The 54,851-nt window shown below is 68.2% G+C and carries 54 protein-coding genes (2 of these 54 only partly in view); 22 read left to right on the top strand and 32 right to left on the bottom strand.

Translation table 11 applies throughout. The features are described from left to right. Nucleotides 1–445, top strand: partial view of an intradiol ring-cleavage dioxygenase gene (locus tag MKK49_RS17975; protein WP_244030987.1) — the 3' portion only. Its footprint begins 278 nt before the window's first position; only the last 445 of its 723 coding nucleotides appear in the window; its start codon lies off the left edge, out of view; the stop codon is at nucleotides 443–445. Here the strand turns inward: MKK49_RS17975 and MKK49_RS17970 are convergent, their stop codons facing one another. The 4 genes from MKK49_RS17970 to MKK49_RS17955 all read right to left on the bottom strand — a co-directional run bounded on the left by MKK49_RS17970 (nucleotide 446) and on the right by MKK49_RS17955 (nucleotide 4,716). Then, on the bottom strand, nucleotides 446–1,921 hold the full coding sequence (locus MKK49_RS17970) for a Do family serine endopeptidase (protein WP_244030986.1): 1,476 nt from the start codon (nucleotides 1,919–1,921) through the stop codon (nucleotides 446–448). A gap of 129 nt (nucleotides 1,922–2,050) precedes the next feature. Next, the gene (locus MKK49_RS17965; RefSeq protein ID WP_244030984.1) at nucleotides 2,051–2,848 is read right to left on the bottom strand and encodes a hypothetical protein; all 798 of its coding nucleotides are present in this window, start codon (nucleotides 2,846–2,848) and stop codon (nucleotides 2,051–2,053) included. A 130-nt stretch (nucleotides 2,849–2,978) separates the two neighbouring features. Then, nucleotides 2,979–3,341 carry a phasin gene (locus MKK49_RS17960; RefSeq protein ID WP_056086204.1) on the bottom strand — a complete coding sequence of 121 codons (363 nt, stop codon included), beginning with the start codon at nucleotides 3,339–3,341 and terminating at the stop codon, nucleotides 2,979–2,981. 142 nt (nucleotides 3,342–3,483) lie between these two features. After that, nucleotides 3,484–4,716, bottom strand: coding sequence for a glycosyltransferase (locus tag MKK49_RS17955; protein WP_244030983.1), 1,233 nt, complete (start codon nucleotides 4,714–4,716; stop codon nucleotides 3,484–3,486). 115 nt (nucleotides 4,717–4,831) lie between these two features. On the opposite strand from MKK49_RS17955, the gene MKK49_RS17950 reads away from it, so the two are divergent. Both MKK49_RS17950 and MKK49_RS17945 read left to right on the top strand, forming a co-directional pair. Continuing rightward, nucleotides 4,832–6,106 carry a glycosyltransferase family 4 protein gene (locus MKK49_RS17950; protein WP_244030982.1) on the top strand — a complete coding sequence of 425 codons (1,275 nt, stop codon included), beginning with the start codon at nucleotides 4,832–4,834 and terminating at the stop codon, nucleotides 6,104–6,106. Nucleotides 6,107–6,201: 95 nt separating this feature from the next. Beyond that, nucleotides 6,202–6,384: a hypothetical protein gene (locus MKK49_RS17945; protein WP_244030981.1), complete on the top strand. Its 183-nt coding sequence runs from the start codon at nucleotides 6,202–6,204 to the stop codon at nucleotides 6,382–6,384. A gap of 106 nt (nucleotides 6,385–6,490) precedes the next feature. On the opposite strand, the gene MKK49_RS17940 is transcribed toward MKK49_RS17945, so the two are convergent. Both MKK49_RS17940 and MKK49_RS17935 read right to left on the bottom strand, forming a co-directional pair. After that, nucleotides 6,491–8,173, bottom strand: coding sequence for an acyl-CoA dehydrogenase family protein (locus MKK49_RS17940; RefSeq protein WP_244030980.1), 1,683 nt, complete (start codon nucleotides 8,171–8,173; stop codon nucleotides 6,491–6,493). Between the two features lie 192 nt (nucleotides 8,174–8,365). Beyond that, on the bottom strand, nucleotides 8,366–9,250 hold the full coding sequence (locus tag MKK49_RS17935; protein ID WP_244030974.1) for a DMT family transporter: 885 nt from the start codon (nucleotides 9,248–9,250) through the stop codon (nucleotides 8,366–8,368). A gap of 146 nt (nucleotides 9,251–9,396) precedes the next feature. On the opposite strand from MKK49_RS17935, the gene MKK49_RS17930 reads away from it, so the two are divergent. After that, the gene (locus MKK49_RS17930) at nucleotides 9,397–10,281 is read left to right on the top strand and encodes a YihY/virulence factor BrkB family protein (RefSeq protein ID WP_244030972.1); all 885 of its coding nucleotides are present in this window, start codon (nucleotides 9,397–9,399) and stop codon (nucleotides 10,279–10,281) included. Between the two features lie 127 nt (nucleotides 10,282–10,408). Further along, nucleotides 10,409–11,230: a transglutaminase-like domain-containing protein gene (locus tag MKK49_RS17925; protein WP_244030970.1), complete on the top strand. Its 822-nt coding sequence runs from the start codon at nucleotides 10,409–10,411 to the stop codon at nucleotides 11,228–11,230. 44 nt (nucleotides 11,231–11,274) lie between these two features. Here the strand turns inward: MKK49_RS17925 and MKK49_RS17920 are convergent, their stop codons facing one another. Continuing rightward, nucleotides 11,275–13,050 (bottom strand): glucan ABC transporter ATP-binding protein/ permease, encoded by a 1,776-nt coding sequence (locus tag MKK49_RS17920; RefSeq protein WP_244030967.1) that lies wholly within the window; start codon nucleotides 13,048–13,050, stop codon nucleotides 11,275–11,277. A 281-nt stretch (nucleotides 13,051–13,331) separates the two neighbouring features. On the opposite strand from MKK49_RS17920, the gene MKK49_RS17915 reads away from it, so the two are divergent. Next, on the top strand, nucleotides 13,332–14,105 hold the full coding sequence (locus MKK49_RS17915; protein WP_244030964.1) for a motility protein A: 774 nt from the start codon (nucleotides 13,332–13,334) through the stop codon (nucleotides 14,103–14,105). Nucleotides 14,106–14,117: 12 nt separating this feature from the next. Continuing rightward, nucleotides 14,118–14,948: a flagellar motor protein MotB gene (locus MKK49_RS17910; RefSeq protein ID WP_244030959.1), complete on the top strand. Its 831-nt coding sequence runs from the start codon at nucleotides 14,118–14,120 to the stop codon at nucleotides 14,946–14,948. 9 nt (nucleotides 14,949–14,957) lie between these two features. On the opposite strand, the gene MKK49_RS17905 is transcribed toward MKK49_RS17910, so the two are convergent. Together MKK49_RS17905 and MKK49_RS17900 are read right to left on the bottom strand one after the other, a co-directional pair. Continuing rightward, entirely contained in the window at nucleotides 14,958–15,443 is a 486-nt protein-coding gene (locus MKK49_RS17905; protein ID WP_409565102.1) for a CAP domain-containing protein, read from the bottom strand. 83 nt (nucleotides 15,444–15,526) lie between these two features. Beyond that, a complete protein-coding gene (locus MKK49_RS17900) occupies nucleotides 15,527–18,151 on the bottom strand; it encodes a DUF3772 domain-containing protein (protein WP_244030957.1) in 2,625 nt (874 codons plus the stop codon). 620 nt (nucleotides 18,152–18,771) lie between these two features. Between MKK49_RS17900 and MKK49_RS17895 the strand changes: the two genes are divergently transcribed. Next, nucleotides 18,772–19,320, top strand: coding sequence for an HNH endonuclease (locus MKK49_RS17895; RefSeq protein WP_244030956.1), 549 nt, complete (start codon nucleotides 18,772–18,774; stop codon nucleotides 19,318–19,320). 6 nt (nucleotides 19,321–19,326) lie between these two features. Here MKK49_RS17895 and MKK49_RS17890 read toward each other — a convergent pair whose 3' ends face one another. The 4 genes from MKK49_RS17890 to MKK49_RS17875 all read right to left on the bottom strand — a co-directional run bounded on the left by MKK49_RS17890 (nucleotide 19,327) and on the right by MKK49_RS17875 (nucleotide 22,656). After that, complete coding sequence (locus MKK49_RS17890; protein ID WP_244030955.1) at nucleotides 19,327–19,548, bottom strand: hypothetical protein; 222 nt, start codon at nucleotides 19,546–19,548, stop codon at nucleotides 19,327–19,329. Nucleotides 19,549–19,690: 142 nt separating this feature from the next. Next, complete coding sequence (locus tag MKK49_RS17885) at nucleotides 19,691–20,599, bottom strand: outer membrane protein (RefSeq protein ID WP_244030953.1); 909 nt, start codon at nucleotides 20,597–20,599, stop codon at nucleotides 19,691–19,693. 105 nt (nucleotides 20,600–20,704) lie between these two features. Further along, nucleotides 20,705–21,571: an outer membrane protein gene (locus MKK49_RS17880; protein WP_409565094.1), complete on the bottom strand. Its 867-nt coding sequence runs from the start codon at nucleotides 21,569–21,571 to the stop codon at nucleotides 20,705–20,707. Between the two features lie 212 nt (nucleotides 21,572–21,783). Next, complete coding sequence (locus tag MKK49_RS17875; protein WP_244030949.1) at nucleotides 21,784–22,656, bottom strand: outer membrane protein; 873 nt, start codon at nucleotides 22,654–22,656, stop codon at nucleotides 21,784–21,786. A gap of 219 nt (nucleotides 22,657–22,875) precedes the next feature. Between MKK49_RS17875 and MKK49_RS17870 the strand changes: the two genes are divergently transcribed. Further along, nucleotides 22,876–23,202 carry an MmcQ/YjbR family DNA-binding protein gene (locus MKK49_RS17870; RefSeq protein ID WP_244030947.1) on the top strand — a complete coding sequence of 109 codons (327 nt, stop codon included), beginning with the start codon at nucleotides 22,876–22,878 and terminating at the stop codon, nucleotides 23,200–23,202. Nucleotides 23,203–23,297: 95 nt separating this feature from the next. On the opposite strand, the gene MKK49_RS17865 is transcribed toward MKK49_RS17870, so the two are convergent. After that, on the bottom strand, nucleotides 23,298–23,519 hold the full coding sequence (locus MKK49_RS17865) for a DUF2093 domain-containing protein (RefSeq protein WP_244030945.1): 222 nt from the start codon (nucleotides 23,517–23,519) through the stop codon (nucleotides 23,298–23,300). Nucleotides 23,520–23,726: 207 nt separating this feature from the next. On the opposite strand from MKK49_RS17865, the gene MKK49_RS17860 reads away from it, so the two are divergent. Genes MKK49_RS17860 through deoA form a run of 4 tightly spaced genes read left to right on the top strand, consistent with a single transcriptional unit; the run spans nucleotide 23,727 to nucleotide 27,001 of the window. Next, nucleotides 23,727–24,134: a cytidine deaminase gene (locus MKK49_RS17860; RefSeq protein ID WP_244030944.1), complete on the top strand. Its 408-nt coding sequence runs from the start codon at nucleotides 23,727–23,729 to the stop codon at nucleotides 24,132–24,134. Then, nucleotides 24,127–24,954, top strand: a complete 828-nt coding sequence (locus MKK49_RS17855; protein ID WP_244030942.1) for a purine-nucleoside phosphorylase — start codon at nucleotides 24,127–24,129, stop codon at nucleotides 24,952–24,954. The genes MKK49_RS17860 and MKK49_RS17855 overlap by 8 nt, the downstream gene beginning before the upstream one ends. Further along, nucleotides 24,951–25,679, top strand: coding sequence for a deoxyribose-phosphate aldolase (gene deoC, locus MKK49_RS17850; protein WP_244030933.1), 729 nt, complete (start codon nucleotides 24,951–24,953; stop codon nucleotides 25,677–25,679). The genes MKK49_RS17855 and deoC overlap by 4 nt, the downstream gene beginning before the upstream one ends. Continuing rightward, complete coding sequence (deoA, locus tag MKK49_RS17845; RefSeq protein WP_244030932.1) at nucleotides 25,676–27,001, top strand: thymidine phosphorylase; 1,326 nt, start codon at nucleotides 25,676–25,678, stop codon at nucleotides 26,999–27,001. Before deoC ends, deoA begins: the two co-directional genes overlap by 4 nt. Here deoA and MKK49_RS17840 read toward each other — a convergent pair. The 4 genes from MKK49_RS17840 to dnaK form a co-directional block, all read right to left on the bottom strand. Beyond that, nucleotides 26,989–27,309 (bottom strand): hypothetical protein, encoded by a 321-nt coding sequence (locus MKK49_RS17840; RefSeq protein WP_244030931.1) that lies wholly within the window; start codon nucleotides 27,307–27,309, stop codon nucleotides 26,989–26,991. The genes deoA and MKK49_RS17840 overlap by 13 nt on opposite strands. A 102-nt stretch (nucleotides 27,310–27,411) precedes the next feature. Then, complete coding sequence (locus tag MKK49_RS17835; protein ID WP_244030929.1) at nucleotides 27,412–28,047, bottom strand: class I SAM-dependent methyltransferase; 636 nt, start codon at nucleotides 28,045–28,047, stop codon at nucleotides 27,412–27,414. Between the two features lie 171 nt (nucleotides 28,048–28,218). After that, complete coding sequence (dnaJ, locus tag MKK49_RS17830) at nucleotides 28,219–29,385, bottom strand: molecular chaperone DnaJ (protein ID WP_244030927.1); 1,167 nt, start codon at nucleotides 29,383–29,385, stop codon at nucleotides 28,219–28,221. 112 nt (nucleotides 29,386–29,497) lie between these two features. Beyond that, nucleotides 29,498–31,411: a molecular chaperone DnaK gene (gene dnaK, locus MKK49_RS17825; protein WP_244030925.1), complete on the bottom strand. Its 1,914-nt coding sequence runs from the start codon at nucleotides 31,409–31,411 to the stop codon at nucleotides 29,498–29,500. A gap of 388 nt (nucleotides 31,412–31,799) precedes the next feature. On the opposite strand from dnaK, the gene MKK49_RS17820 reads away from it, so the two are divergent. Next, the gene (locus tag MKK49_RS17820) at nucleotides 31,800–32,807 is read left to right on the top strand and encodes a hypothetical protein (RefSeq protein WP_244030922.1); all 1,008 of its coding nucleotides are present in this window, start codon (nucleotides 31,800–31,802) and stop codon (nucleotides 32,805–32,807) included. A gap of 14 nt (nucleotides 32,808–32,821) precedes the next feature. Here MKK49_RS17820 and MKK49_RS17815 read toward each other — a convergent pair whose 3' ends face one another. Next, a complete protein-coding gene (locus tag MKK49_RS17815) occupies nucleotides 32,822–33,430 on the bottom strand; it encodes a YqgE/AlgH family protein (protein ID WP_244030920.1) in 609 nt (202 codons plus the stop codon). A gap of 168 nt (nucleotides 33,431–33,598) precedes the next feature. On the opposite strand from MKK49_RS17815, the gene MKK49_RS17810 reads away from it, so the two are divergent. Together MKK49_RS17810 and MKK49_RS17805 are read left to right on the top strand one after the other, a co-directional pair. Continuing rightward, a complete protein-coding gene (locus MKK49_RS17810) occupies nucleotides 33,599–34,081 on the top strand; it encodes a peroxiredoxin (RefSeq protein ID WP_244030919.1) in 483 nt (160 codons plus the stop codon). 238 nt (nucleotides 34,082–34,319) lie between these two features. Next, complete coding sequence (locus tag MKK49_RS17805; RefSeq protein WP_313899184.1) at nucleotides 34,320–34,757, top strand: DUF4440 domain-containing protein; 438 nt, start codon at nucleotides 34,320–34,322, stop codon at nucleotides 34,755–34,757. A 15-nt stretch (nucleotides 34,758–34,772) separates the two neighbouring features. Here MKK49_RS17805 and thrB read toward each other — a convergent pair whose 3' ends face one another. The 3 genes from thrB to MKK49_RS17790 all read right to left on the bottom strand — a co-directional run bounded on the left by thrB (nucleotide 34,773) and on the right by MKK49_RS17790 (nucleotide 38,344). Then, the gene (thrB, locus tag MKK49_RS17800; RefSeq protein ID WP_244030917.1) at nucleotides 34,773–35,738 is read right to left on the bottom strand and encodes a homoserine kinase; all 966 of its coding nucleotides are present in this window, start codon (nucleotides 35,736–35,738) and stop codon (nucleotides 34,773–34,775) included. 87 nt (nucleotides 35,739–35,825) lie between these two features. Then, on the bottom strand, nucleotides 35,826–36,827 hold the full coding sequence (gene ispH, locus MKK49_RS17795) for a 4-hydroxy-3-methylbut-2-enyl diphosphate reductase (protein ID WP_244030915.1): 1,002 nt from the start codon (nucleotides 36,825–36,827) through the stop codon (nucleotides 35,826–35,828). A 113-nt stretch (nucleotides 36,828–36,940) separates the two neighbouring features. Next, complete coding sequence (locus MKK49_RS17790; RefSeq protein WP_244030911.1) at nucleotides 36,941–38,344, bottom strand: PLP-dependent aminotransferase family protein; 1,404 nt, start codon at nucleotides 38,342–38,344, stop codon at nucleotides 36,941–36,943. A gap of 123 nt (nucleotides 38,345–38,467) precedes the next feature. Between MKK49_RS17790 and MKK49_RS17785 the strand changes: the two genes are divergently transcribed. From MKK49_RS17785 to MKK49_RS17765, 5 genes are all read left to right on the top strand, one after another. Continuing rightward, entirely contained in the window at nucleotides 38,468–38,779 is a 312-nt protein-coding gene (locus MKK49_RS17785) for a DUF1127 domain-containing protein (RefSeq protein WP_244030909.1), read from the top strand. A gap of 240 nt (nucleotides 38,780–39,019) precedes the next feature. Beyond that, complete coding sequence (locus MKK49_RS17780; RefSeq protein ID WP_244030907.1) at nucleotides 39,020–40,909, top strand: monovalent cation:proton antiporter-2 (CPA2) family protein; 1,890 nt, start codon at nucleotides 39,020–39,022, stop codon at nucleotides 40,907–40,909. Further along, entirely contained in the window at nucleotides 40,902–42,332 is a 1,431-nt protein-coding gene (locus MKK49_RS17775; RefSeq protein ID WP_244030905.1) for an MATE family efflux transporter, read from the top strand. The genes MKK49_RS17780 and MKK49_RS17775 overlap by 8 nt, the downstream gene beginning before the upstream one ends. A gap of 130 nt (nucleotides 42,333–42,462) precedes the next feature. Further along, nucleotides 42,463–42,639 (top strand): DUF3606 domain-containing protein, encoded by a 177-nt coding sequence (locus tag MKK49_RS17770; RefSeq protein WP_244030903.1) that lies wholly within the window; start codon nucleotides 42,463–42,465, stop codon nucleotides 42,637–42,639. Nucleotides 42,640–42,862: 223 nt separating this feature from the next. Beyond that, nucleotides 42,863–43,606: a competence/damage-inducible protein A gene (locus MKK49_RS17765; RefSeq protein ID WP_244030902.1), complete on the top strand. Its 744-nt coding sequence runs from the start codon at nucleotides 42,863–42,865 to the stop codon at nucleotides 43,604–43,606. Here the strand turns inward: MKK49_RS17765 and MKK49_RS17760 are convergent. Continuing rightward, entirely contained in the window at nucleotides 43,603–43,782 is a 180-nt protein-coding gene (locus MKK49_RS17760) for a hypothetical protein (protein ID WP_244030899.1), read from the bottom strand. The genes MKK49_RS17765 and MKK49_RS17760 overlap by 4 nt on opposite strands. Before the next feature lie 237 nt (nucleotides 43,783–44,019). Here MKK49_RS17760 and MKK49_RS17755 point away from each other — a divergent pair, with 237 nt between their 5' ends. Then, complete coding sequence (locus MKK49_RS17755) at nucleotides 44,020–44,904, top strand: outer membrane protein (protein ID WP_244030897.1); 885 nt, start codon at nucleotides 44,020–44,022, stop codon at nucleotides 44,902–44,904. A gap of 109 nt (nucleotides 44,905–45,013) precedes the next feature. Here the strand turns inward: MKK49_RS17755 and MKK49_RS17750 are convergent, their stop codons facing one another. The 9 genes from MKK49_RS17750 to MKK49_RS17710 all read right to left on the bottom strand — a co-directional run. Next, nucleotides 45,014–45,448: a GlcG/HbpS family heme-binding protein gene (locus tag MKK49_RS17750; RefSeq protein ID WP_244030895.1), complete on the bottom strand. Its 435-nt coding sequence runs from the start codon at nucleotides 45,446–45,448 to the stop codon at nucleotides 45,014–45,016. A gap of 160 nt (nucleotides 45,449–45,608) precedes the next feature. Further along, a complete protein-coding gene (locus tag MKK49_RS17745; RefSeq protein ID WP_056086317.1) occupies nucleotides 45,609–46,583 on the bottom strand; it encodes an HpcH/HpaI aldolase/citrate lyase family protein in 975 nt (324 codons plus the stop codon). Between the two features lie 124 nt (nucleotides 46,584–46,707). Further along, nucleotides 46,708–49,467 carry a phosphoenolpyruvate carboxylase gene (locus tag MKK49_RS17740; protein WP_244030893.1) on the bottom strand — a complete coding sequence of 920 codons (2,760 nt, stop codon included), beginning with the start codon at nucleotides 49,465–49,467 and terminating at the stop codon, nucleotides 46,708–46,710. 279 nt (nucleotides 49,468–49,746) lie between these two features. Beyond that, nucleotides 49,747–50,640 (bottom strand): succinate--CoA ligase subunit alpha, encoded by an 894-nt coding sequence (sucD, locus tag MKK49_RS17735; protein WP_244030891.1) that lies wholly within the window; start codon nucleotides 50,638–50,640, stop codon nucleotides 49,747–49,749. Nucleotides 50,641–50,658: 18 nt separating this feature from the next. Beyond that, a complete protein-coding gene (locus MKK49_RS17730; protein ID WP_244030889.1) occupies nucleotides 50,659–51,852 on the bottom strand; it encodes a malate--CoA ligase subunit beta in 1,194 nt (397 codons plus the stop codon). A gap of 248 nt (nucleotides 51,853–52,100) precedes the next feature. Continuing rightward, nucleotides 52,101–52,727, bottom strand: coding sequence for a methenyltetrahydrofolate cyclohydrolase (gene fchA / locus MKK49_RS17725; RefSeq protein ID WP_244030888.1), 627 nt, complete (start codon nucleotides 52,725–52,727; stop codon nucleotides 52,101–52,103). 3 nt (nucleotides 52,728–52,730) lie between these two features. Next, nucleotides 52,731–53,591 (bottom strand): NADP-dependent methylenetetrahydromethanopterin/methylenetetrahydrofolate dehydrogenase, encoded by an 861-nt coding sequence (locus MKK49_RS17720; protein WP_244030886.1) that lies wholly within the window; start codon nucleotides 53,589–53,591, stop codon nucleotides 52,731–52,733. Between the two features lie 121 nt (nucleotides 53,592–53,712). Then, entirely contained in the window at nucleotides 53,713–54,651 is a 939-nt protein-coding gene (locus MKK49_RS17715) for a D-2-hydroxyacid dehydrogenase (RefSeq protein ID WP_244030885.1), read from the bottom strand. 104 nt (nucleotides 54,652–54,755) lie between these two features. Further along, a protein-coding gene (locus MKK49_RS17710; RefSeq protein ID WP_244030884.1) for an aminotransferase class V-fold PLP-dependent enzyme crosses the window boundary here: on the bottom strand, nucleotides 54,756–54,851 show its final stretch. Its footprint extends 1,113 nt past the window's final position; 96 of the gene's 1,209 nt are visible here — the last part of the coding sequence; its start codon lies beyond the right edge, outside the window — the gene reads right to left on this strand; the stop codon is at nucleotides 54,756–54,758.

Raw genomic sequence — 54,851 nt, 5'->3', positions numbered from 1 at the left:
CGCCGACGCCCAGGGGCTCTACTCGGGCTACGACGGCCAGGGTGATTCCCGCCGCGTCTCGACGAAGACCCGGACATTCCTGCGCGGTACGCAGTTCAGCGACGGCGAGGGCTGGGCCGAATTCCGGACGATCTATCCCGGCTGGTATGCGGGCCGGGCGACGCACGTGCATTTCAAGGTGTTCGTGGACACGCGCAGCCTCGTCACCGGGCAGATGTACTTTCCCGACGCGACGAGCGCCGAGGTCTACGGCACGGATGCGGCCTACGGCGGCCGCGATACGGCGCGCCGGATCACCAACGGGCAGGACGGCATCGCCCGGGTCGACGATCGACGCCAGATCGGCGTCGCCGCGATTGAGCGGACAGACGAGGGTCTGCGCGCAACCCTGACCATCGGCGTCGATCGGCGCGCCCGCGCGAGATCACGCCTGTGGCCGTTCTGATCAGCCTCCGAACACCGAGGTCAGCACCTCGCCGCCGCGGTTGATCGAGACCTCCCACATGTTGAGGCTGTTGCGGGTGATCCGCTCCAGATCTTTCGTGGTCGAGACGGGCGCGCCGTTGATGGCGACGATGATGTCGCCCTTCTGGAGGCCGGCGCGCGCCGCGATGGAATTCTCGTCCACGCCCGATACCGCGACGCCCTCGGCCGGCAGATCGAGCTGGATCTCCTCGGCCACCGCCGGCGAGGTGTTGACCAGGGTGGCGCCCATGAACGGTGAGCGGGTGCGGACCTTGAGGGTGTCGCGCGGACGGGTCTCGGGTGCGGGGCCGAGCTTCACCGCCACGCTCGTTCGGCTGGTGCCGCGCAGGATGCCGAACTTGGTGGTGCCGGTGAGTCCCTTAAGAGCGAAGCGGTAGCCGAAGGCCTCCGGGTCGTCGACGGTCTTGCCGTCGACGCTGAGGATGAGGTCGCCGCGTTTCAGGCCGGCCTCCTCGGCGGGGCTCTTGGGCTGCAGGCTCGCCACGAGGACGCCGGTGGGGTGGTCGAGTCCCATGCTGTCGGCGATGTCGGGCGTCACGCTCTGGACCCGGGCGCCGAGCCAGGGCCGGCGCACGGAGGTGGCCCCACCCTTGGCGGTCTCCACCACGGCGCGGACCATGCTCGCCGGAATCGCGAAGCCGATGCCGTGGCTGCCACCCGATTGCGAGTAGATCGCGGTGTTGACGCCGACGAGATGCCCCTTCAGATCGACCAGCGCCCCGCCGGAATTGCCCGGGTTGATCGCCGCATCCGTCTGGATGAAGAACTGGTAGTCCGACGAGCCGACCTGGGTGCGGGCCAGCGCCGAGACGATGCCCTGCGTCACCGTCTGGCCGACGCCGAACGGGTTGCCGATGGCCATGACGAAGTCGCCGACCTCGAGCGCCTCGGAATCGCCGAACGGCATCGCCACGAGGCCGCCCGTCGGGCTCTTGATCTTGACCACGGCGAGATCCGTACGCGGATCGCGCAGCACGATGGTCGCCTCGAATTCGCGCCGGTCGGCGAGGGCGACACGGACCTCGTTCATGTTCTCGATGACGTGATTGTTGGTGATGACGAGCCCGGATTCGTCGAGAATCACGCCCGAGCCGAGGGACTTCTGCGCCCGTTCGCCTGGGGGGGCGCCCCGGCCGCGACCGCCGCCGTTCTCGCCGAAGAAACGGCGCATGAACTCGTCCATGGCGCTGCGGCTCGCCCCCCGCGTCTCGACATGGGAGGCGTAGACGTTGACCACGGAGGGTGCCGCCCGCTTCACCACCGGCGCGAACGAGAGCTGCACCTGGCCTTTGGCCTGCGGAACCGCCTTCTCGGAAACGTCTGGAGTTTTTTCCGGGGCAGCCTTGTCGGGGGTCTGCGCCATCTGCGCGGCGGCCGGCCCGGCGGTCAGCAGGACCGCCGCGAGGGGCAGGATCAGCAGGGGCGAGCGCGGCATCGAGGACTCCCGAAAGAACTGACCGCCCGCCCCCGCCGGAGAACGGCGAAAGGGCATGACGGGACTGTCGGGCTTATCTAGACGCGCAGGGGCTGTGGCGCGAGGGGCGGGACGCGTGCGCGGGGTGCTTCAGGCCCTGGAGATCCCCGCCGCCAGCCGCCCGGCACGGCGGGCCAGCATGTTGAAGCAGGTGAGCGACGCGTCGGCCGCCCGCTGCATCTCGTCGACCTGGATGCGGATGGCATCGGCCGGCGTCCTGGCGCCGGACAGGCTCTGCCAGTGCGCCATCGCCGCGCTGCCCTCGCTGCGCAGGAAGGCCAGGATCGTGGCGTTCGCCTCGGTGATCTCGCCGATCACGTCGAAGGACACGACGGTCGGACGCAGGATTGCCTCCGGGGTCCGAGCGACGGGAGAGGCAGCGGATTCCGAAGCGATCTCGACCGCCGCGACGGCTTCCGGCTCGACGTCCCGGGCGCGGACGGGTTCCGGGGCGGCGTCCAGGGCTTCGGGCGGCTGCATGACGGGAGCCGGCTCGGCCTCATCGGCGGTTGACGTCGCAGCCTCGGGGGACTCCGCCGATTCGGCGTGTTTCTCTTCGGCGTGTTTCTCTTCGGCGTGTTGTTCTTCGACGGGTGGGTGCCGGGCAACCGAGTCGCCTTCGGGCTGCCCCGTGCCGGCCCCGAGGGCGTCGGCGGAGACCGTTTCCAGCAGGACGTCGTGGACCGACGGCGTGTGGATGTCCGTCGTCATGGCAGCGGACGTCTCGGCGGGCGGGCTCGCCCCGGCGGGAGCGGTGACTTCGGTCTCCGGTTCGGAGACGGTCTCGGGGGGACGGGATTCGGTGACCACTTGAGCCCTCTCCGGATTGCGCTGCGCCGCGTTCGACCGCGCGGGCGGCCCCTTACGCCGTTTCACCATGGCCATCATCTCCTCGATCCGTTCGGGTGCATCCTACCCGATACGGCGCGGCCTGACGAAACCCGGCCCCGGGGCCAAAGTCACGGGCACGCGCCGAGGGGGGGCGATTCGTCCGTACGGGCGAACCGCCGGAACGGGCTCAGGCCGACGGGCGCAGGGTGTTCTGCGCGAGGGCGCCGAGGTCCTTGGCCTGGGTCTGCAGGCTGGCGATCTGGCTGCGAACGAACTCGGACTGCAGTTCGAAGGCCTCGCGCAGGTCGCGGGTGCGGACGAGCTTCTGAGCGAAGTCGAACGTGGCGCTGGCGTTCTCCTGGGCGTGGTCGAAGCTCTTGGCGATGGCCGTCTGCATCGAATCCTGCACGGTCTTCGACGAGGTCTGCATCTGCTCGGCGGTCTTCATCGCGGTCCCGATCAGGTTGCCGACGGCGCTGCGGGCCTGATCGACGCTCTTCTCGGCGAAGGCGCGCATCTCGGTCGGGATCTCGAAGGTCTGGCCGCTCATGATGTATCTCTCTCCTGAGGGGGCGCGCTACGAATCGTCGCGCCGCGAGAGCTTTATGTTGCGGTGCAACATGAACGTCAAGTCTGAGGAAGAAAGAAAATGCCGGTCCTTCGGCGCAGTCTGCACTGATCCTATGCCGCTCTCAAGCGGCTCGGGTTCGGTCTGTCCGACCCGCGAGGATCGATGCGTAGACCACCCCGAGGGCGCTGGCATGGGCGGCGAAGGTCATCGGCTTCGCCCAGTATCGGGCGCTCGCGGCTTGGCCGATGGCGCGCAGGCCTGAATCGTCGAAGAGGCGGCGCATGGCCCCCGCCAAAGCCTCGACGTCCGGCTCCACGACGAATCCGTTCACGCCATCGACGATCTTTTCGCCCGCGCCCGCCCGGGTCGAGGTGAGGACCGGTACGCCGTGAGCCAGGGCCTCGTAGACCGTCAGCGGGCCGGTCTCGTACCAGCGCGACGGGGCGATGAGGGCGCGGGCCCGGGTGCGGATCGTCTCCCAGACCGTTTCGGGACTCCGCCAGCCCAGGATCTCGACGTTGGGATAGGCACGAAGCTCCGCCTCCAGGGGGCCGGCGCCGATGAACAGGGCCGGCAGGCCGGCGCGGGCGGCGGCGGCGGCGACGAGGTCGGCGCCCTTCTCCCGGGTGAGCCGGCCGACATACGCCACGGCATCGCCCCGCGCCGGATCGGCGGGCTCGGCGCGGGCCACACGCACGGGGTTGTCGACCCGGTGATGGGTGAGGTCGAGGTGGCCCAGCAGGTCCCCCATCCGCGCGACGCTCGCGTCGCAGACGTGGATCACGTCGAGGGCGTGGTTGCGCAGGGTGGTGCGAAGGACCGCGTTGCGCCCGACCCGCACGAGTTTGTGCAGGCGGCTCTTCCCGTCGCAGGGCGCGGCGAGGCAGGTGGGCGACAGGGGCGTGAGGGCGCAGGGCGCCTCGGTGTCGAAGCGGTAGTAGACCCCGTTCGGGCAGGCCATGAAGTAGTCGTGCAGGGTTACGACCACGGGCAGGTCGCGGGAAAACAGGGCGGGGAACACGCTCGGCGACAGGCTGCGAGTCCATTGGTGGATGTGGACGAGGTCGGGCCGCGCCGGGAGGCCGTCGAGGGCGGCACCGAGGCGGGCGGCGGACGGCCCGTCCCAGACGCCGGAGATCGCGGCACGGTGCGCCGGCCGGTTCCAGATATCGGCGTTGTGAAGGCCGATCCGGGCGATGCGCGGATGATCGAGGAGGGGATCGGCCGGCCCGTCGATGGCTTGAATGTAGGTCACGTCGTGTCCGGCCTCGGCGAGGCCGCGGGCGGATTCCACCGCCACCTTCTCGGCCCCCCCGCTCGCCACGGCGAATTCGGCCAGGATGACGATGTTCATGCAGTCCCCCCGCGCCATCTCCCGAGAGGAGATCGGATGCGGGCTCAGTTTACCGGGGATCAACGCACGAGCGGTAAACGTGAGACCTTGAATGTCCTCGACGAAAGCGCCCGCCATGCACGTCGTTCTCGTCGTCGATCACGCCTTCATCAACGGCGGACAGGCCAAGGTGGCCCTGGATTCAGCCATGGGCCTGCGCGCACGGGGCCACGACGTCACCGTGTTCGCCGCCGTCGGCCCGGCCGACCCGCGCCTGGAGGCCGCCGGCATCCGGGTGGTCTGCCTCGGCCAGGACGACATCGCCTCGACCCGGAACAAGCTCGCCTTCGCCGTCCAGGCGATCTGGAATGCGAAGGCCGCCCGGCGCCTTTCCAAGGAACTGGCGGGGCTCGATCCGCACGACACGGTGGTCCACGTTCACGCCTTCGCCAAGGCCCTGTCGCCCTCCATCGGCGTGAGCCTGCGGGCCTCGGGCCTGCCCCTCCTCTACACCATGCACGAGTTCTTCCTCGTCTGCCCCAACGGCGGGTTCTACGAGTATCCGGCCGAACGCATCTGCCACCGCACGCCGATGTCGCCGGCATGCCTGACGACGAATTGCGACGCGCGGAGTTATCCCCGCAAGCTCCTGCGGGTGGTGCGCCACGCCGCCCTCGACCACATCGCCGGAATGCGCCGGCTGTTTCCCCACATCATCACCATCAGCGCCCTGCAGGAGACGGTGATCAGGCCGCACCTGCCGGCCACGACCGCGTTCCATCGGGTCGACAACCCCATCGCCGTGACGAAAGCGGCACCGCGCTCCGGCCCATCGGGGAATTTCCTGTTCGTCGGGCGCATCTCCACGGAAAAAGGTGCGCCGGTCTTCGCCGAGGCCGCGCGCCGGGCCGGAGTGCGACCCGTTTTCGTCGGCGACGGTCCCGCCGCGGCGGATCTCGCCGCGCGTTATCCCGAGGCGGTGATGCTCGGCTGGAAGGACGAGGTCGCCGTCCACGCCCTCATGCGCGACGCGCGCGCCCTGGTGTTCCCGAGCGTCTGGTACGAGGGCCAGCCGCTGACGGTCTACGAGGCCTTGGCCTGCGGCGCGCCCGTGATCGTCAGCGACGCCTGTGCCGGCCGCGAGGCGGTGGAGGACGGCGAGACCGGGTTCTGGTTCCGCTCGGGCGATGCGGATGCGCTGGCCGCCCACCTCGTCCGGTTGAAGGACGACGATCTCGCCGCGCGCATGAGCCGGGCGGCCCATGCGCGCTACTGGGCGGCGCCGCTGACCCTCGACGTGCATCTCGACCGGGTGGCCCAGGTCTACGAAACGGTTCTGCGCGAAGCGGCCGCCGAGCTTCCGGCCCCGGGCCGTGTTGCCCGCCGGCCTGCCGTGGTCGCCGTACCCTGAGTTCGGACATCGGTGGATACGGGCACGGGCCGCCTGCGTTGTCCCCGCGAGGCGCTCCCCCGGGGGCGAACCACGGAACTGCAAGGAGTGCCGCCATGGCCGATGACACCAAGACGCCGGAGACCGACACGATCTCCACCACGGGCCAGCCCGTTCCGAAGGGCTCCGACAAGAACCGGCCCGAGAACCAGCAGGCGGAACTCAGCGAGCGCCTCGACGAGGCCTTGGAAGAAACCTTCCCGTCGAGCGATCCGGTCTCGGTGAAGGTCACGAAGTAGGTTTTTACGGGTTCGTGAAACGAAGAACTCCGGGGTCGTGGGCCCCGGCGTTCTTCGTTTTCAGGCCTGAACCGTGGCGCCCCGGAAGGAGCGACACGGTGAGCCGTCAGGCGGCCTCGAGCAGGCGGCGGGCGATGACCTGGGCCTGGATCTCGGCCGCACCCTCGAAGATCGAGAGGATGCGTGCGTCGCACAGCACGCGGCTCACGGCATATTCGAGGGCGAAGCCGTTGCCGCCATGGATCTGCAGGGCGTTGTCGGCCGCCGCCCAGGCGACGCGGGCGCCGAGCAGCTTCGCCATGCCGGCCTCGAGGTCGCAGCGCTTGCCCTCGTCCTTCTCGCGAGCGGAGAAGTAGGTGAGTTGGCGGGCGATGTTGATCTCCACGGCCATCATGGCGATCTTGTCGGCCACGCGCGGGAAGTTGATCAGCGCCTTGCCGAACTGCACCCGGTCCTCGGCGTAGCGCAGGCCGAGGTCGAGGGCGTTCTGCGCCACGCCGATGGCACGGGCGGCGGTCTGGATGCGGGCGGATTCGAAGGTCTGCATGAGCTGGGTGAAGCCCTTGCCCTCGACCTCGCCGAGAAGGTTGGCCGCCGGCACCTCGAACCCGTCGAAGGCGAGCTCGTATTCCTTCATGCCGCGGTAGCCGAGCACGTGGATCTCGCCGCCGGACAGACCCGCGACGGGGAACGGGTCCGCATCCGTGCCGCGCGGCTTCTCGGCGATGAGGAGCGACAGGCCCTTGTGGCCCTTCTCCTCGGGCTTGGTGCGCACGAGACAGGTCATGATGTCGGCGCGCACAGGGTGCGTGATCCAGGTCTTGTTGCCCGAGATCTTCCAGACGTCGCCGTCCTTGACCGCCTTGGTGCGGAGCGAGGCCAGATCGGAACCGGTGTTCGGCTCGGTGAACACGGCGGTGGGCAGCGTGTCGCCCGAGGCGATGCCGGGGAGGAAACGATGCTTCTGCTCCTCGGTGCCGCCGCACAGGATGAGTTCGGCGGCGATCTCCGAGCGGGTGCCGAGCGAGCCGACGCCGATATAGGCGCGCGACAGCTCCTCGGAGACCACGCACATGGAGATCTTCGGCAGGCCCATGCCGCCGTACTCCTCCGGGATCGTCAGGCCGAAGACGCCGAGCTCGGCCATTTTGGTGACGATCTCCATGGGGATGTAGGCGTTCTGGCTGTGCCACTCGTGGGCGTGCGGCACGACTTCGGCGAGGCCGAAGCGGCGCATCTCGGAGCGGATCGCCTCCATGTCCTCGTCGAGGCCGGACTTGCCGATGGTGGCCGAGCCGCCGTTGTCGCGGATGCGGGCGACCAAAGCTGCCCGATTCTCGGCCGTGTTTCCCTCGGAAATCAGCGTCTCGACGGCATCGTTGCGGAACTGCGCGACCTCGCGCGCGCCGAGGCCGAGCGAGCCCGTCGGGCGCACCATCTCGCCCTGGCTCATGGGAATCCCCGAGAACATCTGGTCGAGATATTCGCCGAGCCCGATCCTCACCAGGAGGGACTCGGTCTCGCCGAACTCGCCCGTCTCCGTCAGGCGGGCCGCGTAGGCGCCGAGTTCGCGCACGCCCTCGGCGTAGGTGGCGATCCAGGCCAAGCCATGGGTGGCGTGCTGCTCGATCTCCATCTTCTCGGCCGAGATCTTGCCCTCGGGCGACAGCACGCGGGCGCGGACCCGACGGGTGGCCTCGGCCACCAGGGCCTTGGCGGCTTCGCCTGCGTCGCGGGCGAGGGTCAGGAGATCCTGCGGTTCGGTGGTCGCGACGGGGGAAGCGGACATAGGGGCGCTCTTTCCAAAAACGAAGGATGATTGGCGCTCATTATAGGCAGGTTCGTCCGGGCTGTAGAGGCGTCTCGCCGCAGAGTGGCACTTTCCCGCTTGAATTCATTATTTCCCGAAAGAAGAAACGCGGTTGTCCCTCTCGAAGGACGCGGTCACTAATTTCATTGCAGACCGTGTCAAAGAAAAACATCAGCCACGGCTTGCCAGGGCGACCCCGGCGGCGGCGAGCGCCATGCCGGCGATCTGGATCGGAGCCAAGGCCTCGCCGAACAGGCCGTAGGCCATCAGGGCCGAGACCGGCGGCACCAGGAACAGCAGGGAGGCGACGCCCGCCACGGCACCGCGCCGGATCAGGACGAGGAGCAGCAGGATTCCCGCCACGGAATTGACGAGGACCGACCAGGCGAGACCGAACCACGCCGGCGCGGTGGCGTCGAACCGGCCGGTGCCGATGAGCAGCGCCACCGGGATCGCCAGGGCCGAGGCCCCGACGAACTGGATCGCGGCGTTGGACAGGAGGTCGGCCGCCCCGCCCCGGCTCTTCTGCCACAGGGTCCCAATGGTCATGGCGACCATGGCGGCGAGACACGCGGCCAACGCCGGTAAAGGAATGCCCGAGGCGTCGCCCGCCCCAACCTTGGGAGCGAGCACCAGAGCGGCGCCGGCGAATCCGAGGCCGATCCCGCTCCAGCGGCGTGGACTCACCTGCTCGCCCAGCACCGGGCCGACGAGGAGCGCCGTGAGCAGGGGCTGGAGGCTGCCCACCAGGGCGGCGATGCCGGCGGGCAACCCGTGCTGGACCGACCAGAACACGCCGATGACGTAGATGCCCTGCATCAGAATGCCGGCGACGAGGGCGTCGGTCCACTCTTTGCCGCCCTTGGGCCAGCGCGCGCCGAGCGCCCGGGCCAGGGCCGCCAGCACCGCGGCGACGCAGACGACGCGAAGCGCCACGAAGGTCACCGCGTCGGCGTGGGGCGCCACGAAGCGGGCGGCGACGAAGCCCGTGGCCCAGATGAGCACGAAGATGGCCGGCACGGCGGCGGTGGGCGCGGTGGAGGATCTGACGGTCATGCTGGTGGCGCAGGCACCACAGTGCGGCACGGAACACAACCCGCACCGGGGGGGGGCGGCGCGCGGGCACCCTTCCGCGTTGCGCCGGAACCCGCCCTCGCGTTTAGAAGGCAGCCGATCCATCGCGCGAGGAAAAGCCTGCCCCCGTGAGCCGCCTCAGCAAGCCCATCGAGATCGCGAACGTCGCGGCCCAGCGCTTCATCGCCCATGACGGCTGGGCCATCGCCAGCCATATCGCGCTCTCGATCCTCATCGCGCTGTTCCCGTTCCTCATCCTGCTAGCCGCGCTGGCCGGCCTGTTCGGCACCAAGTCGCTCGCCGACGAGGCCGGGGTTCTCATCTTCGACGCGTGGCCGCGCGAGATCGCCAAGCCCGTCGTCAACGAGATGCACCGGGTGCTGACCGAGCAGCGCGGCGGCGTGCTCACCGTCGGCGCGGTGCTGGCCCTGTACTTTTCCTCGGCCGGCGTCGAGAGCCTGCGGGTCGGGCTCAACCGCGCCTACGGCCTGCGCGAGCAGCGGCCCTGGTGGCTCACGCGGCTGGAATCTATCGCCTACGTGATCTGCGGCGCCCTCGCCATGCTGGCCTTCGCCCTGCTGGTGGTGCTCGGGCCCCTGATCTGGCGCAACGTCCTCAACGTCGCCCCCGGCCTCGAACCCCTGAGCCTGACGGTGGCCATCGGGCGCATCGGCATCACGGCCTTCCTGCTGGTGGGCGTCCTCGTCATCGCCCACAAGTTCGTCGCCACCGGGCGGCGCTCGTTCCTCGCCGTGATTCCGGGCGTCGCCGTGACCTTGCTGCTGTGGTTCCTCGCCGGCCTCGGTTTCGGCTACTACCTCGACCGGTTCTCGAACGCCTACGTCTCGACCTACGGGAGTCTGGCCACCGCCATGGTGGCCCTGGTGTTCCTGTACTGGCTCGCGGCGATGTTCCTGTTCGGCGGCGAGATCAATGGCACCGTCATTGCAGCGCGGCGGGTGCGGCTCCAGGCGCGGATGCGGGAAAAGCAGGCGCGGGCGCACGGCGTCTGAGGCCTCCGCTTCATCTGCGCACAGGACGCGCAATGACATGTGCGTGTGACCTGGGCGGCCTATTCTCGCCCATCGGGGCCGGGCATAGGGCGAAGGTCGGCGCGGCGGCCGGCCGGAGAGGGCTTCCATGCGGATCAGGTTCGGTTGCGAGATGGGTTACGAGTTTCCCCATCCGACCCCGCTGATCGCCCGGCTCAACACCTATCCGGTCAAGGGTCTCGCCGCCGTCCCGCCCGACGTGCTGCAGGTGAGCCCTCCGGTGCCGGTCAAGACTTTTCGCGATGTGTTCGGCAACCGGACCGTGCGCTTCCTGGCGCCGGCCGGCGCCGTGACCCTGAGCGTCCACGCCGAGATTCCCGACGACGGCGGCCTCGATCCGGTGGTGGCCGACGCCGCGGAGCATCCCGTGGAAGACCTGCCGGAGGAGGCCTTGCCGTTCCTCGTGGCGAGCCGATACTGCGAATCCGACCTTCTCTCCAACGAGGCCTGGGACCGGTTCGGGCATCTGGCGCCAGGCTGGTCGCGGGTGCAGGCGGTGTGCGACTTCGTCCACCACCACATCGCCTTCGGCTACGCCTTCTCCCATGTCGACCGCACGGCGGCCGATGCCCTGGCGGGCGGGCGCGGGGTGTGCCGGGACTACGCCCACCTGTTCGTGGCGTTCTGCCGGGCGCTCAACATCCCGACCCGTTATTGCACGGGCTATCTCAGCTTCATCGGCGAGCCCGAGCCGCACGGCCCGGGGGATTTCGCCGCCTGGACGGAATGCTATCTCGGCGGCGCCTGGCACGTGTTCGATCCGCGCAACAACGCCCCTCGCCGGGGCCGTATCCTCGTCGCACGCGGGCGGGACGCCGCCGACGTGCCGCTGACGCACACGTTCGGGGGAAACCGGCTGACGAAATTCCGGGTTTGGGCCGAAGACGCGGCGCCGGCGCGCCAGGATTAGTCCCCACACCATTCCTCCCCCGCAGAGGGGGAGGGTTCGAAGACTCACGCCGCGAGCTGCAGCTCCACCGGCTCCTCGGCTGCCATGAACTGCGCCCGGGCCAGATCCGCGAAGCGGCCGTTCTGGGCGACAAGGCTGTCGAAGCTGCCCGACTCGACGATCCGGCCCTCGTGGAAGACGAGGATGCGGTCCGCGTTGCGGATCGTCGCGAGGCGGTGGGCGATGACGAAGGTCGTGCGGCCCTCCATCACGGCTTCCAGGGCGCCCTGGAGCTTGCGTTCGGTGGTGGCGTCGAGGGCAGACGTCGCCTCGTCGAGGATCAGCACCGGCGGATTCTTGAGCAGCGCCCGGGCGATGGACAGGCGCTGGCGCTCGCCGCCGGAGAGCGAGCGTCCGCGCTCGCCGATGACCGTGTCGAGGCCGTCGGCCTGCCGGGCCATGAACTCCGTGGCCTGGGCGCGCTCCAGGGCATCGATCATCTCGGCATCCGTCGCGTCCGGGCGGCCGACGAGCAGGTTTTCGCGGATGGAGCGGGCGAACAGCATCGGCTCCTGGAACACCACGCCGATGTTGTGGCGAAGCGAGGACAGGCCGATGTCGCGGATGTCGGTGCCGTCGATGCGGATGGCGCCGTGGTCGGGGTCGAAGGCGCGGTGCAGGAGGCCCAGCGTCGTGGACTTGCCGGAACCCGTGGTCCCAACCAGCGCGATGGTCTCGCCGGCCTGCGCCGTGAAGGACACGTCCTCCAGGGCCTTGCGGCGGGAATTGTACGAGAAGCCGACCCCATCGAACGAGACCGCGCCGTCGAAGCGGGCGACCTGGGCCGCACCGGGGCGGTCGTGCACCGCCGGGGTGGTGTCGAGGATTTCGAAGTACTCGGCGATCTTGGGCATCTGCTGGAACAGGCCGTTGATGCAGGTGGCGACCTGGTCGAGGCGCGAGACCAGCATGGTGGCCAGACTCATGAAGGCGACGACCTCGCCGACGGTGGCCTGGCCGTGCTGGTGCAGGGCGATGCCGGTGATGAAGATCGCCGTCATGGTGAGCGTCGCCGAGGCGCGGGTGGCGACGTTGGCGAGCGCCCACCACGACAGGACCGGGATCTGGGCGGCGAGCAGGTTGCGGATGATGTCGTGCATCGCCTCCTTTTCCGCCTTGGCGCGGGTGAAGGACTGGATGACGGCGACGTTTCCGAGCGCGTCCGAGGCGTGTTCGGCCAGACCCGACTGGTACTCCTCGACCCGGCCCTGCAGGGTCTCGGTGCGGCGCATGACCAGGGTGGTGAGCACGGTGAAGGCCAGCACCAGTACGACGAGGATCGAGCCGAGCTGCCAGTTCACGAACAGGGTCATGGGCAGGAGCACGGCGAGGGAGACGAAGGCGACGAAATGGTCGCGAAAGAAGCCGAGCCACAGCCAGAACATGCCGTTCGAGCCCTCCAGCATCGCCTTGAGGACGCGGCCGGAATGGTTCGTGGAGTGGAACGCCAGCGGCAGTTCGAGGACGTGCTCGAAGTAGTTCGCCATGGACGACAGGCGGTTGCGGTGGGCCAGCCGATCGGCGTGAAGCGCGATGGTGACGCCCGCCGCGATGGTGAACAGGCCGAAGGCCACCCAGGCGCCGATGAGCGGCGCCAGTGTCGCGAAGGCATTGGACTTGGCGTTCAGGTGCGTGAGCTGGTCGATGATCCGGCCCATGAGCAGGGGCTCGGCGAAGGCCGCGACGGCGAGCGCCACGTTGGCCGTAGCCAGGACCACGGCGAGGCGCTTGTCCGCCCCGAGCAGACCCATGACCCGAGCATAGAGACGAATCAACGACATGATACCGTTCGCTCCGAGTGCCAATCCTGGCGCGGCCCCGCTTGGGGGTGGATGCGCCGTGACGCGTCGCCGGTTCGGCACTCGCCCGCACCCAGCGGGGTAGGCCAAATCCTTGACGTGACGCGCTTATGGCGTTCGCTCCCTGAACGGCGAATGACACGATCGGCCCCGGTGCGCGAGGGCTTTTACGGTTCGTTCACGCTGAATCCGCCAACGTGGGGACGGCGCCTCGTCCTGTGGCGCTTTTGCGGCATCCGGCGGCCGCTGAAGGCTCGGTGATCATGGACCTCGCAACAGGGATCGGCCTCGTCGGCGGCTTCGCCGTCGTCTTCGTGCTGATCATGATCGATGGCGGCAACTTCGCCGCCTATTTCGACAAGCACGCGGTGATCGTGATCTTCGGCGGGGCCACCGCCGCCACGATGATGCGCTTTCCGTTCTCGACCATGATGCACGGCCTGCCCATGGGCCTGCGCTACGCCTTCTCCATGCGCGCCATCAAGCCGCGCGAGCTCATCGAAGAGATCACGAAGATCGCCGACGTGGTGCGGAAGTCCGGCCCGATGGCCCTGGAGAGCATGGAGATCTCGGACCCGTTCCTGGCGCAGGGCGCACGCTACATCGCCGACGGCTACGACCGGGATTTCATCCGCGACACCATGGAGCGCGACCGCGACAATTTCCTCATGCATCTCGACGAGGGCTCGAAGATCTACCGCGCCTTCGGGGATTGCGCGCCGGCCTGGGGCATGATCGGCACGATTCTCGGCATGGTGACCATGTTCGCCAACATGTCGGACCCGTCGAAGCTCGGCCCCGCCATGGCGACGGCGTTGCTCGCCACCCTCTACGGCGCACTCATCGCCAACATGGTCACCCTGCCGCTGGCCGATAAGCTCCACGTCAAGCTCGAGGAAGAGGACGTATCGCGCTCCCTCATCATCGACGGCATTCTGCTCATCCGCGATTCGAAGAGCTCCTCCCTCGTGCGCGAGATGCTGATCGCCTACCTGCCGCACAACCACCGCGACGAGGTCGGGGCCGAGGCGGCCTGAGGAGGAACCATCGTGGCCAAGAAGAAGCGCGGCGCGCATGGCGGCCACGGCTGGTTCGTGACCTTCGCCGACCTGATGGCGCTGCTCATGAGCTTCTTCGTGATGATCGCCGCCTACTCGACCCAGGATCAGAAGAAGATGCAGGCGGTGGCCGGCTCCATGCGCGACGCTTTCGGCGTCAACAAGGAGTCGCGTTTCGCCGGCATCATCGAGAAGGACGGCCTGCCGACGGCGAACTTCGTCAAGCACAAGCGCGACATCCCGCCCGAGCAATCCACCGACCACACCAATCCGCCCGATATCGAGGGGACGGCCGAGGATGGCGCGCCCGATACCGGTCTGCCGGAGGCGTTCGGCCTGGCCGCCGCCAGCTTGCGTCAAGCGTTGCAGGACATGCCGGAGATCGCCGAGGCCTCGAAGAACATCATGGTGACCCCGACGGTGAAGGGCCTCGACATCGCCATCGTCGATCAGGACGGGGCCTCGATGTTCCCGGACGGATCGAGCCGGCCCAACGACCGCACCCGGCGCCTGCTCGAACGTCTGGCACCCACCTTGCGCAAGATGCCGAACCGCATCGCCATCGCGGGCTTCACCGCCTCGGAGCGCCCCGGCGCGCGCGCCGCCGCCCCGCCCTGGGAACTCTCGGCCAACCGCGCCATCTCGGTTCGCGAGATCCTGGCCGGCGGCGGCGTGCCCGACGACCGCTTCGCCTCGGTGACGGGCAAGGCCGACACCGAACCGCTGTTTCCCGACAACCCGTATCTGGCCGCCAACCGACGGGTGACGGTGACGCTCCTGTCGGAGGCGCCGACCGTCTCGCGAAAGATGAAGTTTCCCTGACGGGCTCCGCTACTTCGACATCAGCAGCGCCCAGTAGACCCGGTATTTCGAGTTCGGCGCGTAGGCGGTGGCGATGCCCATGCGCGTGGCGTCGGGCGCCAGCATCACGGCGTTGTGGGCGGGGCTGTCGCGCCAGCCCGAGAACGCCTCGGCCAGGGTATGGTAGCCCGCCGAGAGGTTGGCACCGGCCGATGGGTGGCCGAGGCGCTCCATGGCGACGCGCACGGTCTGGGCCCGGCTCGGCCGGTCGGCGGCTGCCATGGCGGCGGCTTCCGCCTCGGCGAGCTTCTGCAACTCGGGATCGAGCCGGAGGGCGCCGCCGCCCGAGCGGGCGCGGTAGGCCGAGATCATGTCGCGGGCGGTGGCGGCATCGACCTGCGCCGAGGCGGTGGTCATCGGCCAGTACAGGCTGGGCAAGCCCGTGGCGGTCTCCACGGGCTGCTGCGTGGCGCAGCCCGCCAGCGTCAGGCTTCCGGCCAGAATCAATCCAGACAGCACCGATCCAGGCAGGACCCGTCCCTGCGGGAAGAGGCCTGTTCCGATCCCGCACCGATCCAAGAATCCCTGACCCACCCGGCTCATCCCTTCGGCAACGCCGCCCCCGACCTGATCGCCCCGTTCCCGGCGTCGCCCTTCGACTCCACGAACGTGCTGGCGATCCGGCCCATGGCCTCCTGAAACGGCTCCAGCCCCTGCACGACGACGTTGCTGGAGGCCGGACCCATCGCCGGGATCATCCCGACCCCGGACAAGGACTTGAACACGGCAAAGTTCAAATCGTTCTGCACCTTCAGTCCGAGACTCACATCGACGATCATGGCGATGAGCTCGAATTCGAGGAACGGGTCGCCGATCTTACGGAACACCACACGGGGGGCAGGCTCCTTCAGGACGTCGGGATGCGCGCTGGCACAAGCCACCAGCAGTTCGGCGGCGTGGACGGGATCCTGGTTGCGCAGGACGTTGACGGTGATGGCGACCCGGCCGGTGCGGTCGCCCCTCACCCGGTTCTTGACGATGCCGGAGATGAGGTTCGAGTTCGGCACGATCACGGCCGAGCGGTCGAAGGTCTGGATCTCGGTGGAGCGCACGGAGATGCGCTTCACGATGCCCTCGCTGTCGCCGATGAGCACCTGATCGCCGACGCGGATCGGGCGCTCCCACAGGAGCAGCAGGCCCGAGACGAAATTGTTGACGATGGACTGGAGACCGAAACCGATACCGACCGAGAGCGCGCCGGCGACGATGGTCAGCTTCTCCAGACTCAGGCCGAGATACGAGAATGCCAGCGCCAGGGTGAGCAGGAAACCGCAATAGCCCGCGATGGTCGAGATCGAGTTGCGCAGGCCCGCGTCGAGGTCGGTGGCCGGCAGGTAGGTGTTCTCGAGCCAGCGCTGGATCGCCCGGGTGACGGCCATGCCGAGCACGAGTAGGCCGATGGCCAGCGCGATGGTGGAGAGCGAGATGGTGACGTCGCCGACCTTGAACCCGAAGAACGCGCTGCGCACGGAGGTGAACACGTCGGTGGAATCGAGGCCCCATGGCGCGAGCGCCAGGAGGGCCGCGACCAGGATGAGGACGACGCGGGCGAAGCCCGTGGCGAGCACGGCGATCTGGTTCAGGGAGCGCTTGCGCAGGCCGGTGTTGGCCTGGAGGGCGGTGGCGATCTTGGTGTCGTCGCGCAGGGTCCCGCCGATGAAGGTGTCGGCGCTGCCGATGAACAGGAACAGCAGCACGAACAGGCTCGCGGTCCAGACGAGCTGGTCGATGAGGAAGGTGGAAAAGGCGACGTAGCCGAAAAGCGCCGCCGCACCGATGACCACCACGGCGGCCCAGCCGAGGAGGCGGGCCGGACCGCCGATGCCCGTGGCGGCCTCGGGCGCCACGTAGGGACCGAAGCACGCTTCCTCCTTCTCCGCCGTGTCGGCGAAGCGGTGCAGGCCGATGGCGAGGATGAGCGCCGTGGCGATGGCCCCGATGCCCCGGGTGGCGATGGAGATGGGCAGGGCCGCCGAGATCGCCGAGTTCAGCGCCTCGACGGATTTCACCACCGTGATCACCACGGCGATGCTCACCGCCAGGGTGGTGATCCGCGAGGCGGCGGCATCCGTCATGGTCGTGGTGCGCCAGGACGGCTTCTCGTGGGACAGCAGGGCGTCGGCCAGGGCCTCGACGAAGGCGATGAAGGCGAGGCCGATGAGAATGGCCCCTGCCACCGGCAGCAGGCGCATGGGCAGGAGGTTGGTGACGTCCAGGGCGTAGTAGACCGCATAGCTCCCCACCACCGCCGGCACGGTGCCGAGCAGAAAGACGCGCCAGGCGGCCAGAAGCTTCTTGCGCTGGGACGGATCGACGGCCTTGGCGTCGCGGCGTCCCAGGCGCGGGGCGATGTTGCGGCGCCCGAAATACAGGGCGATGGAGATGCCGAAGGCGATGCCGAGGAAGAGAAGGTTGCCGAGGGTGCCGTTGCGCGCGAACAGGTCGGCGGTGTCCGAGACGGCATTCTGAAGCGCGCGCAGATCGCGCGGGATGTCGGCGGCGATCCGCATCCACAGGTCCGGCGTGACCAGGGCGGTGGAGCGCTCGAACAGGCCGCGGGTGAAGTCGGCGCGGCGCTTGTTGGTCACCTGATCGACGATCTGGTCGCTCTGGACCAGAAGGGATTTGGCCAACCTCTGGGTCTCGTCGATCTCGGCGACCGCCTGCTCGCGCTCGGTGCGCTCGCGGGCGACATCCTCGCCTTCCGCTCCTTCCTTGGGCTTGGGCCCGAGTTGGGTCAGGCGCTCGCGGGCCGCCTCCAGGCGTGGGGTGGTGATCTCGATGACGTGGCGGATGCGGTCGGCGATGGCATCGACGCCGTCGCGGGCCCGGGTGAGGTCGCCGCTGCCGACATTCTGGCCGGTCACGATCTTTTCGCGGTGTTCGAGGTCGTCCTTGGCCTTGTCGAGGGTATCGCGGACGGTCTTGATCTCTTCCGACACCACGGGCTTCGGCGCCGGGGGCTTTGCGGGGGCCGCCGGTTGGGCGGGGGGAGCCGCGGGTTGGGCTGCCGGCGCCGTCTGACCTGCGGGGACCGGTTGTGCCGCCGGTGCGCCCTGGGCGGAGGCCGTGCCGGGGGCGAGGACGGCAAGGCCGAGCCAGCCCGCCGTCACCGCCCGGGCAAGACGCCTGCCGCCTCCCACCTTGCCGAGGATGCGACGCATCCCCCGGTTTGATTGAAGGTGCGCGGTTCGGGCGTTGGTGTCCTGCAAGATGCCGTCCTTGGAAAGTTCGAGGCCCCCTCACGTGGCGCGTTCGCGCGCCAGCGGCAACGGGATCGCACGAACGAGGCCGGGGCCGTCGGGAGCCGCCGCAATCGCCGAGCAATGGGGCGAAAGGCTGACGAGCCGGCGCGATCCGGGCGGGGCTGCCCCGTCTTTCCCTGCGGGCCGATTCCCGTGGGCCTAGCCTCCCTGTGGGCATGGCGTCGCGCGCGTGCGGTGCGACCTTCACAAGCGTGTCACGCTGATATTAGACTAAGCCGCGATGGACTATGCCTTTTCGTATCAGTGCGAGGGGGTGGTGACGGTCGTCCGCGTCGAGGGACGTTACCACCAGCCGGGCGTTTTCGCCCGATGCGACCGCTTTTGGCAGAAGCCGTTCCTCAGTCGCACCGCGCACGGGCCGCTCAGACGGCTCCCCTTGCGGCTCTCCTTGCGCGAGCCCGCCGGTCAGACGCACCGGCCCAACCCAAGAAAAATTCTGGTCTTTCATCCGACAGGGGCAGCGCGCCGGGCGATTCCCGCGCGTTGTCCCCGTGTCGACCCGCCGAGAGGGGTGCGCCATGCTGGATCTCCAAACGCTCGTGCTGAACGCCGATTACCGGCCGCTGTCGTACAATCCGCTCTCGCTGTGGTCCTGGAAGGACGCCTTCACCGCCCTGTTCCTCGATCGCGTCACCCTGGTGGCGAACTACGATGTCGAGGCGCGCAGCCCGAGCCGGTCCCTGAAGGTGCCGAGCGTCGTCGCCCTCAAGAGCTACGTGACCCTGGCGCGCAGCCCGGCGTTCACCCGCTACAACATCTATCTGCGCGATACGTTCTCGTGCCAATATTGCGGCCTGCGCCTGCCATCCGGCGGCCTGACCTTCGACCACGTCGTGCCGCGCTCGCGCGGCGGCCTGTCGAGCTGGGAGAACGTGGTCGCGGCCTGCTCGCCATGCAACCTGCGCAAGGCCAACCGTACGCCGGCCGAGGCCGAGATGCCGCTGCTGCACGAGCCGCACCGCCCGACCCGGCATGAGCTGCACCGCCGCCAGCCGGAATTCGACCACCGGCAGTACCACCACACCTGGGTGGATTACCTCTACTGGGATTCCGAACTGGAGAGCTGATCAGACTCAGAACCGCCGCGGCGGCTCGTTGTAGAGCGGCAGGTTCAAGGAGCGCGGCACCCGCGCGACGGGCACAGGCGGGGGCGGCGGCAGGTAGCGGGGGTCGCGGTAGGCGACCTCCGGTGGCGGCAGCGGGCGGTGGCGCGGATCGCCCCCCGCTTGGGCCGCGAAGCCGGCGGCGAACAAACCGCCGAAGGACAGGCCGGCGATGAGAAGGCGTCGGATCATGCTCTGGCGTTCCGTCTGCGATGGAGGTCGTGCGGCCGCATCACGCATCCTCGACCCCGACGGGAGCGCGCACAGCCGTAGGGATCCCGCTCGCGCCCCGTCGCCTCGGGCGTTGGACGGGGGGTCGCGGGGGCGAGACCGATCAGAACTTCACGGCCGCGCCACCGCGCACGGTGTTGAGATTCACCTTGTGTCCGTCGAAATCGTTGAACAGAACATATTGGTACTCGCCGCGTAGAAGGATGTTCTGCGTGAGAGCGTATTCGATGCCGGCGCCGAGGGTCACGCCCCCGACGACTTTCGTCGTGGTTCGCCCAACGATTGTCGGCGCGGCAACCCGGCTGTTGGCTGGATTAGTCTGGTTGAAGGACGCGTAACCGAAATTGTTCACGTAAGCCGGCTGGCCCGTGGTGAGGGCGACATTCGCCTTGTAGGTGGCTTGGTCGTAGCCGTAATCATTGATCGAGACGCGATCGACAACCTGCGCGCGACCGATTGCGAGACCTCCGGTCACGAACGGGAGCAGGTTGCCGAAAGCCCAGCCGCCGCGTGCGCGGATGGTGCCGTAATCCTCAATCCGCGTCGATGCCAAGCCGCTCAGGGAGACGGTTTCCAAGAACCCGTCTCCGGTCGTCTTGAAGCGTCCGATGGCGTCCGTCGTTGTCCCACCGCGCTCGAAACGGGTGTAATCGACTTCGACGCCGACGACGGTCTCGTCGAACTGGTAGTTGAAGCCGGCGAACGCGCCGTAGCTCGCTCCTCCGACACGCACAGCCTGCGGTGAGAGCAGAGTCGATGCCCCGAGAACGGTCTCGGCGGTCGTTGCCCGCAGGGCATTGGCAACCAGGGGCTGGAAGCTGTTGGCGAATCCCATAGCTGCCGACGTATAGCCGCCATGCCCGCCGAAGTAGATGCCGTTCCAGTCGATCAGCGGCGCCTCCGGCTCGTAGTCGGGGCCGCGCAGGACACCGTAGTCGAGGTCCGCCGCGTGTGCGCCGGTGACGGCACCGAGCGTCAGGGTCGTCAGGAGCGCGAGGGTCAGGGTCCGCATCGATGTCGTCCTCAAGGCGCCAGCCCGACTGGTCTTTACTGAGCCCGTTGACAGATGTGTACTTGAGTAACCTTAATAGTCCGTTGCTCCAGATGGGTCGGGGCCCTATTCGTAGGGGTTCCCGCTGCTCCATACCGTGGGCATGCCGTGCGCACCCGCGAACCCGTCCGTGAAGGCGTAGCGCAGCCCGACGCGGACCTCGTTGGCGGCCAGATCCTTCAGGCGGCTGCCGAAGCCGTAGGTGTCGAGGCCCGACTTGGCGCGGCCGAGATCGATGTAGCGATAACTCGCATCCAGACTGAAGCCGGCCCCGAGGGCGTAGGAGACGCCCCCCGTGAGGGACCAGGCGAGGCTGGTGACGGAGCGGTTGGGGCGTATCACGCCGGGGCGGGCACCCGTGCCGGCCCCCCCGTCGCAGGCGTCGACGAGGCAGGTCGTCTGGGTGTAGCCCCGTCGAAACTCCTTCTGGGCGAAGCCGAGGCCGCCGCCGATGTACGGCGTCAGGCCCCACCAGGTGCCGAGATCGGCATAGACGTTGACGAGGCCCGTGAGCACGCCGAGGCGGCCGGCCTCGACATTGTAGCCCGTGGCGAAGTTGCTCCGCGACGAGTAGGCGCTGTAATCCGCGGCGAGGCGCTGGTCGACGGTGGCGTCCACCCGCAGCCAGGTGTTGATGCGGTAACCGACACCGCCGCCGTAGGCCGGCTCATGGCCGAGGGTCCGCCGGACGAGGGGCGGCATGCCCGGATCATTGGGATCGGGCAGCGTCGCATCCGTGGGGCGCAGAAAGAAGCTTTCGGTGAAATCGGCGCGCAGGTACCAGCCGCTGCCGATTTCCACGGGCACCGGCGCGGGCGGGGGAGGCAGCAGGTCGGCGGCCCAGGCGGGGGCGAGTGTGGGAAGGGCGGTCAGGCTCATGGCCGCGACGGCCAGGGTGCGGGCCGAACGCGCGCGGCAGCTATGTCTCGTCATGTCGCCTCCGGAACCCCCTATGCTTGGAGCGGGTCGTCGTGACACCCAAGTGCCCGTCGTGCATGCTCCATAGTCGAAGAGTATCCGCCAGTAAGCTTATGATCGAGTTAAGCTTGATAGGAATTAGGAAATAAGATGATCGATATCGCTATTCGGGAAACGAAAGCGGCGCGAACCCGAGGGTTCGCGCCGCTTTGTTGCTGTGATTGAGCTCAATACTTGCGGATGATCGGCGCGGGCTGATAGTCGGCGATCACCGGCGCGGCGACGATACCGCCGAGCATCCAGCGCATGCCGATGCGGACGTCGTGGGAGGTGATCTCCTTGAGTCTGTACGAAGCGCCGCCGCAGCCCGGGTCGTTGAAGCAGGTCACCGGGCCGGTGCCGACATGGCCGAGGTTCATGTAGCGGTAGCCGATTTCGAGCTTGAGGTTCGGCGTGACGCTGTAGCCGAGGCCGGCCATGGCGGCCCAGGCGAGATTGGTGGTGCGCTTGGTGGCGGCGATGCCGAAGCCGCCGGCGGCCGAGCCGGCACCGGTATCGTTGAAGCCGCTGACCGTATGGAAGGCCGAGCCGACGCCCGCGCCGAGGAAGGGCGTCACGCCGTACCAGGTGCCGAGGTCGACGTAGCCGTTGGCCATGGCGACCACCGTCGAGAGGTGGCCCTGATCGAAGTCCAGGCCCTTGGCCGGAACGCCGTTGCCGTAGGGCAGGTCGAACTTCTCGAGGAAGGAGAAGCGGCTACCCCCCCGGTACTCACCGGTGATGTCACCGCGAAGGAAGCCGTTGAACTGGTAGCCGACGCCGCCGCCCGCGAAGAACTGGTCGCCCATGCTCTTCTGGTGGATCTCGTAGGCCGGCGGCAGGGACTTGCCCGGAACGGTGGTGACGACCTTGTCGTAGCTCGCGGAACCCACACCGACATCGCCGCGCAGGTACCAGCCGCCGCCGATCTCGATGGGCGGGGGCAGCGGCTCGGGCGGCAGGGGGGGAAGCAGATCGGCGGCGTATCCGAGGCAGGGCGCTCCCACGCTCGCAAGGAGCGTGAACGAGCGCACCAAGGCATTCAGCTTGGAGCGGCGCATGGGATTCAGTCCTTCACTCGACCGTTTGCCGGGAGCGAGAGGCGCCGGCTCGGATGACGATCACACCATCGCCCGAGTGGGTTAAATCAGGCTTAACGTTAAAAGTTATCCTTGCCATGTCGTTTCGATACAAGTCGAAGCGGAGCCGATGCCCCGAACGACGCGGCCGGCCGGTCCCCCCCCGTGCATCCGTCCGAGTGCACGTAGAGATGTTGGACGATGCGCCCCGACGATGTTCGAGCCCTCGCTCTCTTACTTCCTGAAGTCGTCGAGGCGGCGCATCAGGGACATCCCGACTTTCGCCTCTGCGGCCGAATCTTCGCCACCCTGTGGGTGGAAGAGGAACGGGTCGTGCTGAAGCTCACGCCGGCCGATCAGGCACGGGTCGTAGCGGACGCACCGGATCTGTTCGCCCCGGTTCCGGGCGCATGGGGTCGGCGCGGCTGGACCAACCTCGACTTGTGGGACGTGGACGAAACGGTGCTGCGTGAGGCGCTGCTCGCAGCGTGGCGGACCGTGGCACCGGCCGCCTTGGACGGGGGATGACGGCCCCCCGTCGCCGGCTCGTGGAGGCCCTCTACCCCGCAAATCCATCCCGGCGTGCGGCGGGCGAGTTGTTTTCCACGAAGCCGCGGTGAAGTTCAGACCTCGACGGCACGTTCGCGCAGGCGCTGCATCACCGCCTCCGGCGTGGCATAGGCCTCCTGGTACACGGCGCTCCAGTAGCGCAGGGCATCGAGTTCGATGGGGGCGCCCGTCACGGCGCAGCGCACGAAACGGCCCGGCTTCACCACCCGCATGGTGCCGTCGCCGTACTCCACCGTCGCCTCGCCCGAGGCGCTCCGCTCAAACCGTCCCAGCATCGTCCCAGCCCCTTCGGCCCCATCATCCTTCGCGTCTTAGCGCATCGGCCCGAAAGGTGGATACCGGCTTTCCGACAAAGCCGATGTCATCCCGAAGACCGAGGACATCGTCCCGGATGCGATCTCCGGGACGATGCTCCCGGAGGCGGGAGGCGCGCTATCGATGATCCCTCGACAGGGCTCCGCCATCGGTGCCAATGATCGCGCATGGACCCTGATCTCCAGAGCCTGTTCGACGCCGCGCGGACCGCCCGCACACGGGCTTACGCACCCTATTCACGCTTTGCCGTCGGCGCCGCCCTGCGCGATGCGGACGGCCGGGTCCATGCCGGCTGCAACGTCGAGAATGCGGCCTATCCCGTCGGCACCTGCGCCGAGGCCGGCGCCATCGCTGCCATGATCGCGGAGGGCGGGCGGGCGATCCGCGAGATGCTGGTGATCGGTCCCGGACCCGGCCTCGTCACGCCCTGCGGCGCCTGCCGACAGCGCATCCGCGAATTCGCGGCGCCCGAAACGATGATCCACGTGGCCGATGGCGACGGAGTTCGCGCCCGCTTTACCCTCGGCGCGCTCCTCCCGAATTCGTTCGGACCGGAGAACCTGACCGATGCCTGACGACCCGAGGATCGCGGCGATCGTCGATCACCTGCGAGCCAGGGGGCTCGGCGGTCCGTTCGCCTGCGCCATCGTCACGGGCACCGGCCTCGGCGCCCTGGTGGAGCGCCTGACGGACGCGTGTTCGGTGCCTTACCGCGAGATTCCCGGCTTTCCGGCGCCGCGCGTCAGCGGTCATGGCGGGACACTCCATGCCGGCGGCCTCGGGGGGCGCCGCGTGCTGGTGTTCGAGGGCCGCGCCCATGCCTACGAGACCGGGGACGCCGCCGCGATGCGGGTTCCACTCAGCATTGCCGAGGCCCTCGGCGCCCACGCCCTCCTGCTGACCAACGCCGCCGGGTCGCTTCGCCCCGAGGCCGGTCCGGGCAGCCTCGTGGCGCTGACCGACCACATCAATCTGTCGGGCTTCAACCCCCTCGTCGGCGAGGCGGGCGACGGACGTTTCGTGCCGATGGTCGGTGCCTACGATGCCGATCTGCGAAGTCTCCTCCACGTGGCGGCGCGCGCTTGCGGTGTGGTCCTTCACGAGGGCGTCTACGCCTGGTTCTCCGGCCCGAGCTTCGAGACGCCGGCCGAAATCGGCATGGCCGGCCGCCTCGGCGCCGATCTCGTCGGCATGTCGACGGTGCCGGAAACCATCCTGGCCCGCTTTCTCGGCCTGCCCGTCGCGGCCGTGTCCGTCGTCACCAACCTCGCCGCCGGGATCGGCGGCGGCGACCCTCATCACAGCGAGACCAAGGCGGTGGCGGCCCGCGCCGCCACCGATCTCGCCCGCCTCGCCGAGGCTTTCGTCACCCTTCTGCCGGAGCCGCGTGCATGACCGATTCCCCGACGGCCCAGCGTGCCCTGCCTCTCCTCGACCTCACCGATCTGAGCGACACGGGCACCGGGGCCGCTATCGAGGCCCTCTGCCTGACCGCCCGCGCCAGCGGAGTCGCCGCCGTCTGCGTCTGGCCTCGGTTCGTTGCGCAATCGACCGGCCTCCTCGCCGGATCGGGCGTGAGGGTCGCCACGGTGGTCAACTTCCCGGCCGGGGGGAACGATGCCGAAGAAGCCGTTCGGGAAACGCGCGACGCCCTACGCGATGGCGCCGACGAGATCGACCTCGTCCTGCCCTATGACGCGCTTCGCGAAGGACGCGTGGAGCCGGCGCACGCCATGGTCGCGGAAGTGCGCGAGGCCTGTGGCACGGCATGCCTCAAGGTCATCCTGGAGACGGGCATACTCCAGTCCCCGCCCCTCATCGCGCAGGCGAGCCGCTTGGCCCTCGCGGCGGGCGCCGACATGATCAAGACTTCGACGGGCAAGACAGCCGTCTCGGCGACGCCGGAGGCGGTCGAGATCATGCTCGACGCGATCCGTGACGCCGGCGGGACGCACGGCCTCAAGATCTCGGGCGGGATCAGGACGGTGGCGGACGCCGCCCTCTACCTCGCCCTGGCCGACCGGATCATGGGGCCCGACTGGGCCACCCCGAAGACCTTCCGGATCGGCGCGAGCAGCCTGCACGCCGCCCTCCTCGCCGCCCTGGAGCCCGCCGCATGATGCTGCCGCAGGAAGTCATCCGGGCCAAGCGCGACGGCCAGGAACTCGATTTGTCCCGGATCTCCGATTTCATCGCGGGCCTTACGGATGGCCGCGTCACGGAGGGACAGGCGGCGGCCTTCGCCATGGCGGTGTTCTTCCGCGGATTGTCCCTGGACGAGCGCGTCGCCCTCACGCGTGCGATGACCCGATCGGGCACGGTGCTGAGCTGGGACCTGCCCGGCCCCGTCCTCGACAAGCACTCCACCGGCGGCGTCGGCGACGCCGTCAGCCTCGCCCTGGCGCCGATGGTGGCGGCCTGCGGCGGCTACGTGCCGATGATTTCGGGCCGCGGTCTCGGGCATACGGGCGGAACGCTGGACAAGCTCGCCGCCATTCCCGGCTACGACGCACGTCCGGATCTGGATCGCTTCCGCCGCGTCACCGCGCAAGTCGGCTGCGCCATCATCGGACAGACGGCCGAACTGGCGCCGGCGGATGCCCGCCTCTACGCCATCCGGGACGTCACCGGCACGGTGGAATCCCTCGATCTCATCACGGCGTCCATCTTGTCGAAGAAGCTCGCCGCCGGCCTCGACGGCCTGGTGATGGACGTGAAGGTCGGCTCGGGCGCCTTCATGGCGGGGCTCGACGAAGCCCTCGGACTGGGCGCGGCCATCGTCGGCGTCGCCGGCGGCGCCGGCCTGAAGACCGTGGCCCTGGTCACCGACATGGATTCGCCCCTCGCCTCCGTCGCCGGCAATGCCCTGGAGGTGGCCTACATCCTCGACTACCTCACCGGGCGCGGACGCGAGCCGGCATTCCACGCCATCACCGTGGAACTCGGCGCCGAGATGCTGGTCCTCGGCGGTCTCACGGAGGATTTGCCCTCTGCCCGCGCGCGCTTGGAACAGGCCCTGGATTCGGGACGCGCCCTGGAAAGCTTTTCGCGCATGGTCGCGGCGCTCGGGGGGCCGGCCGACCTCGCCGAGCGCCCGCAAGCCCACTTGGCCGCCGCGCCGGTGATCCGGACGATCGAACTGTCCGAGCCCGGTTACATCACCCACGTGGCGACCCGCGACATCGGTCTCGCCGTCATAGGTCTCGGCGGCGGCCGAACGCGACCGCAGGACGAAATCGACCCAGCCGTAGGGTTCACCGGTCTCGCGCGCGCCGGCGAAGCGGTCGGTCCCGACCGGCCGCTCGCCGTGATCCACGCCCACGATGCGGCGACGGCGGACCGCGCCGAGGCGGCCGTACGGGCCGCCTATCGGATCGGCCCGGCCCCGGGAGCGGCGAACGCACCATTGCGCGACCGGATCACTGGATCTCAGTACGGATAATATCCGCGATCTCGGCCGTGGTGGTGGTGGTGATGGCCCCAACCGCGCCGGCCATGGCCCCGATCGTAGTCCCAGCCGCGGTGGCCGCCATCCCAACCGCGATCGGGTCCGCGACGGTAATGATGGCCGTGTCCGTAGCCGCGATCGCCGTAGCCATCGTGATCATGCACGGGGACGACACTGGATTGCGGAGCGAAATCCGGGAACGGCATCGCCTGGGCGCCCGCCGCATTGAGACCGATCGCGAGGGCGAGACCGGCGGCGAAGCGGCGGCTGCGTCGACGCAACGTGGGGTGACGAAAAGCCATGATGGTCTCCCGGTCTCAACGGGCCGAGGACACCTCGACCCAGTCAGGGAAACCTAGACGAGAGGGCGTGAACGACGCCCGCTCGGGTCGTTCAGCCGCGTGTCAGGGTCGGCGATAGGCCCAGACGCGCGCCGGGGGGAGATTGAGCCAGACGCGGTTGGAGCGGCTCGCCGTGTAGGTGCCGGCGTCGCAGCGCTCCGGGATCGGCGGCACCACCGCGTAGGTGAACTGCACGAAGGGCGCGCCGGGATGCATCATTGCGTGCACGGCGTTGAGCAGGCCCAGGCGCTGCTCCAGGGGCTTGGTGAACAGCGGAAGACTCGACACCGTTGCAGCGGCCTTCTCCTGCACGAGGGCGCCGAGGGTGGCGGCAATGTCGTAGGCGTCGCCCTGCACCACGTTGGCCCGGGGAAAGCGCGTCCGGAGCAGCCGGCAGAAATCCGAATTGTACTCGACGAGGATCAGGCGCTCCTGCTCGATCCCACGCCTGATCAGGGCCTCGGTCACCGGGCCGGTACCGGGGCCGAGCTCGATGACCGGGCCAGCCATGCGCGGATCGACGTAGGAGGCCATGGTACGCGCGAGCATCTTGCCCGACGGCGTCACCGAACCGGTCACGAGGGGGCGCTCGAACCAGGAGCGCAGGAAGCGGGCCTCGTCCTCCAGGGGATCGCGCCGCGCACGCAGGGCGCCGGTCGCGGCTTGGAGCTTGGTGCTGGGACGGCGGAGCGGCGGCAAGACCCTATGCCCTCAGATCACGATATGGGAAGGAAAGGCTAGACGCCGAAGGCCGTGTGCAGTCAAGCTGACATCGGCGCTTCGCCTGTGGCCCGGCTGCGCGTTTAACCGGGCGATGCCGCCCAGCCACAATCATAACCGGGGCCAGCGCGGTTCGATCCCAAATCGCGCTCACTGTCGGGCGGTGCCCCCGAGACCGTCGAAGAACTCCCGGACCTTGGAGAAAAAGCCGGCACTCTCGGGGTGGTTCTCGTCGGAGGCCGACTGGCCGAACTCGTGCAGCAGCTCGCGCTGGCGCTTCGTCAGATTCTGCGGCGTCTCGACGAAGACCTGGATGTAGAGGTCGCCGACATCGCGGGCACGCAGGACCGGCATGCCCTTGCCCTTGATGCGGAACTGCTTGGCCGTCTGGGTGCCGGCCGGGATCCGCACCTGGGTCTGCGAGCCGTCGATGACCGGAACGGTGATCTCACCGGAGAGCGCCGCCGTCACCATGTTGATCGGCACCCGGCAGAACAGGTCGGCGCCGTCGCGCTGGAAGAATTCGTGCGGCTTGATCGAGAGGAAGACGTAGAGGTCGCCGGCCGGGCCACCGCGCAGGCCCGTCTCGCCCTCGCCGGCGAGACGGATTCGCAGTCCGTCGTCGACGCCCGCCGGAACGTTGATGGAAAGGGTTCGCTCGCGGGTGACGCGGCCCGCGCCCGAACAGTTGCCGCACGGGTCGTCGATGACTTCGCCGCGCCCATGACAGTTCGGGCAGGTCCGCTCGATGGCGAAGAACCCCTGCGCTGCACGCACCCTGCCGTAGCCGCCGCAGGTCTGGCACGGACGCGGTTTCGAGCCGGCCTTCGCACCCAAACCCGAGCAGACCTCGCAGGTCACGGCGGTGGCCATCTTGATGGTCTCCGCCTTGCCGGCGAAGGCTTCCTCGAGGGAGATTTCGAGGTTGTAGCGCAGATCCGCCCCGCGCTCGCGGGTCGCGCCGCCGCGGGTGCCGCCGCCGGCCCGTGCGCCGCCCGGCGCCGCGCGGCCGTCACCGAAGAAATTGTCGAAGATGTCCGACATGAAGTCGCCGAACTCGTTGCCGAATCCGGGGCCGCCCCCGCCGCCCTGCTGAAAGGCGGCGTGGCCGAAGCGGTCGTAGGCCGCGCGCTTCTGGCCGTCGGTCAGGGTCTGGTAGGCCTCGTTAACTTCCTTGAACTTGACCTCGGCCTCGGCATTCCCGGGATTGCGGTCGGGATGGTAGCTCATGGCGAGCTTGCGGAAGGCGATTTTCATCTCGCCGTCGGTCGCGGTCTTGGCGACGCCAAGAATTTCGTAATAGTCCCGCTTCGACATACCCGCCCTCAAAAGTCGCTCGGCGCGCCGGCATCCACTGAGGACCGCACCGTCATCTGACCAGACATGGCGAGGGGCCGGATTACTCCGGCCCCTCGTTTCTCAAGGGGCGTTATGCCCGCTTCTTCTGGTCCTTGTCATCGACTTCCTGGAAGTCGGCGTCGATGACGTCGTCCTTCTTGGCCTCGCCGGCCGGCGCCTCTGTCCCGGCCTCGCCACCCTGGTTGGCCGCGTACATGGCCTCGCCGAGCTTCATCGAGGCCTGCATCACATCGGTGGTGCGGGCCTTGATCGTCTCGACGTCGTCGCCCTCGAGCGCGGTGCGCAGAGCGGTGATGCTGGTCTCGATGGCGCCCTTGTCGTCGGCCGAGACCTTGTCGCCGTACTCCTTCACCGACTTCTCGGTGGCGTGGACGAGGCTCTCGCCCTGGTTCTTCACCTCGACGAGCTCGCGACGCTTCTTGTCGGCCTCGGCGTTGGCCTCGGCGTCCTTCACCATCCGGTCGATGTCCGCATCCGAAAGGCCGCCCGAGGCCTGGATGCGGATCTGATGCTCCTTGTTCGTCGCCTTGTCCTTGGCCGTCACGTTGACGATGCCGTTGGCGTCGATGTCGAAGGTCACCTCGATCTGCGGCATGCCGCGCGGAGCCGGCGGGATGCCCATGAGATCGAACTGACCGAGCATCTTGTTGTCGGCCGCCATTTCGCGCTCACCCTGGAAGACCCGGATGGTGACCGCGTTCTGGTTGTCCTCGGCCGTCGAGAAGGTCTGGGACTTCTTCGTCGGGATGGTGGTGTTGCGGTCGATGAGGCGGGTGAACACACCGCCCAGCGTCTCGATGCCGAGCGACAGCGGGGTCACGTCGAGGAGCAGTACGTCCTTGACGTCGCCCTGGAGCACGCCGGCCTGAACCGCCGCGCCGATGGCCACGACCTCATCCGGGTTGACGCCCTTGTGGGGCTCCTTGCCGAAGAAGGACTTCACCACTTCCTGGATCTTCGGCATGCGGATCATGCCGCCGACGAGCACGACCTCGTCGATCTCGGAGGCCGAGACGCCCGCATCCTTGAGCGCCTTGCGGCAGGGCTCGATGGTGCGCTGGACGAGATCGTCCACGAGGCTCTCGAACTTGGCCCGGCTGAGCTTGAGCGCGAGGTGCTTCGGACCCGAGGCATCGGCCGTGATGTAGGGCAGGTTGATCTCGGTCTGCGTCGCGGACGACAGCTCGATCTTCGCCTTCTCGGCCGCTTCCTTCAGGCGCTGGAGCGCGAGCTTGTCCTTGGTCAGATCGATGCCCTGCTCGCGCTTGAACTCCGCCGCGAGGTACTCGACCACGCGGTTGTCGAAGTCCTCGCCGCCGAGGAAGGTGTCGCCGTTGGTGGACTTCACCTCGAACACGCCGTCGCCGATCTCGAGGATCGAGACGTCGAAGGTGCCGCCGCCGAGATCGTAGACCGCGATCGTGCCGGCCTTCTTCTTGTCGAGGCCGTAGGCCAGCGCCGCGGCGGTGGGCTCGTTGATGATGCGCAGCACCTCGAGGCCGGCGATCTTGCCGGCGTCCTTGGTGGCCTGACGCTGGGCGTCGTTGAAGTAGGCGGGCACCGTGATGACGGCCTGCGTCACCGGCTGGCCGAGATGCGCCTCGGCCGTCTCCTTCATCTTCTGAAGGGTGAAGGCCGAGATCTGCGAGGGCGAATACTTCTTGCCGTCGGCCTCGACCCAGGCGTCACCGTTGTCGCCGCGCACGATCTTGTAGGGCACGAGGCCCTTGTCCTTCTGCGTCATCGGATCGTCGTAGGTGCGGCCGACGAGGCGCTTGATCGCGAAGAACGTGTGTTCCGGATTGGTGACCGCCTGGCGCTTGGCCGGCTGGCCGACGAGGCGCTCGCCGTCGTCGAGGAAGGCGACGATGGACGGCGTGGTGCGCGCACCCTCCGCATTCTCGATGACCTTGGGCTGCGAGCCCTCCATCACGGCGACACAGGAATTGGTGGTGCCGAGGTCGATACCGATAACTTTACCCATGGTGGGATCCCTCTGTTGTGCTTGGTCAAGCAGACCGCCGAGCCCCGAAGCAGCTCGGCCCATGGCGGTGGAAAAACTGAGATTGGCGAGCAGGGTCGGGACCGGACCGGACGTCGAAAACGCTCAGGTTCGGGTCTTAATCCCGCGTCCCGCCGGATATAAGAAGGGGGATGCGAGGCCGCAAGGCGAACGGGTTAGCCAACCGGAGCGTATCGGCCAAGGCCGCGTTATCCCCTTCTCCCGACTTGCCGATCCCTGTCACATGCACGGGTCTCGGCCACGCGTGACCGCAATCTTGTGGTTTCGGCGCCACGTTCAAGCCACGACCCGCATGGTAGGCTGACAACGGGCCGCGTGTTTTCCAAGCTCCTCCGGCCGGAAAGTCTCGATGCCTCCGTTGCTCCGCGTTCTCCTCGTACCGCTCGCGTTCGCCGTCCCGACCGTGGCCATGCCGCATCCGGCCCGTGCGCAGAACTTCTTCGAGGAGCTGTTCGGAATCGGGCGTGCCGCCAAGCCGCCCGTGCCGCCGCGCGGTGTTCCGGGTGGCGTGCAGCCGGGGACGCCCGTGGCACCGCCCCCCGGCGCGCCGGGCGTCCCGGGCGAAGCGCCCGCGGCCGAGGTGCCCCGGGCCCCGGCGGTGCCGAAGCAGCCCGTCGTGCTCAAGGCGCCGGCGGAGGACAACGTCATCGGCCAGGAACTGATGCACAACGGCCTCAACGGAAGCCTGAAGCTTGAGAAGGCGGGCGCCGGCCTCACGGCGCGCGTCATCCTGCCCGGTACGAAGGTCTCCCAACCGAGCGAGAGCTGCACCGTTCCGTGGAATGGCGGCACGCCCGTGGCCCTCGCCGCCGAGGGCCGTCCCGAGGGCCTGCCCCGCTTCGAGGCCGCGGGCGGCGAGTGTCCCCTGCGGTTCGAGGTCGTGGAGGGCGGCGTCCTGGTGACGTCGCTGACATCGAGCCGGGTCTGCACCGTGGCGACGGCCGATTGCGCGGCCTCACCGGTGGGCCTGTGGGGACCGGCCGCCGCGGCCCTGATCCCCCGTTCGGCCGAATTCGACACTGCGCGCGGTACGGCCGACCGGGCGGTGCGCGAGAACTACAAGCTCATGACCCAGCGGGCGCGCAGCCAGGATGTGCGCCCCATCGTCACCGAGCAGGCGGCGTTCTCGTCCGACCGCGAGCAGCTGTGCCGGACCTATGCCCGGGAAGGTGCTCACGGCTTCTGCAACCTGCGCTTCACCGAAGGCCGCGCCCTGGCGCTCGCCACGCGCCTCGGCGTCAACACCGCCGCCGTTACGCCGACGGCGTCGGCGACCCCGCGCCCGCGCCGCAAGCCGCAGCCGTCCGTCGATGGGATGAACCCGGATGCCGGCGGGGCGACGGGCTTTCCGGACTAGGATTCTCGACGTGGTCAGGCGTGGCCCGCGCTGACCGACAGCATGGCGGGATCGATACCGATGCCGCGCAGGGTCCGTTCGTACTTGGAATCCAGGGCCGTGTTGAAGATCAACTCCGGATCGGCCGGACAGGTGAGCCAGCCGTTGGCCAGGATCTCGTTCTCGAGTTGGCCGGCCTGCCAGCCGGCATAGCCCAATGCCAGGACGGCGCTGGCCGGTCCTTCACCGTTGGCGATGGCGCGAAGGATATCGACGGTGGCGGTGAGGCAGATCCCGTCGTCGATGATCAGGGTCGAATGATCGATGTGGAAATCGTCCGTGTGCAGCACGAAGCCGCGCTTGGCGTCCACGGGCCCGCCCATGAGCACGGGCATGTGCCCGACCCGCTCGCGCAGCCGGATGGCGTCGGCCTCCTTGGCGATCTCGAGCTGGATCAGGAGATCCGGCATGTCGAGGTTCTGGATCGCCTTGTTGAGGATGATGCCCATGGCCCCATCGGCGGAATGGGCGCACAGGTAGATCACCGAGCGCGAGAACCGTGCATCCGTCAGGCCCGGCATGGCGACGAGGAACTGTCCGTCGAGATAGGCGGGATCGGCCGTCCGGGTTCGTGAGGTCTGCATGACGGCATGCTACGCCCCTCGCCGGCCTTGTCCAATAACCTAAACGTCGGCGGAGCGCGGCATCGCTTTCACGGGAGCGTGTACGGCCCGCGTCCTCGCCTCGACAGGCTTGACCCCACGCGATAGACGGCTTCCACGCGCGGGCCAGACGCCCTCAGGAGATCACGCATGACGATCCAGGTTGGCGACCACCTCCCCCAGGTCACGTTCCGCGTCAGCGGCAAGGACGGCCCCGAGGCCCGGACCACGGACGACGTGTTCAAGGGACGCCGCGTCGTCCTCGTCGGCGTGCCGGGCGCCTTCACCCCGAGCTGCCATCGCAACCATCTGCCGGGCTTCGTCGAGAAGCAGGCCGAGATCAAGGCGCGCGGCATCGACGCCGTGGCGATCACCTCCGTCAACGACGTGTTCGTCCTCGACGCCTGGCAGAAGGCCAGTGCCGCCGAGGGGCTCGAATTCCTGGCCGACGGCAACGCCGAATTCGCCAAGGCGCTCGGCCTCGACATGGACGGCACCGGCTTCGGCCTCGGCCCGCGCTCGAAGCGCTACGCCATGCTGGTGGAGGACGGTGTCGTGCGGGTGCTCAACATCGAGGACTCGCCGGCCAAGACCGAGATCTCAGGCGTCGAGGCGCTGCTGAAGGTCATCTGATCCGGCCCCTGCCCGCCGAGACGTGACGAGCCCGGGGCGTTCCCCCGGGCTTTTTCATGGGCTTTTTCATGGCCCCCCCGGATTCGAGATCTTCGCCGTCGCCCGGGCCTGGTTCGCCGAAGCAGTGGCCGGATCGGTCGAAAGATATGCGGCGACTCTCATCAAGCTTTCAACATACGGATTTTAGGCGGACACTGTCGTTTCGGGAATCAGCCGAGCTTTCGACGGGGAGAACGCCATGCCCTTCCGTTCCCACACCTGTGCCTTCGTCCTCATGGCCGGGCTCGCGATGTCGGCGCCGGCCTTTGCCGATGATCCGAAAGTCACGGCCCAGGCGGCCGCCGACCGCTGGGACCAGAGCTTCAACACCGGGGACATGGACGCGCTGACGGCGCTCTACGGCACCGACGCCGAGGTCGTCACCAAGGGGGCGCCGCTCTCCGGCGGCCCGAACATCCAGGCCTACTTCGCCGGTCTGAAGTCCAAGGGGTTCGCTGACCACAAGGTCACGGTCCAGTCGGCGAAGGCGAAGGGCGACCTCCTCCTCGCCAGCGGCCGCTGGGAGGCGAGCGGACCGGGAGAGGGCGGCGCCCGCAAGGTGTTCAGCGGAAACTGGGTCAACGTCCTGGAGCGCCAGGGCGACGGGTGGCGGACGGTGCTGCACACCTGGAACTGACGCGCCCGCGCCCGATCAGGCGCCGCGCCCGTAATTCTCCGCCCGCGTCGCCGCGCGGTGGAAGGCAAGCCTGCGATCGTATTCCAGGGGGTCCTTGGGCTGGACCAGGGCGCCCGGCGGCACGTTCAGCCAATCGACCAAGCGTGTGAGCATGAAGCGCAGGGCCGCCCCCCGGCACAGGATCGGCAGGGCCGCGACCTCTTCCGTATCGAGGGGTCGGACGGATTCGTAGCCCGCGATGAGGGCCGCGCCCCGGTCGCGGTGGAATGTGCCGTCCGCTTCGAAGCACCAGGCGTTGAGACAGATGGCGAGATCGTAGGCGAAGGCGTCCGTGCAGGCGAAGTAGAAATCGATGAGGCCCGAAAGGTCGTCGCCGATGAAGAACACGTTGTCGGTGAAGAGATCCGCATGGATCACGCCCGAGGGCAGGCCGCGCGGCCAATCGGCCTGAAGCACGGCGAGATCCCCGCGGACCCGGTCGGCGAGGCCCGGCGAGACGCGATCGGCCTGGGGTTCCGCAGCCCGGAACAGCGGTTCCCAGGCGTCCACCGAGAGGTTGTTGTCGCGTCGCATGGGGAAATCGCCGCCGGCGGCGTGCAGGCCGGCGAGCGCCCCGCCGAGCGCCCGGCAATGGTCCGGGTTCGGACGCTTCACCGAGACGCCCTCCAGGAAGCTCACGATCACCGCGGGGCGGCCGCAGAGTTCGCCGAGTGCCACGCCGTGCCGGTTTCGGATCGGCTGCGGACAGGCGAGTCCCCGCGCCGCGAGATGCTCCATGAGGTTGAGGAAGAACGGCAGGTCGCCCGCCCGAACCCGCTTCTCGTAGAGGGTGAGGATGTAGGAGCCGGCCGTGGTGTGCACGAAGAAGTTGGTGTTCTCCACGCCCTCCGCGATGCCCTTGTAGGAGAGCAGCGTGCCGATCTCATAGGCGGTGAGGAAGAGGGTCAGCGCCTCGTCGGAGACCTCGGTGTAGACGGCCACGGGCGTTTCGCTCGAACGGTTGGGGGTCAAAATGCGCAAGGGCGCCGTTGGGCGCCCCTGCTGATCGAACCGGGCTTGAGGCCGCGCCTATTCGGCGGCTTCGCTGCGCAATTCGCGCGGCAGAGGGAAGGACATGTCCTCGACCACCGTCGAGACCGTGTCCACCGTGACCGTATAGCGGGCGGCGAACGCGTCGATGATCTCTTCCACCAGCACTTCCGGGGCCGAGGCACCGGCGGTGAGACCGAGGCGGCGCACGTCCTTGAACGCGTCCCAGTCGATCTCTTCCGCGCGGAGCACGAGGCGGGTGATCGGGCAACCGACGCGCTCTGCGACTTCGCGCAGGCGCTGCGAGTTCGAGGAGTTCGAGGAGCCGACGACAATCACGGCATCGACCAGCGGCGCCACCTGTTTCACCGCTTCCTGGCGATTGGTGGTGGCGTAGCAGATGTCGTCCTTGTGCGGGCCGGTGATGGTCGGGAATTTCTCCTTGAGGGCCGCGACGATGTGCCGGGTGTCGTCCACCGACAGGGTGGTCTGCGTTACCCAGGCAAGATTGTCTCGGCTCTCGGGCTCAAGGGCGGCGATCTGCTCGAGATCTTCCACCAGGGTGATGGAGCCCGCAGGCAACTGACCCATGGTGCCGACCACTTCCGGGTGCCCGGAATGGCCCACCAGCAGGACATGGCGACCGCGCTTGTGATGGATCTCGGCCTCGCGGTGAACTTTCGTCACCAGGGGGCAGGTGGCGTCGATGGTGGTGAGACCACGCGAATCGGCGTTGTTCGGCACGGTCTTGGCGACGCCGTGGGCGGAGAAGATCACCGGAGCCGAGCCGTCCGGCACCTCGTCGAGTTCGCGCACGAACACGGCGCCCTTCCGCTTCAGGCTCTCGACCACGTACTTGTTGTGGACGATCTCGTGGCGCACGTAGACCGGAGGCCCGTAGATGGCCAGCGCCCGCTCGACCACGTCGATGGCACGCACCACGCCGGCGCAGAAGCCGCGCGGGGCGCAGAGCAGGATCTCCAGGGGCGGCTTCACCGCGTCCACGGGGGCAGTCTGGGTCGTCGGGAGTGCATCGCTCATGATAGCCGGGATGTGGCGAGGCTGGGCCGCCCCTGTCAACTGGTCATAGCCGAAAACCATCGGAGAGACACGGGCAGGCGTATCAAACTCTATCGGCGTGTCATGTCGGCGTATCATGCCGGCCCACCCGACATCGCATCCTTCAACACCGAAAAGATGCGCGGATCGGCGCTGTGCGCCACGTTGAAGCGCAGGAACCGTGCACCGGCGCCCGAGGTGCTGAACGCGGCGCCCGGTGCCAGCACCACGCCCCGGGCCAGGGCTCGCCGGGCGACGTCACCCGAATCGATCCCCTCGGGCAGGCTCGCCCACAGGAACAGGCCGCCGCGCGGCTCCGTCCACAGTTCGAGACCAGAGGCCTCCAGGCGTCGGGCTGCCCGTCCCCGGTCGCGGGCGAGCTTCTCCCGGATATCGGCCAGATGCTTCCGGTAGGTCCCGTCGGTGATGAGGCGGTGCATGAGTACGGCGGCGAGGTGCCCGTTGCCCAGGCTCATGGCGAGCTTGAGGTCGATGAGCGGCTCGATCCAGTCGGCCCGCACGGCGAGGAAGCCGCAGCGCACGGCCGCCGACAAAGTCTTCGAGAAGCTGCCGACCTGGATCACCCGATGGAGCCCATCGAATCCGGCGAGACGCGGGGCCGGCTCCGGTTCGAGGTCTCCGAAGATGTCGTCCTCGATGATGAGGGTATCGTGCGCCTCCGCCAGCTTGAGCACCCGGTGGACCGTCGCCGGGGCCAGCGTCGCGCCCGTCGGGTTATGAAGGGCCGAATTGGTGAGATAGAATCGCGGGTGATGCGCGGAGAGGAGGGTCTCCAGGGCCGCGAGATCCGGACCCGAAGGCGTGAACGGCACGCCGACCACCGTCACCCGATGCGCGCGCAGGAGCGCATGATAGTTGAAGTAGCACGGGTCATCCACCACCACCGTGTCGCCCGGTGCCAGGAGAAAGCGGCAGAGGAGATCGACGGCCTGCGTCGCCGAATCGACGAGGAGGATCTGATCGGCATCGGCAGCGACGCCTTTCTCCTCCATCCGGCGCGCAATCTGCGCCCGCAGGGCGGGCAGCCCCAAGGGCTGGTCGTAGCAGACGAGGTCGCGAGCGCCCTCCCGCGACAGGTGGCGCAGGCCTCGGCGTATGGCGTCCCCCGGCATCCAGTCCGTCGGCAGCCAGCCGGAGCCGGGCTTCAGGAGGTCCGGCCCGGACTGCATCGACTGGCGGGTGATCCAGAGGGGATCGACGGCCCGGTCGAGTTCCGGACCGATCGTCTTGAGGCAGAGCGGCCGGGTCTTGCCGGCGACGTAGAAGCCCGAGCCCCGCCGCGCGACGATGGCGCCCTCCGCGCCGAGCCGGTCGTAGGCTTCCACCACCGTCGATTTCGAGACGCCCATGGACGCGGCGAAGCTTCGCACCGAAGGCAGCCGGGCTCCGGGTGCGAGGGACCGGCTCGCGATCCGTTCGGCGATGGCCTCGCTCACCGTCTCGACCAGGGTCGGAACCACGGGCGCGCGGGCCTTCATCGGCGTCCACCTTTCATCTGTACGGTCCTTTGCTCCGGACAATTCAGTCAAAGCGTACGGCATTGTCACTGTCGAGGCCAGCTCGTCGGGATGATGGTCGCGTCATCGAACAGGAGCACGGTCATGACCGGCACGACGATCCGCGACACGGAACGCGCAGAACTTCCCCTCCCCTTCACTCGCCTGCGCAGGGCACGCGGCTATGTGGTGACTCTTCTCGCCAGTGTGGCCAGCGGTCTGTCCCGCGCGGCCATCAACGCCCGCGTGTTGCGCCAGCTCGGGGCCATGTCCGAACGCGAGCTGAAGGATATCGGCCTCGTCCGCCAGGATCTGGCCGATGCGATCGCCCTGCGGCTCGATGGCGACGCCACGAACCTGCTTCTGGCGCGCCGCGATGAGCGCAAAGCCGCGCAGCGCAGGAAAGAGCGCACCTGAGCAGGATCCCCAAGGCCAGCAATGAGGATCGCGCGGCGCAGGTGAGTCCGCGTGGAGTGGGTGCTGATTCGCACGGGGGTGGTCCCGGGCCTGCATTCGGGTCCGGAGTCCGAATGGCGGTCCCGGCGGAGGTGGTCTAAGAGATGCCGGCCTCGACGTCCGTGATCGTCGCGATCGCTGTGATCGTTTCGATCGGGACCGGCCATCTCCAGCCAGGATTCCACTTCAGCCAGGATTCTCATGGCGAGCGCCGCGACCCACGTCAGCTTCCTCCCGCCCGTGCTGACGTTCCTGTCGGCGGCGGTGATCGGCGTCCCGATCTTCCGCCTCATCGGCCAGAGCGCCGTGCTCGGCTATCTCGTCGCCGGTGTCGTCATCGGCCCGTTCGGCTTCTCCCTCATCGCCGAGCCCGAGACGGCGGCGAGTGTGGCCGAACTCGGCGTGGTGCTGCTGCTCTTCATCGTCGGCCTCGAACTCCAGATCTCCCGCCTCGTTTCCATGCGGCGCGACATCTTCGGCCTCGGCACCGCGCAACTCCTCGTCTGCACCGCGGTGCTCGCCGGCATCGGCTTCCTGTTCGGCCTGAAGCCCTCGGCCGCCTTCGTCATCGGCATCGCGCTGGCCTTGTCGGCGACCGCCGTCGCCCTCCAGCTTCTGGAAGAGCGCGGCGACCTCGGCACGCCCTATGGCGGGCGCGCCTTCGCGGTGCTGCTGTTCCAGGACATCTCCGTGGTGGCGATCCTCGCCCTGATGCCGCTCTTCGCCTCCACGGGCGGCGTCGGGGGCGACGGCTGGCTCGTCTCAGCCCTGCAATCGACGGGCACCGTGGGCGCGGCCATCCTCGCCGTGGTGCTGGTGGGGCGCTACGGCCTCAACCCGTTCTTCGGCCTGCTCGCGGCGAGCGGCGCCCGCGAGGTGATGACGGCCGCAGCCCTCCTGGTGGTGCTCGGCACCGCCATGCTGATGGAGCATGTCGGCCTGTCCATGGCCATGGGGGCGTTCCTCGCCGGGGTGCTGCTCGCCGAATCGAACTTCCGCCACCAGCTCGAGGCCGACATCGAGCCGTTCCGCGGCATGCTGCTCGGCCTGTTCTTCATGAGCGTCGGCATGTCCATCGACGGCGGCCTGCTGAAGGCCGAGTGGCCGTGGCTGCTCGGCGCCACCGCGGGCGCCATCCTCATCAAGGTCGGCCTCGTCGCCGCCCTGTTCCGCCTGTTCGGCTCGACGTGGCTCGATGCCGTGCGCGGCGGCGCCATCCTGGCGCCGGCCGGCGAATTCGCCTTCGTGCTCCTGCCCGTGGGGGGCGAACTCGGCCTCATCGACGGGCCGAGCGGGCGCTTCGCCATCGCCCTCGCGGCCCTGACCATGCTGGTCGGTCCGGTGGCGGCGAAGGCCCTCGACAGCGCCCTCGCCCGGCGGCGCGGTGAACCCGACCTCGCCCCCGACACGGTGGAGAACACGGAAGCCCGGGTCCTCGTCGTCGGCTTCGGCCGCTTTGGCCAGATCCTGACCCAGGTCCTGCTCGCCGAGGGCATCAGCGTCACGGTCATCGACAAGGACGTGGAGCAGATCCGCTCCGCCTCGCGCTTCGGCTTCCGCATCTTCTACGGCGACGGCACCCGCCTCGACGTCCTGCGCGCCGCGGGGATCGGCCGGGCCGAACTCCTCTGCGTCTGCGTCGACGAGCCCGAATCCGCCCTCAAGATCGTCGATATCGTCCACGAGGAATTCGCCAGCGTGCGGACCTATGTCCGGGCCTACGACCGCATGCACGCCGTCGAACTCATGAACCGCGACGTGGATTTCCAGCTGCGCGAGACGGTGGACTCCGCCCTCGGCTTCGGCCGCGCCACCCTGGAGGGCCTCGGCGTCGCGCCACAGGCGGCGGCCGCCGTCGCCGAGGACGTGCGCAAGCGCGACGTCGCCCGCCTCGTCCTGCAGCAGGCCGGGGCGCTCCCCGATGCCGCCACCTGGATGCGCGGCGCAGCGCAGATCAAGCCCGAACCGTTGACCGAGCCGCAGCGCCCGTCCCGTGCCCTCAACGCCGAGACCCGCGACATTATCGGCACCAAGGCTCGCGAGGCCGCGGCCCACACCCTCGAAGCCCGGGATCTTCCCTCCGATGCCTGATCAGAATCCGGCCGCGGCCCGCTTCGTCAGCGGGTCGATCCTGCGCCACGTCGTGGTGATGAGCGCCACCGGCTCCGTCGGGCTGATGGCCCTGTTCGTCGTCGATCTCCTGTCGCTCCTCTACGTCTCGAAGCTCGGCGACCCGAATCTGACGGCGGCGGTGGGCTTCGCCACCATCATTCAGTTCTTCGCCATCGCCATCAACATCGGCCTGATGATCGCGGCCGGAGCCCTGGTCTCGCGCGCCATCGGCGCGGGCGACGAGGCCGGCGCACGGCGCTTGGCCACCTCGGGCACCATCCACGGCATCCTCGTCTCGGGCATCCTCGTGGTGGCGATGCTGCCGTTCCTGCCCGTCTTCCTCTCAGCCATCGGCGCCGATGCCGAGACCCTGCCGGTGGCGACGCGCTTCCTCTGGATCACCCTGCCGTCGAACCTCCTCATGGGACCCGGCATGATGTTCTCCGGGTTGCTGCGCGCCGTCGGCGCCGCGCGGCAGGCCATGCTGGTGACGCTCGCCGGGGCCCTCGTCACCGCCGGCCTCGATCCGCTCCTCATCTTCGGTGCCGGCCTCGGGGTCGACGGAGCGGCCATCACCACCTGCGTCGCGCGCGCCACCTTCGCCCTCGTCGGCCTGTGGGGCGTGCGCCGGTTCCGCATGCTCGCCCGGCCGCGCGTGGCCGACATCGTCGCGGATGCGCCCATCGTGTTCCGCATCGCCCTGCCGGCGGTGCTGACCAACCTCGCGCCGTCGGTCGCCAGTGCCTTCATCGCCCACGCCCTGGCGAAGTTCGGCGCCGTCGCCATCGCGGGCAACGTGGTCATCGACCGCCTCACCCCGGTGGCCTTCGGCGGCCTGTTCGCCCTCTCGGGCTCCATCGGGCCGATCCTCGGGCAGAACTGGGGCGCCGGCCGCTTCGACCGCATGCGTGGCGTCCTGCGCGACGGCGCCCTGGTGACGGGCGCCTACGTCGTCGTGGTCTGGGCGGCCCTCATCCTCACCCGCGAACCGCTGACGCGGCTGTTCGAGTTGCAGGGGGTCGCCGCCGACCTGTTCGGGTTCTTCTGCCTCGTCAGCGGCGGAGTGTGGTTCTTCACGGGCCTGCTGTTCCTGTCGAACGCTTCGTTCAACAACCTCGGTTTTCCGTTCTACTCGACGGTGCTGAACTGGGGCCGGGCCACCCTCGGCACCGTGCCACCGGCTCTGCTCGGCGCGCATTTCTACGGCCCCAAGGGGGTCATCGCCGGTGTCGGCCTCGGCTCGGTGCTGTTTGGAGTCGCCGGCATCGTCCTCGCCCTGCGCACGGTCTCGACACTGGAGGCCCGCGCCGCCGCCCTTCCGGCGCCGGAACCGGAGGCCATTCAGACGACGGCGGACGTGTCGCTGGCCGCCGGGCCGGCGCAATCCGGCGTCCTCGTCTGAAGCCCGCACACCCCCTGTGGAAAAACGCGCGCCGCGCTGTCACGTCTCGGAAACAAAACTCTTCGGCCCACGTTCAGATTGCAATCTCCGAGAGACACGGAGCCGGCTTTTCCTTCCCAAGGGTTTGACCATGATCGTCGACCAGATCTCCGCCAAGTCCGCCCCGAAGACCCACCTCGACATCTACGACACCCAGGCCCGCTCCAGCATGGCCGCCCGCCTCGGCGTGTCCGAGGACCGCCTGCGCAAGGCGGTCCACATCGTCGGTTCGCGCATCTCGACCCTGACGAGCTATTTTCACAAGTAGGGCGTTTCGCACCGAACCGAGGGGGCGCCATGACCGGCGTCCCCTTTGTCATGAGTGGCGCAGCGCCCTCCCCTGCCCCCAGCAGGTTTCGCAAAAGCGGTCACCGGCTTTGCGTCGAAACCCCGCGACAGACCAGGGCGCAAAAGCAGGGTGAAGCGTTGGCTTGCCGACGCGGACCTGATTAGGTCGATCCGATACCGCTCATCCGCGCATTCGGACCGTCATGACCGCTCCCATCACCGCCGCCATCCTCGTCATCGGTGACGAAATCCTGTCCGGCCGGACCAAGGACAGGAACATCGGCACCATCGCCGATTACTGCACCGCGGTGGGCATCGATCTGCGCGAGGTCCGCATCGTGCCCGACGAGCAGGATCGGATCGTGGATGCCGTCAACGCCCTGCGCACCGGCCACACCTACCTCTTCACCACCGGTGGCATCGGTCCGACTCACGACGACATCACTGCCGACAGCGTGGCCGCCGCTTTCGGTGTTTCCATCGACGTCGATCCGCGCGCCAGAGCGATGCTGCTGGAGCGGCACAAGCTCGAGGACCTCAACGAGGCCCGCCTGCGCATGGCCCGCATCCCTGCCGGCGCCAGCCTCATCGCCAATCCGGTCTCGAAGGCGCCGGGCTTCCGCCTCGGCAACGTCTTCGTCATGGCCGGCGTGCCGACGATCATGCAGGCGATGCTCGATTCCATCGGCCCGACCCTCGAGACGGGCGCCCGCGTTCTCTCCCACACCATCGAGGCCGGCAACTTGCCCGAGGGCACCTATGCGGGCGATCTTTCGGACGTGGCCAAGGCCCATGCGGGCGTGTCCATCGGCTCCTACCCGTCGATGACCCAGACGGGATTCGCTAACCGGATCGTGGTGCGGGGCAAGGACGCCGAGGCTTTGGACGCGGCCAGGACCGATATCGAAGCCCTGGTCGCGCGTCTGCGCGGGGACGCTCTCCGCTAGGCCCGCATCACCGGCTTCGCCTTCACGGCCGCCGCCAGGGCCTTGAGGTGGCGGTTGAGGTCGGCGATCTCGTTCAGCGCGATGGTCTTATGGCCGTCCTTGACCGCACGCTCGATGTCGCTGACCTGTTCGGTCGCGATACGCTTCAGTTCGGCGGCGAGTTTGTCCCGTGTCATCGTCGCTCCTGTCACGGCTCTGGGGTCACCGCCCCTGATAGAACCGCGTGCTTAACCGGCCGTTGTCACCGGTTGTCGGCAGGGCCACACGGTGCCGCTTTCGTGATCGGGACGTGGGGGTTACGGGCGGGCCGCCTGCATTCCAGTCGGAGGTGTTGCACTGCGGGCATAGCGGGCCGACGCGGCGCGACGTTAAGCTCGGCACAGACTTCAGCCCTTTGCCGAGAACCCACTCCCATGTTCGCCAAGCTCCTCCTGGCCGGCACCGCAGCGATCCTCGCCGTGTCGAGCGCTTCCGCCGCCGATCTGCCGCGCCGCGCCGCGCCGCCGCCGGTCTTCACCGCCGTGCCGGTGTTCACCTGGACCGGCTTCTACCTCGGCACGCACAGCTCCTACGCCTTCAGCGACCGCCAGACCATCCGCACCACCGGCAACAACAACGGCCTCGGTGGCATCACCAACACGCAGCTGAACGTCGCCCAGGGCCGTCGTCCGGGCAACTTCCGCTCCGAGCAGGACGGCATCGGCAACGTCGGTGGCGGCATCGGCTACAACTACCAGTTCACCCCGGGCTCGGGCTTCGTCGTCGGCGCCGCCGCCGAGGTGACCTGGACCGACATCAGCAAGAGCTACAGCTACTTCGGCCCGGTCATCCCCGGCGTGAACGTGGCTGCCGATCCGAGCAACCTGCGCCAGCGCCTCGACTACCTCGGCACCGTCACGGGCCGCCTCGGCTACGCCTTCGACCGGTTCCTCGTCTACGGGACCGGCGGTTTCGCCTACGGCAACGTCAACTACAGCGCCGGCTTCCTGAATCCGGCCGGCACGCTCGCCTATGCCGGCAAGTTCAACGGCATGGAGACGGGCTACGTCTACGGCGGCGGCGTCGAGTACGCGATCCCCACGGACAGCTTCCTCAACCGCTTCAACTTCCTCGGCGGTCTCCTCGGCGCCAGTGCCGTGACCCTGAAGGCCGAGTACCTGCGCTACGACCTCGGCAGCCGCAACATCACCGTGAACACCACCGGCCTCACCGCCGCGACCGGCTCGTACACCTCGCGGTTCACCACCGAGGGCAGCATCGTCAAGGCCGGCTTCAATTACAAGTTCGGCGGCCTCTGAGGTTCGCCGCGCGGCGGTCCCCAAGGACCGCCGCTTCGACAAAGCAACACGAAAAGGCCCTGCTCTCGCGAGCAGGGCCTTTTCGTTTGAGTCGGAGCTCCGAGGGAGTTCAGGTCCGCCAGGGATGCGCCGGCAACTCCGTGGCGCCGATGGTGCTGGCGCCGGCGAGCGCCACGGCGTGGTCGTCCTCCACCGTCGAGCCGCTGACGCCGATGGCGCCGGACATCTCGCCGTCCTTGTCCACGATGGGGATGCCGCCCGGGAAGGTGATCAGCCCGTCATTGGAATGCTCGATGCCGTAGAGCGGACCGCCCGGCTGCGACAGGGCACCGATCTGCCCGGTCGTCATGCCGAAGAACACCGAGGTCTTGGCCTTCTTGTGCGCGATGTCGATGGAGCCGACCCAGGCCCCGTCCATCCGGTAGAACGCCTTCAGGTTGCCGCCGGAATCCACGACGGCGATGCACATCTGTGTGCCGAGCTCGACGGCCTTGGCGCGGGCCGCCTCGATGGCCTTGTGGGCGTCTTCGATGGTCACGTGCATGGTGTTTCTCTCCGTTTTCGTCGTTCGTGACGCGGATCCGCGTTGGCGATGCGTCCACTGGCGCCGCCGGCGAATGCTGCGACATTCCGTGCCGGATGGCAAAACGGCCGCCCTCCTGGGGCGGCCGTCCTGCGTCTCGATGGATGCGACCCGATTGGGATCAGTTCGACGCCATCGCGTTGGCCTTCTCGATCAGGGCCTCGGCCATGCGGATCGAGGCGATGTCGATGAGGCGGCCGTCGAGGGAGACGGCGCCGCGGCCGGCCTTGGCGGCCTCTTCCATGGCGACGAGGATGCGGCGGGCCTTGGTGACCTCGGCCTCGGACGGGGTGAACACGTCGTTGGCGAGGTCGATCTGCGACGGGTGGATCGCCCACTTGCCCTCGAAGCCGAGGGCCGCGCAGCGCTTGGCTGCCGAGACGTAACCGTCGGGATCGGAGAAGTCGCCGAACGGACCGTCGATGGGGCGCAGGCCGTAGGCGCGGCAGGCGACGAGCATGCGGTTCTGGGCGAACAGCCACGGGTCCTGCCAATGGGTCTGGCGGTTGCCGGCCTCGTCCTTGTCGGTGAGCACGGAGAAGTCGGGGTTCACGCCGCCGATGACCTGGGCGCGGGCGCGGGTCGAGGCGGCGTAGTCGGCGACACCGAACGACATGGCCTCCAGGCGCGGCGAGGACTGGGCGATGGCCTCGACGTTCGCCATGCCGAGCGCCGTCTCGATGAGCACCTCGAAGCCGATCTTCTTCTCGCGCTTCTTGGCCTGCTCGATCTGCGTGGTCAGCACGTCGATGGCGTAGACGTCCGCCGCGACGCCGACCTTGGGGATGAGGATCATGTCGAGGCGCGGACAGGCCTCCACGATGTCGACCACGTCGCGATACATGTAGTGGGTGTCGAGACCGTTGATGCGGATCATCATGGTCTTGGTGCCCCAGTCGATCTCGTTGAGCGCCTGGATGATGTTCTTGCGGGCCTGCTCCTTGTCGTCGGGCGCCACCGCGTCCTCGAGGTCGAGGAAGATCACGTCGGCCTTCGAAGACGCTGATTTTTCCATGAAGGTCGGGTTGGAGCCGGGAACGGCAAGTTCCGAGCGGTGGAGGCGCGGCGTCGCCTGCTGGATGAGGGTGAAGCTCATGGGTGTTTCCTTGCTCTGCGGGTGGTGTTCTGGCCGATGATGCAACGCTTGGACGCGTGGCACCATACGGGGCGGGATTGCGCCTTCGCGCGGTCCGAAGGCCGTGCCCGGCCCACGGTATCCTTTAGCCGGTCGCGCCGAAGCCGACGGCGATGCAGTTGATGGACAGCAGCAGGGCGGATTTGACCGCCTCGCGCTTGTCCTCGTCCTCCTCCGCCCGGAAGCGGCGCAGCAGTTCCACCTGCTCGCGGCTGACTTGGTTGATGGTCGGCAGGCGGCCGTTGAGGCGGTCTCGGAACAGGGGGAAACGCGCGGCGAGTTCGGAATCGCCGCTGACCCGTAGGCACATCTCCCGGGTGAGCGCGTACTCGGCCTCGATGAGTGGGAAGATGCTTTCGCGGGCCTTCACGTCGGGGACGAGGCTCGCGTAGTCGCGGGCGATCTCAAGATCCACCATCAGCAGGGTCTTCTCGACCTCGTCGAGGATGAGACGGAACGCCTTCGACTCGGCGAACAGCCGCTTCAATTGCGCCTCGCCCTGCGCGCCGCGCACGTCGAGAAAACTCTTCAGCCCCGAGCCGACGCCGTACCAGCCGGTGATCACGTGGCGGTTCTGCGACCAGGCGAACACCCACGGAATCGCCCTCAGGTCGGACAGCGAGCGTGCGCCGAAGCGCCGGGCCGGGCGCGAACCGATGTTGAGGAGCGCGATCTCGTCGAGCGGGCTCGCCGCACCGAAATAGGTGACGAGGTCGGGGTGCTGGATGAGGTTGACGTAGGCCGCGCGGGACGCGCCCGACAAGGCCTCCAGGCAATCGTCGAACTCGTTGCGGGGGATCTTGGCGGCGTCCCGCTCGGATTTCAGGGCGTGCGCGAACACCGAGGAGGCGAGCAGCTCCATCTGGTAGGCGGCGGTACCCCGGTTGGCGTACTTGAACGAGACGACTTCGCCCTGCTCCGTGGTGCGGAAGCGCCCGTTGATGGAGCCCGGCGGCTGGGCCGCGATGGCCCGCGCGGTCGGCGCCCCGCCCCGGCTCACAGAGCCGCCGCGGCCGTGGAAGAAGGCGATGGGCACGCCCGACGCCTTTCCGAGATCGGTGAGTTTCCCTTGAGCCTTGTACAGCTCCCAGTTCGAGGCGACGAAGCCGCCGTCCTTGTTCGAATCCGAGTAGCCGATCATCACCTCCTGCACCCCGCCCTGCCAGCGGGTCGAGCGGCGCACGACGGGAATCGCGAACAGCTCCTTCATGATGGCCGGCGCCGCGCGCAGGTCGTCGATGGTCTCGAACAGGGGCACGATGGGCAGGCAGCAGATCTCGGTGCCGGTGGCGTCGAGGAAGTTGCCGGCCTCCTTGGCCAACAGGTAGGCGCCGAGAATATCCTGCACCGAGCGCGTCATCGACAGGACGAACGAGCCGAAGGCCTCGCGGTCGAGCTGCTCGCGCATCTCGCCGACGAGGGCGAAGGTCTCAAGGGTCTCGCGGGCATCGTCGGGCAGGTTCTCGAACGAACGCTCGCCCTTGCGGGGTTTCGCGAGCTCGTCCAGCAGCCACTTCTTCCACTCGGGCGAATCGAGGTCCGGCGGTGTCTTGTTCTGGCCGTTGGCTTCGGCCCACAGGGCGTGCAGCGTCTTCGTCGTGCGCGTGGTGTTCTCACGGAGATCCAGGCGGACGGTGGAGAACCGGAAGATCTCGACCATGCGGCGGACGGGGCGCACGAGGTCGGTGGCGAGCGACGGGCATTTCGCATCGGCCAGCCCCTGCTCGAGGGTGCGCAGGTCGTTGATGAGGGTGTCGGCGCTCGGATAGTCCGGCCCCGTGGAGCGCTGGCCCTCGTTGCGCCGGATCGTGGCCTCCAGCTTGCGCAGGATGCAGGTGAGGAATTGGCGGTAGGCTTCACCCGGGTTGCGGCTGGCGATAGCACGGCCGTCGCCGCTCTCGGCGAGCAACTGCGCGAGTTCGGCCTTGAACGTCGCCGGCACCGGCAGGGAGCGCTCGGTGAGCGAGAGGGTGCGGCCGAGGGCCGTGACGCCGTCCCGGTACCGGCGCAGGGAGGCGAGCGCATTGCGCTGCAGGGTGGCGCGGGTGACCGACGCGGTGACGTAGGGGTTGCCGTCGCGGTCGCCGCCGATCCACGAGCCGAACTGGAAGAATGGCGGCACCTCGAACTTCTCGTCGGGGTAGTACTGCGCGAGGCTCTCCTCAAGGGAGTAGAGCACCTCGGGCAGCATCTCGAACAGAGTCTCGTCGAAGAAGTGCAGGCCCCAGGCAACCTCGCGCTCGACGGTGGCCTTCTCCAAATGGAGCTCGCCCGTCATCCAGACGAGTTCGATCTGATCGCGCAGCTCGTTCATGAGGCCGTTGCGCTCGCGCTCGGTCCAGCGCGGCAGCTCCAACTCGCGCAGCACGAGGTAGATGCGACGGAACTTCTCCAGTACGGTGACGCGCTTGCCCTCCGTCGGATGTGCCGTGATGGTCGGGCGGATGCGCAGGTCCTTCAGCAGCGCGTGGATCTCCGGCGCCTTGATGCCGCTCTGGGCGGCCTCGGCCAGGACGGCGCTGAAGCTGCCGCTCAGCGCTTCGCGGCCCTTCGTGCGCTCGACCTGCCGGCGGCGGCGCATGGCGGCGTTCTGCTCTGCGATGGAGAGAAGCTGGAACCAGATGCCCTGCACCTGGAGCGCGCGGGCGAGGAGTTCAGGCGAGAAGTCCGAGATGTTGGCGCGGCCGTGCAGCACCTCTTCCAACTCGGGCTCGTGCCGGCGCGCCACCTCGACGAGGGCGCGGAACAGGATGTCGAGCGCTTCCTTCGACGAGGTGCCCGTGATCACGGGCGGCGCGAAGGTGTGGTCGATGGCTGCGACCGGGGCGTGCAGGGTATCCGTCATGGACAAGGCCACCTCGAAAGGAATTTGTGCCGATCGACCGCGACGGAGGCGGGCGATGGGAGGGCGGCCGCCCCGGTAGCATGGGACCGGCTGCCGGGACGATCAAGCGTCGGGTTTTGTGGCACAAGATCTGTGTGTATTGCCCCCTCCCCTCTGCGGGAGAGGGTGGACCGCGTAGCGGGTCGGGTGAGGGGAGCGACGCTTCCGGAGAGGTCGCCCCCTCTCCCGGTCGCTCCGCGACCACCCTCCCCCGCAGAGGGGGGAGGGTCTTGCGTCAGTTCACGCCGCCAACTTGCGCATTACCTGCGCCACCGTCGAGCCGAACTCGCCGGGGCTCGGTGCCACGGTGAGACCGTACGAGCGCATGATCTCCGCCTTCTCCGCCGCGCTGTCGCCCGTGGCAGAGATGATGGCGCCGGCGTGACCCATGCGGCGACCCTTCGGGGCCGTGAGGCCGGCGACGAAGCCGATGACGGGCTTCGTCATGTTCTCCTTGATCCAGGCGGAGGCCTCGGCCTCCTGCGGACCGCCGATTTCGCCGATCATGAGGACGGCCTTCGTCTCGGGGTCCTGCTCGAACAGGGCGAGGTGATCGAGGAAGGACGAACCGTTGATGGGGTCGCCACCGATGCCCACCGAGGTGGTGATGCCGATACCCTCTTCCTTCATCTGCGCGGCGGCCTCGTATCCGAGAGTGCCCGAGCGCGAGATCACGCCGACATTGCCCTTGAGGTAGATGTGGCCGGGCATGATGCCGAGCATCGACTTGCCGGGCGAGATGATGCCGGCGCAGTTCGGGCCCACCACCATGGTGCGCTTGTCCTTGGGGTAGCGGCGCAGATACCGCTTCACCCGCATCATGTCCTGGGCCGGGATGCCATCGGTGATGGAGCAGATCAGGGCGAGGCCCGCATCGGCGCCTTCCATGATGGCGTCGGCGGCGAACGGCGGGGCCACGAAGGTGATGGAGGTGGTCGCACCCGTGGCCTCCACGGCCTCCTTGACGGTGTTGAACACCGGCACGCCGAGATGGGTCTTGCCGCCCTTGCCGGGGGTGACGCCGCCGACGACGTTGGAGCCGTACTCCATCATCTCCTTGGCGTGGAAGGTGCCCTTGTCGCCGGTGATGCCCTGAATGATGATCGGGGTCTTCTCGTCGATCAGAATGCTCATGACGTATCCTCCCCGTTCTCAGTTGGCGCGCTGGCCGGAATTGTTCTTGGCGGCGGCGCAGGCCTCGACGGCCTTGGCGGCGGCGTCGGACAGGCTGTTGGCGGTGATGAGGTCGAGGCCGCTCTCGGCCAGGATCTTCTGGCCCGCCTCGACGTTCGTGCCGGCGAGGCGGACGATGAGGGGCACGTCGATCTTCACTTCCTTCGCCGCCTGAATGACGCCCTGAGCGACCCAGTCGCAGCGATTGATGCCGGCGAAGATGTTGACGAGGATCGCCTTGACGTTGCGGTCCGAGAGCACGAGGCGGAAGGCGGTCGCGACGCGATCGGGCGAAGCCCCGCCGCCGACATCGAGGAAGTTCGCCGGCTCGCCGCCCGCGTGCTTGATCATGTCCATGGTGGCCATGGCCAAGCCGGCGCCATTGACGATGCAGCCGATCTCACCCTCGAGACCGATGTAGCTCAAGTTGTGCTCGGCGGCCTGGGCCTCGCGCGGGTCACCCTGCGAGGGATCGTGCATGTCGGCGATGTTGCGCCGGCGGAACATGGCGTTGTCGTCGAACGACATCTTGGCGTCGAGGGCCAGGACGCGATCGTCCTTGGTGACGACGAGGGGGTTGATCTCCAGCATGGTGCCGTCGCAATCGCGGAACGCCCGGTAAGCGTTCATGATCGTCTTCACGGCGGCCGAGACCTGACGGATGTTCAGCCCGAGCTGGAACGCGATCTCGCGAGCCTGGAACTGCTGCAGGCCGACCGCCGGCTCCACGACCACCTGAATCAGGGCCTCGGGCTCGTTGGCGGCGATCTCTTCGATATCCATGCCGCCGCGCTGCGAGGCGATGACGCGCACGCGCTCGGCTTTCCGGTCCAGCACGTAGCCGAGGTAAAGTTCGCGCTCGAACGGATCGGCGGTCTCGACGTAGACGCGCTGCACCGGCTTGCCTTCGGGGCCGGTCTGCAGGGTGACGAGGCGCTTGCCGAGCAGGTCCTTGGCGGCGTCGCGGACCTCGTTGTAGGTCCGGCACAGCTTGATCCCGCCGGCCTTACCGCGGGCGCCGGCGTGGATCTGGGCCTTCACGGCCCAGAATGAACCACCGAGCTCGGTGGCGGCATAGACCGCCTGATCGGGGCTGAAGGCCACCGCGCCCTTGGGAACCGCCACGCCGAAGCCAGCGAGCAACTCCTTGGCTTGGTACTCGTGAACGTCCATGTGCGATCTCCTCGACGTTTCCTCGGAGCGGACCTTCTCGTAAATTTCACTTCGCGAAAAGGCCTTTGTCGTTTATATTTTTTTACATTCTCGTTGAGTCTGCCTTGAAGGCAGTTGGAATGCTTCTGATTCTGAAGAAACTCGGCCGCTCACCTTGGCGTTAGGGTCGCGGCCGCAAGTTTCGTGCAGGGTGAGTCCCCACTCTCTATTGTGCGATGCGAGACACGATCGCCTCGCATCGTAAGGGGTCAGTTCACCTTCGCCTTGACGACTTCGTAGATCGACTCGTTGAGCGGTCCGGCCGAGCCGAGCAGGGTCTCGAGTTCCTGGAGACGCGCGTCCGCGAAGGCGCGATCGTCCAGGCCTTTGGCGTTGACGTAGACGTTGAGCGCGGCGCTGCGCAGACCCGCATGGGCGGACAGCACCGCGACCCCGGCATCGGAGATGACGTTCAGATTGCCCTTGTCGGCGACGGGCTGGGCGAGGTCGATCACCTTGCGGCAGGCGCGGCAGCATTCCAGGGGCACGTCGGTGGCGACCTTGAGGGCCGCCTGGATCTTCTCCGCCCGCGCGGCCTTCTCCTCGTCCGTAGTCTTGGGAAGCCCGTAGGCGCCCATCACCGCGTCGAAGGCCGCCACGTCGTCGGCGATCATACCCGTCAACTCGGCCCGGAGCGCCTCGGACTTGGCCAGGATCTCCTTCAGCTCGCCCTCGACCTCGACGTACTTCTTCTTCCCGATGGTGAGGTTGCACACCATGCTGAGCAGCGCCGCCCCCATGGCGCCATGGATGGCGGCGGCACCGCCGCCGCCGGGGGTCGGGGCCGAACTCGCGAGCCCGTCGAGGAAGGTCTGGATGGTTGCGTCGGCAGCCATGGCTCAGGCCATCTTCTTGGCGAGGGCGTAGATCTCCTCGGCGTCGAGCACCTGCTCGGTGCTGTCGAAGAGCTGGCCGACGCAGGCGCGGTGAAGCTTCAGCTTCAGGCCGCCGATGCCGAGCGCCCCGAACACCTTCTTGCCGTGGCGTTCCTTGCCCTTGTCCATGGCGTCGATGCCGCCGAAGCCGAGCGGGGGCTGCGCGTTGTAATCGGCGACGAACTCGATGCTGGCCTCGTCCTTCCAGTCGGCTTCGGACAGGAGCTCGATGCCGATGGCGCCGGCGGAGAACACGAGGTTCTGGCCCTTGACGATGGCGGCGCGGGAGGCGGCGTCCGGCGTCGCGGCGGCCGAGATCTCGACCTTGAAGCGCTTGTTGATCTGGTCGGCGGCGGCCTGGGCCTTGTCCAGCGAGCGGCCGCAGAGGATCACGCTGGCACCTTCCTGGGCCAGGAGTGCCGCCGAGCGCATGCCGACGGGTCCGGTGCCGGCCAGCACCACGGCCTTCTTGCCTTCGAGCGACCCGGCGGCCTTCTGCACCAGGGCGACGCCGGCGGCGGCAGTGGTGTTGGAGCCGTTGGAATCGAGCATCACCGAGACGCGGAACGGGCCGAAGAAGCGCTTCTTGACCGCGCTCAGCACCGCCTCGCCGGCCGCCATGCTGCCGCCGCCGACGAAGATCGCCGTGGACTTCTTCTCGGAGCCGCCGCGGGTGTAGATCGTGCCATCCACCAGGGCGCCGACGTTCTCGGGCGTGACGTTGCCGTAACCGGTGATGTGATCGGCGCCGCCATCGTAGCCCACCACCACGTCGAACACGCTCGGCACGGCATCGGTATCGAATTGGAACAGGAGTTTTTTCATTGTTCTTGATCCCTATCGTTTCCGCGCTTGGCGCGGCTGGCGTTTATTCTTGCGTTCTCGGTCGCTGCATCGCTGCCGGATATGACGCAATCCCCTCCCCTCGGCGGTGAGGGAATGCGGATCAGACCACGTTCTGCGGCTTGCCCGCGACGAAGGCCTCGACGTTGTCGACGAGCTGGTCGGCCAGAATTTGCATGGCTTCCTTGCTCGCCCAGGCCACGTGCGGCGTGACGATGAGGTTCGGCAGGTCGAGCTCGCACAGGATGTTGCCGTTCTTCGGCGGCTCGGTCACCACCACGTCGAAGCCCGCGCCACCGATGGTGCCGTTCTGGAGCGCCTGGGCGAGGGCCTCCTCGTCGACGAGGCCACCGCGCGCGGTATTGATGATGAGCGCGTGCTTCTTCATCTTCGCGAGCTGTTCGCGGCCGATCATGTTGCGGGTCTCGGGCGTCAGCGGCGCGTGCAACGTGATGACGTCGGACTGGGTCAGGATGGTCTCGAAATCGACGAGCCCCTCCTGCGGGAACACGTCGTAGGCGATGACCTTCATGCCGAGCGCTTCCGCCCGCTTGGCGATGGACTTGCCGAGCGCCCCGTAGCCGACGATGCCGAGCGTCGAGCCGGCGATGTCGTGGATCGGGTAGTCGAAGTAGCAGAACTGGGTGGATTTCGCCCAATCGCCCCGGCGCACGGAATTGGCGTAGGGAACGATGGCCCGGCGCAACGCGAAGATCAGGCCGATCACGTGCTCGGGCACGGTGTTGAAGGCGTAGTTGCGGATGTTGACGACGGTGATGCCGAGCTCTTTGGCCGCCGCCTTGTCGACCACGTCGGTGCCGGTGGCCGCGACCGCGATGAGCTTGAGGTCAGGCAGCTGCTTCAGCACGTCGGCCCGCATGGGCACCTTGTTGATGAGAGCGATCTCGGCGCCCTTCAGGCGCTCGACGATCTCCTCGGGCGTCCAGGTCGAATCGTACTCGACGTAGTCGTGCGGAAAATTGAACTCCCGGACCTTGGCGTCGAGGGACTCGCGGTCGAGGAACACGATTGTCTTCGTCATGGAATCCCTCAGGTCGATCCGGCCGAACCGCCGGCAGCACGGTCTTCGATGGGGTTGCCGGGGCGAAGGATCGCCCCGGCATTCGTCGGATCAGGCCCTGTAGATCAGGCCTTGGCCAGGGGGTTCTCGCGCAGGTAGCTCGACGCGGCGGCCACACCCGAGCCGGGCGTGACCTTCACGCCGTGGTCGAGCATCGCCAT

It is taken from the genome of Methylobacterium sp. J-090 (genome assembly GCF_022829345.1).
Classification (GTDB): domain Bacteria; phylum Pseudomonadota; class Alphaproteobacteria; order Rhizobiales; family Beijerinckiaceae; genus Methylobacterium.
Note: the sequence above shows the minus strand (reverse complement) of the source record. Positions and strands in the feature narration are given on the sequence as shown.

Excerpts from the sequence above, each read along its gene's own strand:
- MKK49_RS17970 (WP_244030986.1), bottom strand. The coding sequence starts at position 1,921 with ATGCCGCGCTCGCCCCTGCTGATCCTGCCCCTCGCGGCGGTCCTGCTG.
- MKK49_RS17965 (WP_244030984.1), bottom strand. The coding sequence starts at position 2,848 with ATGATGGCCATGGTGAAACGGCGTAAGGGGCCGCCCGCGCGGTCGAAC.
- MKK49_RS17960 (WP_056086204.1), bottom strand. The coding sequence starts at position 3,341 with ATGAGCGGCCAGACCTTCGAGATCCCGACCGAGATGCGCGCCTTCGCC.
- MKK49_RS17955 (WP_244030983.1), bottom strand. The coding sequence starts at position 4,716 with ATGAACATCGTCATCCTGGCCGAATTCGCCGTGGCGAGCGGGGGGGCC.
- MKK49_RS17950 (WP_244030982.1), top strand. The coding sequence starts at position 4,832 with ATGCACGTCGTTCTCGTCGTCGATCACGCCTTCATCAACGGCGGACAG.
- MKK49_RS17945 (WP_244030981.1), top strand. The coding sequence starts at position 6,202 with ATGGCCGATGACACCAAGACGCCGGAGACCGACACGATCTCCACCACG.
- MKK49_RS17940 (WP_244030980.1), bottom strand. The coding sequence starts at position 8,173 with ATGTCCGCTTCCCCCGTCGCGACCACCGAACCGCAGGATCTCCTGACC.
- MKK49_RS17935 (WP_244030974.1), bottom strand. The coding sequence starts at position 9,250 with ATGACCGTCAGATCCTCCACCGCGCCCACCGCCGCCGTGCCGGCCATC.
- MKK49_RS17925 (WP_244030970.1), top strand. The coding sequence starts at position 10,409 with ATGCGGATCAGGTTCGGTTGCGAGATGGGTTACGAGTTTCCCCATCCG.
- MKK49_RS17920 (WP_244030967.1), bottom strand. The coding sequence starts at position 13,050 with ATGTCGTTGATTCGTCTCTATGCTCGGGTCATGGGTCTGCTCGGGGCG.
- MKK49_RS17915 (WP_244030964.1), top strand. The coding sequence starts at position 13,332 with ATGGACCTCGCAACAGGGATCGGCCTCGTCGGCGGCTTCGCCGTCGTC.
- MKK49_RS17900 (WP_244030957.1), bottom strand. The coding sequence starts at position 18,151 with ATGCGTCGCATCCTCGGCAAGGTGGGAGGCGGCAGGCGTCTTGCCCGG.
- MKK49_RS17895 (WP_244030956.1), top strand. The coding sequence starts at position 18,772 with ATGCTGGATCTCCAAACGCTCGTGCTGAACGCCGATTACCGGCCGCTG.
- MKK49_RS17890 (WP_244030955.1), bottom strand. The coding sequence starts at position 19,548 with ATGATCCGACGCCTTCTCATCGCCGGCCTGTCCTTCGGCGGTTTGTTC.
- MKK49_RS17885 (WP_244030953.1), bottom strand. The coding sequence starts at position 20,599 with ATGCGGACCCTGACCCTCGCGCTCCTGACGACCCTGACGCTCGGTGCC.
- MKK49_RS17880 (WP_409565094.1), bottom strand. The coding sequence starts at position 21,571 with ATGACGAGACATAGCTGCCGCGCGCGTTCGGCCCGCACCCTGGCCGTC.
- MKK49_RS17875 (WP_244030949.1), bottom strand. The coding sequence starts at position 22,656 with ATGCGCCGCTCCAAGCTGAATGCCTTGGTGCGCTCGTTCACGCTCCTT.
- MKK49_RS17870 (WP_244030947.1), top strand. The coding sequence starts at position 22,876 with ATGCGCCCCGACGATGTTCGAGCCCTCGCTCTCTTACTTCCTGAAGTC.
- MKK49_RS17865 (WP_244030945.1), bottom strand. The coding sequence starts at position 23,519 with ATGCTGGGACGGTTTGAGCGGAGCGCCTCGGGCGAGGCGACGGTGGAG.
- MKK49_RS17860 (WP_244030944.1), top strand. The coding sequence starts at position 23,727 with ATGGACCCTGATCTCCAGAGCCTGTTCGACGCCGCGCGGACCGCCCGC.
- MKK49_RS17855 (WP_244030942.1), top strand. The coding sequence starts at position 24,127 with ATGCCTGACGACCCGAGGATCGCGGCGATCGTCGATCACCTGCGAGCC.
- deoC (WP_244030933.1), top strand. The coding sequence starts at position 24,951 with ATGACCGATTCCCCGACGGCCCAGCGTGCCCTGCCTCTCCTCGACCTC.
- deoA (WP_244030932.1), top strand. The coding sequence starts at position 25,676 with ATGATGCTGCCGCAGGAAGTCATCCGGGCCAAGCGCGACGGCCAGGAA.
- MKK49_RS17840 (WP_244030931.1), bottom strand. The coding sequence starts at position 27,309 with ATGGCTTTTCGTCACCCCACGTTGCGTCGACGCAGCCGCCGCTTCGCC.
- dnaJ (WP_244030927.1), bottom strand. The coding sequence starts at position 29,385 with ATGTCGAAGCGGGACTATTACGAAATTCTTGGCGTCGCCAAGACCGCG.
- dnaK (WP_244030925.1), bottom strand. The coding sequence starts at position 31,411 with ATGGGTAAAGTTATCGGTATCGACCTCGGCACCACCAATTCCTGTGTC.
- MKK49_RS17820 (WP_244030922.1), top strand. The coding sequence starts at position 31,800 with ATGCCTCCGTTGCTCCGCGTTCTCCTCGTACCGCTCGCGTTCGCCGTC.
- MKK49_RS17815 (WP_244030920.1), bottom strand. The coding sequence starts at position 33,430 with ATGCAGACCTCACGAACCCGGACGGCCGATCCCGCCTATCTCGACGGA.
- MKK49_RS17810 (WP_244030919.1), top strand. The coding sequence starts at position 33,599 with ATGACGATCCAGGTTGGCGACCACCTCCCCCAGGTCACGTTCCGCGTC.
- MKK49_RS17805 (WP_313899184.1), top strand. The coding sequence starts at position 34,320 with ATGCCCTTCCGTTCCCACACCTGTGCCTTCGTCCTCATGGCCGGGCTC.
- ispH (WP_244030915.1), bottom strand. The coding sequence starts at position 36,827 with ATGAGCGATGCACTCCCGACGACCCAGACTGCCCCCGTGGACGCGGTG.
- MKK49_RS17790 (WP_244030911.1), bottom strand. The coding sequence starts at position 38,344 with ATGAAGGCCCGCGCGCCCGTGGTTCCGACCCTGGTCGAGACGGTGAGC.
- MKK49_RS17785 (WP_244030909.1), top strand. The coding sequence starts at position 38,468 with ATGACCGGCACGACGATCCGCGACACGGAACGCGCAGAACTTCCCCTC.
- MKK49_RS17780 (WP_244030907.1), top strand. The coding sequence starts at position 39,020 with ATGGCGAGCGCCGCGACCCACGTCAGCTTCCTCCCGCCCGTGCTGACG.
- MKK49_RS17775 (WP_244030905.1), top strand. The coding sequence starts at position 40,902 with ATGCCTGATCAGAATCCGGCCGCGGCCCGCTTCGTCAGCGGGTCGATC.
- MKK49_RS17770 (WP_244030903.1), top strand. The coding sequence starts at position 42,463 with ATGATCGTCGACCAGATCTCCGCCAAGTCCGCCCCGAAGACCCACCTC.
- MKK49_RS17765 (WP_244030902.1), top strand. The coding sequence starts at position 42,863 with ATGACCGCTCCCATCACCGCCGCCATCCTCGTCATCGGTGACGAAATC.
- MKK49_RS17760 (WP_244030899.1), bottom strand. The coding sequence starts at position 43,782 with ATGACACGGGACAAACTCGCCGCCGAACTGAAGCGTATCGCGACCGAA.
- MKK49_RS17755 (WP_244030897.1), top strand. The coding sequence starts at position 44,020 with ATGTTCGCCAAGCTCCTCCTGGCCGGCACCGCAGCGATCCTCGCCGTG.
- MKK49_RS17750 (WP_244030895.1), bottom strand. The coding sequence starts at position 45,448 with ATGCACGTGACCATCGAAGACGCCCACAAGGCCATCGAGGCGGCCCGC.
- MKK49_RS17745 (WP_056086317.1), bottom strand. The coding sequence starts at position 46,583 with ATGAGCTTCACCCTCATCCAGCAGGCGACGCCGCGCCTCCACCGCTCG.
- MKK49_RS17740 (WP_244030893.1), bottom strand. The coding sequence starts at position 49,467 with ATGACGGATACCCTGCACGCCCCGGTCGCAGCCATCGACCACACCTTC.
- sucD (WP_244030891.1), bottom strand. The coding sequence starts at position 50,640 with ATGAGCATTCTGATCGACGAGAAGACCCCGATCATCATTCAGGGCATC.
- MKK49_RS17730 (WP_244030889.1), bottom strand. The coding sequence starts at position 51,852 with ATGGACGTTCACGAGTACCAAGCCAAGGAGTTGCTCGCTGGCTTCGGC.
- fchA (WP_244030888.1), bottom strand. The coding sequence starts at position 52,727 with ATGGCTGCCGACGCAACCATCCAGACCTTCCTCGACGGGCTCGCGAGT.
- MKK49_RS17720 (WP_244030886.1), bottom strand. The coding sequence starts at position 53,591 with ATGAAAAAACTCCTGTTCCAATTCGATACCGATGCCGTGCCGAGCGTG.
- MKK49_RS17715 (WP_244030885.1), bottom strand. The coding sequence starts at position 54,651 with ATGACGAAGACAATCGTGTTCCTCGACCGCGAGTCCCTCGACGCCAAG.